This is a genomic window from Streptomyces sp. NPDC046335 (assembly GCF_055587985.1).
In genome coordinates this window covers 65,820-110,446 of the sequence record NZ_JBVJFF010000023.1, presented here as the reverse complement: position 1 = coordinate 110,446, position 44,627 = coordinate 65,820, and the positions used below count along the sequence as shown (strand labels likewise).

General features: G+C 70.7%; 50 protein-coding genes and 3 pseudogenes. 24 read left to right on the top strand and 29 right to left on the bottom strand.

The genetic code is table 11. The features are described 5' to 3' along the window. Window positions 1–221 (bottom strand): annotated as a pseudogene (locus tag ACZ6JY_RS38720) (hypothetical protein); the annotation flags it as partial. Between the two features lie 249 nt (window positions 222–470). Here ACZ6JY_RS38720 and ACZ6JY_RS38715 point away from each other — a divergent pair. From ACZ6JY_RS38715 to ACZ6JY_RS38705, 3 genes are all read left to right on the top strand, one after another. Continuing rightward, complete coding sequence (locus tag ACZ6JY_RS38715) at window positions 471–986, top strand: ATP-binding protein (protein WP_469203973.1); 516 nt, start codon at window positions 471–473, stop codon at window positions 984–986. 257 nt (window positions 987–1,243) lie between these two features. Further along, window positions 1,244–2,413, top strand: a complete 1,170-nt coding sequence (locus ACZ6JY_RS38710) for a baeRF2 domain-containing protein (protein WP_469203971.1) — start codon at window positions 1,244–1,246, stop codon at window positions 2,411–2,413. Window positions 2,414–2,929: 516 nt separating this feature from the next. Further along, window positions 2,930–4,288 carry a TolB family protein gene (locus ACZ6JY_RS38705; RefSeq protein ID WP_469203969.1) on the top strand — a complete coding sequence of 453 codons (1,359 nt, stop codon included), beginning with the start codon at window positions 2,930–2,932 and terminating at the stop codon, window positions 4,286–4,288. Between the two features lie 22 nt (window positions 4,289–4,310). Here the strand turns inward: ACZ6JY_RS38705 and ACZ6JY_RS38700 are convergent, their stop codons facing one another. Then, on the bottom strand, window positions 4,311–4,784 hold the full coding sequence (locus ACZ6JY_RS38700) for a carboxymuconolactone decarboxylase family protein (RefSeq protein ID WP_469203967.1): 474 nt from the start codon (window positions 4,782–4,784) through the stop codon (window positions 4,311–4,313). 180 nt (window positions 4,785–4,964) lie between these two features. Between ACZ6JY_RS38700 and ACZ6JY_RS38695 the strand changes: the two genes are divergently transcribed. Further along, a complete protein-coding gene (locus ACZ6JY_RS38695; RefSeq protein ID WP_469203964.1) occupies window positions 4,965–5,651 on the top strand; it encodes a ribonuclease H family protein in 687 nt (228 codons plus the stop codon). Window positions 5,652–5,692: 41 nt separating this feature from the next. Here the strand turns inward: ACZ6JY_RS38695 and ACZ6JY_RS38690 are convergent, their stop codons facing one another. Then, a complete protein-coding gene (locus ACZ6JY_RS38690; RefSeq protein ID WP_469203962.1) occupies window positions 5,693–6,205 on the bottom strand; it encodes a VOC family protein in 513 nt (170 codons plus the stop codon). 222 nt (window positions 6,206–6,427) lie between these two features. Between ACZ6JY_RS38690 and ACZ6JY_RS38685 the strand changes: the two genes are divergently transcribed. Next, the gene (locus tag ACZ6JY_RS38685; protein ID WP_469203960.1) at window positions 6,428–7,507 is read left to right on the top strand and encodes a class I mannose-6-phosphate isomerase; all 1,080 of its coding nucleotides are present in this window, start codon (window positions 6,428–6,430) and stop codon (window positions 7,505–7,507) included. A gap of 39 nt (window positions 7,508–7,546) precedes the next feature. Here the strand turns inward: ACZ6JY_RS38685 and ACZ6JY_RS38680 are convergent, their stop codons facing one another. Further along, a complete protein-coding gene (locus ACZ6JY_RS38680) occupies window positions 7,547–7,774 on the bottom strand; it encodes a hypothetical protein (protein WP_469203957.1) in 228 nt (75 codons plus the stop codon). Between the two features lie 64 nt (window positions 7,775–7,838). Beyond that, window positions 7,839–8,723, bottom strand: coding sequence for a helix-turn-helix transcriptional regulator (locus tag ACZ6JY_RS38675; RefSeq protein WP_469203955.1), 885 nt, complete (start codon window positions 8,721–8,723; stop codon window positions 7,839–7,841). Window positions 8,724–8,801: 78 nt separating this feature from the next. Between ACZ6JY_RS38675 and ACZ6JY_RS38670 the strand changes: the two genes are divergently transcribed. Beyond that, the gene (locus ACZ6JY_RS38670; RefSeq protein WP_469203953.1) at window positions 8,802–9,563 is read left to right on the top strand and encodes an SDR family oxidoreductase; all 762 of its coding nucleotides are present in this window, start codon (window positions 8,802–8,804) and stop codon (window positions 9,561–9,563) included. Between the two features lie 97 nt (window positions 9,564–9,660). After that, complete coding sequence (locus ACZ6JY_RS38665) at window positions 9,661–9,876, top strand: tautomerase family protein (RefSeq protein ID WP_469203951.1); 216 nt, start codon at window positions 9,661–9,663, stop codon at window positions 9,874–9,876. A 21-nt stretch (window positions 9,877–9,897) separates the two neighbouring features. Here ACZ6JY_RS38665 and ACZ6JY_RS38660 read toward each other — a convergent pair whose 3' ends face one another. Next, a complete protein-coding gene (locus ACZ6JY_RS38660; RefSeq protein WP_469203949.1) occupies window positions 9,898–11,061 on the bottom strand; it encodes an FAD-dependent oxidoreductase in 1,164 nt (387 codons plus the stop codon). A gap of 147 nt (window positions 11,062–11,208) precedes the next feature. On the opposite strand from ACZ6JY_RS38660, the gene ACZ6JY_RS38655 reads away from it, so the two are divergent. Next, window positions 11,209–11,919 (top strand): TetR/AcrR family transcriptional regulator, encoded by a 711-nt coding sequence (locus ACZ6JY_RS38655; RefSeq protein WP_469203947.1) that lies wholly within the window; start codon window positions 11,209–11,211, stop codon window positions 11,917–11,919. Here the strand turns inward: ACZ6JY_RS38655 and ACZ6JY_RS38650 are convergent. The 4 genes and pseudogenes from ACZ6JY_RS38650 to ACZ6JY_RS38635 all read right to left on the bottom strand — a co-directional run. Continuing rightward, on the bottom strand, window positions 11,891–12,346 hold the full coding sequence (locus ACZ6JY_RS38650) for an NlpC/P60 family protein (protein WP_469203945.1): 456 nt from the start codon (window positions 12,344–12,346) through the stop codon (window positions 11,891–11,893). The two genes, ACZ6JY_RS38655 and ACZ6JY_RS38650, sit on opposite strands and share 29 nt — an antisense overlap. Window positions 12,347–12,438: 92 nt before the next feature. Then, window positions 12,439–12,885, bottom strand: coding sequence for a PPOX class F420-dependent oxidoreductase (locus tag ACZ6JY_RS38645; RefSeq protein WP_469203944.1), 447 nt, complete (start codon window positions 12,883–12,885; stop codon window positions 12,439–12,441). 31 nt (window positions 12,886–12,916) lie between these two features. Next, complete coding sequence (locus tag ACZ6JY_RS38640) at window positions 12,917–13,339, bottom strand: DUF6299 family protein (RefSeq protein ID WP_469203942.1); 423 nt, start codon at window positions 13,337–13,339, stop codon at window positions 12,917–12,919. Window positions 13,340–13,546: 207 nt separating this feature from the next. Beyond that, window positions 13,547–13,660 (bottom strand): annotated as a pseudogene (locus ACZ6JY_RS38635) (SgcJ/EcaC family oxidoreductase); the annotation flags it as partial. 2 nt (window positions 13,661–13,662) lie between these two features. Here ACZ6JY_RS38635 and ACZ6JY_RS38630 point away from each other — a divergent pair. After that, window positions 13,663–13,851, top strand: a pseudogene (locus ACZ6JY_RS38630) (SgcJ/EcaC family oxidoreductase); the annotation flags it as partial. Window positions 13,852–13,917: 66 nt separating this feature from the next. On the opposite strand, the gene ACZ6JY_RS38625 reads toward ACZ6JY_RS38630, so the two are convergent. Both ACZ6JY_RS38625 and ACZ6JY_RS38620 read right to left on the bottom strand, forming a co-directional pair. Continuing rightward, window positions 13,918–14,826, bottom strand: a complete 909-nt coding sequence (locus ACZ6JY_RS38625) for an NAD-dependent protein deacetylase (RefSeq protein WP_469203940.1) — start codon at window positions 14,824–14,826, stop codon at window positions 13,918–13,920. A 61-nt stretch (window positions 14,827–14,887) separates the two neighbouring features. After that, a complete protein-coding gene (locus ACZ6JY_RS38620) occupies window positions 14,888–15,337 on the bottom strand; it encodes a MarR family winged helix-turn-helix transcriptional regulator (RefSeq protein WP_469203938.1) in 450 nt (149 codons plus the stop codon). A gap of 187 nt (window positions 15,338–15,524) precedes the next feature. Between ACZ6JY_RS38620 and ACZ6JY_RS38615 the strand changes: the two genes are divergently transcribed. Beyond that, on the top strand, window positions 15,525–15,896 hold the full coding sequence (locus tag ACZ6JY_RS38615) for a VOC family protein (RefSeq protein WP_469203936.1): 372 nt from the start codon (window positions 15,525–15,527) through the stop codon (window positions 15,894–15,896). A gap of 2 nt (window positions 15,897–15,898) precedes the next feature. After that, entirely contained in the window at window positions 15,899–16,051 is a 153-nt protein-coding gene (locus tag ACZ6JY_RS38610; RefSeq protein ID WP_469203934.1) for a hypothetical protein, read from the top strand. On the opposite strand, the gene ACZ6JY_RS38605 is transcribed toward ACZ6JY_RS38610, so the two are convergent. Continuing rightward, the gene (locus ACZ6JY_RS38605; protein WP_469203932.1) at window positions 16,027–17,007 is read right to left on the bottom strand and encodes a helix-turn-helix transcriptional regulator; all 981 of its coding nucleotides are present in this window, start codon (window positions 17,005–17,007) and stop codon (window positions 16,027–16,029) included. The genes ACZ6JY_RS38610 and ACZ6JY_RS38605 overlap by 25 nt on opposite strands. Window positions 17,008–17,160: 153 nt before the next feature. On the opposite strand from ACZ6JY_RS38605, the gene ACZ6JY_RS38600 reads away from it, so the two are divergent. Then, the gene (locus tag ACZ6JY_RS38600) at window positions 17,161–17,556 is read left to right on the top strand and encodes a RidA family protein (RefSeq protein ID WP_469203930.1); all 396 of its coding nucleotides are present in this window, start codon (window positions 17,161–17,163) and stop codon (window positions 17,554–17,556) included. A 94-nt stretch (window positions 17,557–17,650) separates the two neighbouring features. On the opposite strand, the gene ACZ6JY_RS38595 is transcribed toward ACZ6JY_RS38600, so the two are convergent. From ACZ6JY_RS38595 to ACZ6JY_RS38580, 4 genes are all read right to left on the bottom strand, one after another. Further along, window positions 17,651–18,196: a hypothetical protein gene (locus ACZ6JY_RS38595; RefSeq protein WP_469203928.1), complete on the bottom strand. Its 546-nt coding sequence runs from the start codon at window positions 18,194–18,196 to the stop codon at window positions 17,651–17,653. Between the two features lie 85 nt (window positions 18,197–18,281). Beyond that, the gene (locus tag ACZ6JY_RS38590; RefSeq protein WP_469203926.1) at window positions 18,282–18,824 is read right to left on the bottom strand and encodes a DUF1707 SHOCT-like domain-containing protein; all 543 of its coding nucleotides are present in this window, start codon (window positions 18,822–18,824) and stop codon (window positions 18,282–18,284) included. 50 nt (window positions 18,825–18,874) lie between these two features. Beyond that, window positions 18,875–19,417 carry an EF-hand domain-containing protein gene (locus tag ACZ6JY_RS38585; RefSeq protein WP_469203924.1) on the bottom strand — a complete coding sequence of 181 codons (543 nt, stop codon included), beginning with the start codon at window positions 19,415–19,417 and terminating at the stop codon, window positions 18,875–18,877. A gap of 276 nt (window positions 19,418–19,693) precedes the next feature. After that, entirely contained in the window at window positions 19,694–20,461 is a 768-nt protein-coding gene (locus tag ACZ6JY_RS38580) for a L,D-transpeptidase family protein (RefSeq protein ID WP_469203922.1), read from the bottom strand. Between the two features lie 388 nt (window positions 20,462–20,849). Here ACZ6JY_RS38580 and ACZ6JY_RS38575 point away from each other — a divergent pair, with 388 nt between their 5' ends. Next, entirely contained in the window at window positions 20,850–21,425 is a 576-nt protein-coding gene (locus ACZ6JY_RS38575) for a GNAT family N-acetyltransferase (protein WP_469203920.1), read from the top strand. Window positions 21,426–21,457: 32 nt separating this feature from the next. On the opposite strand, the gene ACZ6JY_RS38570 is transcribed toward ACZ6JY_RS38575, so the two are convergent. Together ACZ6JY_RS38570 and ACZ6JY_RS38565 are read right to left on the bottom strand one after the other, a co-directional pair. Further along, window positions 21,458–21,931 (bottom strand): NUDIX hydrolase, encoded by a 474-nt coding sequence (locus ACZ6JY_RS38570; RefSeq protein ID WP_469203918.1) that lies wholly within the window; start codon window positions 21,929–21,931, stop codon window positions 21,458–21,460. 31 nt (window positions 21,932–21,962) lie between these two features. Beyond that, window positions 21,963–22,337, bottom strand: coding sequence for a VOC family protein (locus ACZ6JY_RS38565; protein ID WP_469203916.1), 375 nt, complete (start codon window positions 22,335–22,337; stop codon window positions 21,963–21,965). A gap of 182 nt (window positions 22,338–22,519) precedes the next feature. On the opposite strand from ACZ6JY_RS38565, the gene ACZ6JY_RS38560 reads away from it, so the two are divergent. Beyond that, a complete protein-coding gene (locus tag ACZ6JY_RS38560) occupies window positions 22,520–23,296 on the top strand; it encodes an SDR family oxidoreductase (protein WP_469203913.1) in 777 nt (258 codons plus the stop codon). Here ACZ6JY_RS38560 and ACZ6JY_RS38555 read toward each other — a convergent pair. Then, window positions 23,223–24,224, bottom strand: coding sequence for a LysR family transcriptional regulator (locus ACZ6JY_RS38555; protein ID WP_469203911.1), 1,002 nt, complete (start codon window positions 24,222–24,224; stop codon window positions 23,223–23,225). The genes ACZ6JY_RS38560 and ACZ6JY_RS38555 overlap by 74 nt on opposite strands. Window positions 24,225–24,327: 103 nt before the next feature. Further along, complete coding sequence (locus tag ACZ6JY_RS38550; RefSeq protein ID WP_469203909.1) at window positions 24,328–25,440, bottom strand: ABC transporter substrate-binding protein; 1,113 nt, start codon at window positions 25,438–25,440, stop codon at window positions 24,328–24,330. Window positions 25,441–25,734: 294 nt separating this feature from the next. On the opposite strand from ACZ6JY_RS38550, the gene ACZ6JY_RS38545 reads away from it, so the two are divergent. Beyond that, a complete protein-coding gene (locus ACZ6JY_RS38545; RefSeq protein ID WP_469203907.1) occupies window positions 25,735–26,829 on the top strand; it encodes a winged helix DNA-binding domain-containing protein in 1,095 nt (364 codons plus the stop codon). Between the two features lie 206 nt (window positions 26,830–27,035). Here the strand turns inward: ACZ6JY_RS38545 and ACZ6JY_RS38540 are convergent, their stop codons facing one another. Continuing rightward, window positions 27,036–27,398 (bottom strand): ArsR/SmtB family transcription factor, encoded by a 363-nt coding sequence (locus ACZ6JY_RS38540; protein ID WP_469203905.1) that lies wholly within the window; start codon window positions 27,396–27,398, stop codon window positions 27,036–27,038. Between the two features lie 94 nt (window positions 27,399–27,492). Here ACZ6JY_RS38540 and ACZ6JY_RS38535 point away from each other — a divergent pair, with 94 nt between their 5' ends. From ACZ6JY_RS38535 to ACZ6JY_RS38510, 6 genes are all read left to right on the top strand, one after another. Beyond that, window positions 27,493–29,514 carry a heavy metal translocating P-type ATPase gene (locus ACZ6JY_RS38535; RefSeq protein WP_469203903.1) on the top strand — a complete coding sequence of 674 codons (2,022 nt, stop codon included), beginning with the start codon at window positions 27,493–27,495 and terminating at the stop codon, window positions 29,512–29,514. 335 nt (window positions 29,515–29,849) lie between these two features. Next, window positions 29,850–30,053, top strand: a complete 204-nt coding sequence (locus ACZ6JY_RS38530) for a cold-shock protein (RefSeq protein WP_004986771.1) — start codon at window positions 29,850–29,852, stop codon at window positions 30,051–30,053. A gap of 307 nt (window positions 30,054–30,360) precedes the next feature. Then, the gene (locus ACZ6JY_RS38525; protein ID WP_469203901.1) at window positions 30,361–31,854 is read left to right on the top strand and encodes a DEAD/DEAH box helicase; all 1,494 of its coding nucleotides are present in this window, start codon (window positions 30,361–30,363) and stop codon (window positions 31,852–31,854) included. A gap of 65 nt (window positions 31,855–31,919) precedes the next feature. Further along, a complete protein-coding gene (locus ACZ6JY_RS38520; RefSeq protein ID WP_469203899.1) occupies window positions 31,920–32,264 on the top strand; it encodes a CBS domain-containing protein in 345 nt (114 codons plus the stop codon). A gap of 59 nt (window positions 32,265–32,323) precedes the next feature. Then, window positions 32,324–32,641 (top strand): SCO5918 family protein, encoded by a 318-nt coding sequence (locus ACZ6JY_RS38515; protein WP_469203897.1) that lies wholly within the window; start codon window positions 32,324–32,326, stop codon window positions 32,639–32,641. A gap of 701 nt (window positions 32,642–33,342) precedes the next feature. After that, window positions 33,343–33,696: a helix-turn-helix domain-containing protein gene (locus tag ACZ6JY_RS38510; RefSeq protein ID WP_469203895.1), complete on the top strand. Its 354-nt coding sequence runs from the start codon at window positions 33,343–33,345 to the stop codon at window positions 33,694–33,696. Window positions 33,697–33,723: 27 nt separating this feature from the next. On the opposite strand, the gene ACZ6JY_RS38505 is transcribed toward ACZ6JY_RS38510, so the two are convergent. From ACZ6JY_RS38505 to ACZ6JY_RS38485, 5 genes are all read right to left on the bottom strand, one after another. Further along, a complete protein-coding gene (locus ACZ6JY_RS38505; RefSeq protein WP_469203893.1) occupies window positions 33,724–34,302 on the bottom strand; it encodes a TetR/AcrR family transcriptional regulator in 579 nt (192 codons plus the stop codon). 76 nt (window positions 34,303–34,378) lie between these two features. Continuing rightward, window positions 34,379–35,587, bottom strand: coding sequence for a Cmx/CmrA family chloramphenicol efflux MFS transporter (locus ACZ6JY_RS38500; protein ID WP_469203891.1), 1,209 nt, complete (start codon window positions 35,585–35,587; stop codon window positions 34,379–34,381). A gap of 179 nt (window positions 35,588–35,766) precedes the next feature. Beyond that, window positions 35,767–36,294 carry a DUF1062 domain-containing protein gene (locus ACZ6JY_RS38495; protein WP_469203889.1) on the bottom strand — a complete coding sequence of 176 codons (528 nt, stop codon included), beginning with the start codon at window positions 36,292–36,294 and terminating at the stop codon, window positions 35,767–35,769. Between the two features lie 246 nt (window positions 36,295–36,540). Beyond that, window positions 36,541–37,779: an erythromycin esterase family protein gene (locus tag ACZ6JY_RS38490; RefSeq protein ID WP_469203887.1), complete on the bottom strand. Its 1,239-nt coding sequence runs from the start codon at window positions 37,777–37,779 to the stop codon at window positions 36,541–36,543. A gap of 72 nt (window positions 37,780–37,851) precedes the next feature. Then, window positions 37,852–39,045, bottom strand: coding sequence for a serine hydrolase domain-containing protein (locus ACZ6JY_RS38485; protein ID WP_469203885.1), 1,194 nt, complete (start codon window positions 39,043–39,045; stop codon window positions 37,852–37,854). A gap of 690 nt (window positions 39,046–39,735) precedes the next feature. Here ACZ6JY_RS38485 and ACZ6JY_RS38480 point away from each other — a divergent pair. From ACZ6JY_RS38480 to ACZ6JY_RS38470, 3 genes are read left to right on the top strand one after another with little or no spacing between them, the layout of a single operon-like run. Then, complete coding sequence (locus ACZ6JY_RS38480; RefSeq protein WP_469203883.1) at window positions 39,736–39,987, top strand: hypothetical protein; 252 nt, start codon at window positions 39,736–39,738, stop codon at window positions 39,985–39,987. After that, window positions 39,984–40,877, top strand: a complete 894-nt coding sequence (locus ACZ6JY_RS38475; RefSeq protein ID WP_469203881.1) for an XRE family transcriptional regulator — start codon at window positions 39,984–39,986, stop codon at window positions 40,875–40,877. Before ACZ6JY_RS38480 ends, ACZ6JY_RS38475 begins: the two co-directional genes overlap by 4 nt. Window positions 40,878–40,887: 10 nt before the next feature. Further along, window positions 40,888–42,006 carry a hypothetical protein gene (locus ACZ6JY_RS38470; protein ID WP_469203879.1) on the top strand — a complete coding sequence of 373 codons (1,119 nt, stop codon included), beginning with the start codon at window positions 40,888–40,890 and terminating at the stop codon, window positions 42,004–42,006. A 26-nt stretch (window positions 42,007–42,032) separates the two neighbouring features. On the opposite strand, the gene ACZ6JY_RS38465 is transcribed toward ACZ6JY_RS38470, so the two are convergent. Together ACZ6JY_RS38465 and ACZ6JY_RS38460 are read right to left on the bottom strand one after the other, a co-directional pair. Continuing rightward, entirely contained in the window at window positions 42,033–43,277 is a 1,245-nt protein-coding gene (locus tag ACZ6JY_RS38465; protein WP_469203877.1) for a cytochrome P450 family protein, read from the bottom strand. A gap of 15 nt (window positions 43,278–43,292) precedes the next feature. After that, window positions 43,293–44,378: a protein kinase family protein gene (locus ACZ6JY_RS38460; RefSeq protein WP_469203875.1), complete on the bottom strand. Its 1,086-nt coding sequence runs from the start codon at window positions 44,376–44,378 to the stop codon at window positions 43,293–43,295. Window positions 44,379–44,627: the final 249 nt, after the last annotated feature.

The window sequence follows — 44,627 nt, the reverse complement described above, 5'->3', positions numbered from 1 at the left end:
TCTTCGAGGTGGGTGAGGCGGTCGAAGAGGTGTTTGGAGACGGTGCGGGCGTCGCGGGGTGCCACGGATGCGGGGTCGGCCAGGGCCTGCTCGGTGAGCGCCTGCTCGGTCAGCGCCTGCTCGGCGAGCGTTCGTTCGGCGAGCGTCCGTTCGGCGGGCGTCCGTTCGCTCCGCGCCGCCTGGGTCGTCTGCGTCCGGTCCGGCTCCGTCACGGTGATCATCTGACCCGCCCCTGGTCTCTTGTGCCCGATGCCCTTCTCCGTCCTCGTGCGACTGCCCCGAATGGGCGTACGCACACCTCCCGGAAGCCGGAAGGCCCGGCTCATCCTCTTGGGGGAAGGCGGGCCGCCCTCTCTGAGAGGGCGGGTTCGGATCGTTGGTTTGGGCCGCCGCCATCGGGGGACCCGGCCAGATCGCCCGACTGCGGATTCCGAAGTGAATCAGGGGGTAAGCGGCTCGGTGTGATGCTCATGTGCGGACAGGTCAAGGCCGAGCCGGGCGGTGTGGTGCGGGCGGCGCGGGACGGCGGCGTGGAGCCGCTGTACGGCGCCCGCCTCTCCGTATCCGCAGCCATCGAGAGCAGCGAGGAGATCGCCCGAGCACGACATCTGGCCCGCTCCTTCCTCGCCGACGCGCAAGCCCTGCACGGGCTCGCGGTGTCCGACCGGGCGCAGAGCATGGTGCCGCTCGTGGTGAGTGAACTGGTGACCAACGCCTGCAAGTACGCGCCAGGGCTGTGCCTGCTCTCACTCGAAGTGGAGGGCGGAGCCGTTCGGATCAGCGTCTGGGACAGCAGCGCGACGCTGCCGGCCGTCCTGGAACCTGATCCGAGCCGGATCGGACAGCATGGCCTGGAGATGGTCGCTGCCCTCTGCGAGAGCCTCACCGCCGCGCGGGAGCCCATGGGCAAGCGGGTCACGGCGCTCGTCGCCCTGGCGGAGGTACCGGTGGCGGGCACTGGAGTGAACCGTCGAAACCGGGCGTAGATCGAACTCCTCTGGGTAAGCGTGTCCGGTCGGCCGGGAAGCGGCGCCGTGCCTGGGGAGGTCGCGCCGCTTCCCAGCCGTTTGGCCCCACTGGGTCATGGCGTGGCGTGTGCGATGGCAGCCCGCGCCCGGGGGCCTTACGTTGAACGCGTGTGAGCGGTGCGGCACCTCGAACACAAAGGGAACTGGTTCGTGTCGCCCCCCGGCCCGTTGGGCACCCGGCTCGGACCACCCGAAGCATGCGATGAGGAGCCACCGTGCAGCTGTCTTTCCTGCAACCGCTTTTCGACCGCCCCGGCCCGTGGGCGACCGTCTATTTCGACGCCGCCCAGAACGACGAATCAGGGGCCAAGCGCCGCGAGCTGTCCGTACGGGAGGCCTGCCGGGAACTGGAGGAGCAGGGTGCCGACGCGGCCACGGTCGAAGCGGCGCGTGAGGCCCTGGCGGGCATCAGCCCGGCCGAGGATCCCGCCGGCCGGGTGGTCTTCGCCGCCGGCGGCGAGGTGGTGCTGAGCCATCGCCTCTCGCGCCCGCCGCAACGCCAGATCACCTGCTGGGACCCGCTGCCGCGGCTGACCCCGCTGCTCGAACTGACCGGGCAGGACCCGGACTGCCTGGTGGCCTACATCGACCGGACCGGCGCCGACTTCGAACTGCGCGGCGCCGCGGGCCCCAAGGACGCCGGGCAGGTCGAAGGCCGGCAGTGGCCGATCCACCGCACCGCCACCTCCGACTGGTCGGAGCGGCACTTCCAGCTCAAGGTCGAGAACACCTGGGAGCAGAACGCAGTCGAGATCGCCGAGGCGCTCGCTTCGGCGTACGAGGACTCCGGCGCCGACATGGTGCTTCTGGTCGGCGACCCGCGCGAACGCCCCGCCGTGCACGAAGCGCTCCCGGAGGCCGTCCGGCAGGTCACGGTCGAGACCGAACACGGCGGGCGCGCCGCGGGGTCCTCGTCCGCCGTACTGGAGAAGGCCATCGAGCAGGCGCGGGAGGAGTTCACCCGCCGCCGCACCGAGGCGGCGCTCGACCGCTTCCGCGCCGGACGCGTGGGCACCGACCGGCCGACGGACGCGGTGGAAGGCGTCCCGGCCCTGGTGGAAGCCGCGCGGGAGCACCGCATCGGCACGCTGCTGATCAGGCTGGACGGCGCGGACCTCGCCCGCGAGACCTGGGTGGGTGCGGAGCCCGACCAGGTGGCCGTCGGCCGCAGCGACGCACGGGCCCTGGGTGAGAGCGACCCGGTGTCGGTCCGCGCCGACGACGCGCTGCTGCGCGCGGCGGCCGCCACCGCCGCCGACGTCCTGGTCCTGCCGTCCCCGAACGGCGACGGCTCCGACGGCCCCGACGGCTCCATCGACGTGAGCGTGCCGTCGGGCGGCCTGGGCGCGCTGCTGCGCTGGACGTACGAGCCGAACAGCGCGTGACGGAAGCGCCTTCCGTACAACCTCAGTTGTAGGCGCGTACCGCAGGGGTTTACCACCCTGGGGTGGACGCCGGGACGCGTCATTCGCCGTAGCGTTCTACGACGTCGGGGGATGGACCATCTCCCGGTGGCCTGGCGTGCGGTGGGGGAGCCAGGTCACCGCGAGGTGGTCCTCGCGGCATCTCGGCCGATGGTTGTCCGGCCACCGTGAGGACGGCGCAAAAACTCCGCCGAAGCGCCCCGCACCCCGTGATGCAACCGACGCATCCGCACCGTGGACGGCACCCGACTCATTGACCCCCGAAGGCTCACGGTGTTCGCTCATCCAGGGCGACCCTGGACGACCCTGGGCGCTCACGGTGCCTCCGGGGCACACCCGCCCGCACCGCTCGCACCGGCCGGACAGCACGCACGGGGGACAACGACACCGCACGACATGCTCCACCACGCCCACGCTTCCTCCCCCCTCGGCCCGCCCGGACGGCACACGGAACCGCTGTCGAAGCAGGAGGAACCGATGACCGTTCAGCAGCGCATGACCGCAGCAGGTGCCGCGCTCGCCGCACTCTGCGCCGTGACCGTACTGGCGCCCGCGGGCGCGTCCGCCGCCGACACCGCCGCCGACCCCGCCGTGCCGCGCACCGAGCGGATCAGCGTCGGACCCGACGGCGCCCAGGGCAACGCCGCTTCCGCGAACCCCGCCATCAGCGCCGACGGCCGCTACGTCGCGTTCGTCTCGGCCTCGCGCAACCTGGTCCCCGGCGACACCAACGGCACGCCCGACGCCTTCGTCCGCGACACCACCACCGGGAGAACGGAACGCGTCAGCGTCAAGAGCAACGGAAAGGCGAGCCACGGTGTCGTACGGGAGGTCTCGCTCAGCCCCGACGGGCGGTACGTCGTCTTCACCTCCACCGCCGACGATCTCGTACGCGGCGATCCCAACGACCTCGACGACGTCTTCCTGCACGACCGGAACACCGGCAGAACCCAGCGCGTCAGCCCGACGGGGGCGTCCTACGAGGGGCTGCGCGGCTACCTGACGTACGACCCCGTGGTCAGCGGTGACGGCCGCTACGTCGCCTACGCGTCGGGCGCCGAGGATCTCGTCGAGGGGGACGCCAACACGCGGGACGACGTCTTCCTCCACGACCGCGAGAAGAAGACCACGGAACTGGTGCAGCTCACCAACGAGGGCAAGCAGGGCGAAGGCGACGCGTTCGCCCCGTCGTTCGCGGGCGACGCCGGCGGCCGGTACGTCGCCTTCACCTCCAACGCCTCCGACCTGGCCGGGGTGGAGGACCACTCCTCCGCGACGGACATCTTCGTGCGCGACCGTACGAAGGGCACCACGGAACTCATCAGCATCCCGCGCGCCTACAACCGCAAGACCCCGTCCTGGGACGCCGCCCTCAGCGGCGACGCCCGCCACGTGGCGTTCACCTCGTCCTCCAGCGTCCTGCGCCCGGAGGGACCGACTCCGCACACCGTGAACAACGTCTACCTCTACGACCGTGACTCCCGGCGCATGCGGCTGGTCAGCGCCACCGCCGACGGCACACCGGCCGACGGAGCCAGCGGCGACGTCTCCCTGAGCCGGGACGGGCGCTACGCGGCGTTCACCTCCGCCGCCGCCAACCTCGCCCCCGAGGACGACGGCGACAGCAGCGCGGACGTCTTCCTGAAGGACATGGAGACCGGCGAGGTACGTCTCATCAGCCGCGAGAGCGAGCCGGTCTCCGAGGACACCATGCCCGGCCGAAGGACCGGCGTCAGCGAGGACGGCGGCACGGTGGCGTTCGACTCCCCGGCCGGAAACCTCGTCCCCGCCGACACGAACGGCGCGGGCGACGTCTTCCTGCGCCATCTGCGCTGACCAGCAGGCATGCAGGGCTACGTCACCCGAACTGGCCGGGCTGGTAGTCACCGGCGGGCATCCGCAGCATCACGTTGCCGCGGTTGAAGGCGTTGATGACGGTGATGACACCGACCAGGGCGGCGAGCTGTTCCTCGTCGTAGTGCTTGGCGGCGTTCGACCAGACCTCGCCGGAGACACCACCGGCCGCGTCGGCGAGACGGGTGCCCTCCTCCGCCAGCTCCAGCGCCGCGCGCTCGGCGTCGGTGAAGACGGTCGCCTCGCGCCAGGCCGCGACGAGGTTGAGGCGTTCGGCGGACTCACCGGCGCGCACGGCGTCCTTGAAGTGCATGTCGGTGCAGAAGCCACAGCCGTTGATCTGGCTGGCACGGAGCCTGACCAGCTCCTGCGTCGAGAGCGGCAGAGTCGTGTTCGTCAGTTCCTTGTTCGCGGCGATGAGGTGCTTGAAGATCTTGCCGAGGACCGGGTTGGTGAATGCGTCCAGACGTGCTTGCATGATGCCCTCCATTTGGCGTTGTTCTGCGGTTGCACACCTATGACGGGCCGGCTCGGCGAGATGTGACACTGCCGTCTGTGACGTGGGTCTCCTCCGCGGGAGCCGGTCGCCGACGGTCCCGCGGCGCGCGCGGGGACCTCCGCCGTCCTGGCGGCATACGACGGATGAAATCATCGGGGCATGTCTGACTTGATCATTGCTGCCTGCGACGGAGCGGCGAAGAAGAATCCCGGGCCCGCGGCCTGGGCGTGGGTGGTCGCCGACGCGGAGGGCCTGCCGCAGCGCTGGGAGGCCGGCCCGCTCGGCCACTCCACGAACAACGTGGCCGAGCTGACCGCGCTCGCCGAACTGCTCGGCGCCACGGACCCGGCGGTGCCGCTCGAAGTGCGCATGGACAGTCAGTACGCGATGAACGCGGTCACGAAGTGGATCGCGTCCTGGAAGCGCAACGGGTGGCTGACCGCGGCGAAGAAGCCGGTCGTCAACAAAGAGCTCGTCGTACGCATCGACGCCCTGTTGCAGGGGCGTGCGGTGACCTTCCGGCATGTGGCCGCGCACCAGGTGGACGGCGACCATCTGAACGCGATCGCCGACGTCGCGGCCAGCGACGCCGCGACGGCCCAGCAGCCGGCGGGCACCGCCCACGGCGACCGGCGGATCCCCGAACCGCGCCCGGAGCGCATGACCGAGAGCCGCACGCCCGGGAAGACCACCGCCGGCGCGAAGAAGCGGACCTCCGGCGCCGTGATCAAGGCCAAGTTCCCCGGCCGCTGCCACTGCCAGAAGCCGTACGCCGCCGGTGAGGAGATCGCCAAGAACGCGCAGGGCTGGGGCCACGTGGAGTGCCGGGAGACCGCTGCCGGCTGAGGCAGACGGGCGGGGAGCCGAACGGCGGTGCGGCAGCATCATTACGGGTGCCAGCGCCGCCGGGAAGTCGTCTCTTCGTAGGGCTGTGCGTCGGGGTAGGTCAAGAGTTCCAGGGTGCTGCCCCAGGGCGTGCGGAGGTAGACGAACCGGTTGTGCTCGCCCCGCTCCGGGCCCGGCAGCGGCTGTGGCTCCGCGAGCCGGGTCGCGCCCGCCCGCTCGCAGCGCGCCAGAGCCGCGTCGAGATCGTCGACGTACAGCCCGATGTGCTGCCAACCGAAGTCGCAGGGCAGCGCGGGCGGCAGTTGACGCGCTCCGCCGAACTCAAACAGTTCGATGCCGGGGCCGTGGGGGAGAGCCAGCATGCGGATCGCGCGCTGCTCGGTGCCCTCGGGAACTCCGAGCCTCTGCCGGGTCCCAGGATCGCTCTTCGGCCCGTCCGCGCGCCGCAGGGTGTCGTACAACACCTCCGCCCCGAGCGCCCGGACCAGGAAGTCCGTCGCGCTCTCCAGGTCGGGGACGGTGACACCCACGTGGTCGATTCCTCGTACAGCCATATGTTCATGATGCTCCGGGCGCACGCAGGCCCGCGCGGGCGACGGGAAGGGGAGCGCCGCCCGTCCCTCGGATGGCGGGACCCTGCGCGGCGGGCGAGCATGTGGGTGGGGTGCACGCGGAGCTCCGGGGCCGCCGCCGTGGGCAGGCCGGTTCGGCAGCGCCGTGCGCATCCCGCCCGACCGAAACCTCGGGAGCCACCATGCCCCACCCCCGCCGGCAGCATGAGTGACAGCGGCCCCGGCCTGTCCCCGCTGCGGCTGACCGTGACGGCCAAGCCGCTGGTTTTCGGGGGCCACGCCATCGCCCGCCGTCTGGGCAGGACCGGCCTTCCGGACTGGAACATCGCGGAGACGTGGGAGTGCAGCGACGTCGACGGTGCGGGCGCCGTGGTGACCGCCGGGCCGTTGGCGGGGCAGTCGTTGCGTCAGGTGACCCTCGACCATCCGCGGGACCTGATGGGCCCGCGCTGGTCGGGCGCGTACTTCCCGATGCTCACCAAGTTCATCGACGCCACAGGCACCCTGCCGGTGCACCTGCACGCGGACGACGAGACCGCCCAACGCCTGGAGAACCAACGCAACGGCAAGACCGAGGCATGGCACATCCTCGACGCCGCTCCCGGAGCGACCGCCCTGTGCGGCGTCAGACGCGGGGTGAGCCCCGAGCGACTGCGTGCCGCACTACGGGCCCAGGACTTCGACGCGGTGCTGCGCCGCCTGCCGGTACGACCGGGGCAGACCCTCTACGTGCCGGGCGGCACTCTGCACAGCTTCGGCCCCGACACCCTGGTCTACGAGATCGAGCAGACGTCCGACATCCAGCAGCACGCGATGCGCTGGAACATGGAGGACGGCTCCGCCGTGGGAGACGAGGAGTTCGACCGCAACCTCGACATGCTGATGCGGCAGGTGAAACCGGAGAACAGGCCGGACTTCACGCCCGGCCTGCGCATCGGCGTCGGCGACGGAGTGGAGCGCGTCTTCCTGTGCGCCGGCCCCTACTTCGCACTCGAACGCTGGCGCGCCGGGACGGCCGAGCCGCTGCGCCACTCCTTCGCCACCGCGCAGATCCTCTCCAACGTCGGAGCGCCCGTACGGGTGCGGTCGGGTGAGTGGGAGGAGGAACTCGGCCGGGCCGAGACACTGCTGCTCCCCGCCGTCTGCGGCGACGTCGAGATCGCCGGGCCGGCCGACGTCCTGTTCGGATACCTGCCCGACCTGGACCGGGATGTGCGCGTGCCGCTCCTCGCGGCCGGGCACTCGTCTCGCCTCATCGACACCCTCGGCGCGGCACGAGCGTGAGGGGGTCCGGCCCGAGGGGCGGCTCCGCCGTCAGTCCCGTCAGTCCCAGGCATACCCGTCGCCGAAGAGCAGGGTGTGCTCCAGGACGTCCTCCATCGGGTCGTCGATCTGCCCGGTGTTGATCAGCGCGACGACAGGGGCGGTGTGCGAGCCGCTGTGGTGCGTCTCGTCCGCGTGCGCCGCGTCGGCGGGCAGGACGAGTGGCACGGCACACGCCGCCGCCATGAGCGCCGCACGGGTGGCCCGCCGCTTCCAACTGCTGTTCATCGACCGCTCCTTGATGCTTGCCCAGCCAGATGTTGCCGTTCTTCGTACTCAACAGCCGAGCGGATCAAAAGGTCACCGCCATCTCCTGCGTACCGGCCATCTCCTGCGTACCGACCGTCTTGAGCAGTTCGAGCCGGTCGGCGCTGTCGGTGCCGACCGCGGGAGTGAACCAGAGCAGTCGCTGGCGGCCGTCCTCACTGAACAGGTTGAGGCAGTTGACCTCGATCAGGCCGAGCATGGGATGGATGAGCCGTTTGCGGTCGTCGCGTCGGAACGCCACGTCGTGGTCGGCCCAGAGCCCGGCGAATTCGGGCGATGCGCCGAGGAGAAAGCTGATCAGGCTGCTTGCCTCGGTGTCCTTGGCGTCGCGCCGGGCGGCGGCCGCGCGCAGGTCGGCGACGAAGGCGCGGGACAGGCGCTCGTGGTCGGCCTCGGGGTGGAGGCGCCGGGTGCCGGGCTCGACGAACCACCGGTGGACGAAGCTGGCCCGGGCACCGCGAAGGCCGGACTGGTCCCCGAGCAGGGCCACCGCGAGCGGATTCTGTACGAGGGTGACGTGCAGGTCGGTGATGACCTGCGCCGGGGTCGACGGCAGACGGTCGAGGAGATCGAGCATGCCGGGATGTACGTGTGAGGCGGCTCCGCCCTGGATGGGCACGGGGCGGTCCGCCAGGTGGTACAGGTAGTCGCGTTCGTCGGCCGTGAGGCGCAAGGCCCTGGTCAGCGCCGCGAGCATCTGCTCGGAGGGCTGGGATCCGGCTCCGCGTTCGAGTTCGTTGTAGTAGTCCACCGACGCCCCGGCCAACTGGGCGACCTCGTCACGGCGCAACCCGGGAACGCGGCGCCGGGGCCCCGTCGGGAGCCCGACGTCACCCGGGCGGATGCGGTCACGCCGCGAACGCAGAAAGGCACCCAGTTCGGTGTACTTCGCAGAAGCCATGCCCTCCATTGTGCGTCGGGCCGGGTCGCGGACCCAGGGGATGTCATCCCCTGGTTGCGCAGGCCGGGACGGCGCATCGTTGAGGACATGACTACGAACCACCAAGCTCACGGACCGGCAGCCGGGCGCGTTGCCGTCGTCACCGGCGGATCGCGCGGCATCGGCCGGGCGGTCGCCGAGAAGCTCGCCCTGGACGGCCTGGCCGTCGTGGTCAACTACGCCCGCGACGCGGCTTCCGCCGACGAGACGGTGGCAGCGATCGCCGCCGCCGGGGGCCGGGGGCTGTCCGTACAGGCGGATGTGGCGGACGAGGACGCGGTCGCCGCGCTGTTCGACCGGACGGAGCGGGAGTTCGGCGGCGTGGACGTCGTCGTGAACGCCGCGGGACGGATGGTCCTGTCACCCATCGCCGATCTCGACCTCGCCGACCTCGACGCCGTGCTGCACACCAATCTGCGCGGCACCTTCGTCGTGGCCCAGCAGGCCGCACGGCGGCTCCGTACGGGTGGCTCCATCGTGACGTTCTCGACCTCCGTGGTCGGCACCCAGTTCCCCGAGTACGGCGCGTACGCGGCGAGCAAGGGCGGTGTCGAGGCGATCACGCTGATCCTCGCCCGCGAGCTGCGGGGCCGGGACATCACCGTGAACACCGTCGCTCCCGGGCCCACCGCCACGGAGCTGTTCCTGGACGGCAAGACGCCCGAGCGGATCGAGCAGCTCGCCAAGACCCCGCCTCTGGAGCGGCTCGGCACCCCGCAGGACATCGCCCACGTCGTGGCCTTCCTCGCCGGTCCGGAAGGGCACTGGGTGAACGGCCAGATCCTGCGGGCCAACGGCGGCATGGTCTGAGCGCGCGGCCGAGCCCCGCGTTCCGTCGTCCCAGAACTGCCACTGATCACTGACCACTGACCACTGACACTGACACTGACCACTGAAGGAGTCAGCCATGCCTTTCGCCCACTTCAAGGTTCCCGCGGGAACCATCACCGCCGAGGACAAGAAGAAGATCGTCGAGCGTACGACCGACCTGTATGCGGAGATCTACGGGGAGCGGGCCCGTCCCACCACCGTGGTGCTCGTCGACGAGGTCGTCGACGGGGGATGGGGCGTCGGCGGCAACGTCCTGACCGCCGCGATGCTCGACGGGGCGCCCGACGCCTGACTCCCGACGCCGAGAGCGCGGTCACGCCGATGCGGTGTACATGTCGATCAGGCCGTGGGGCGCGTCGGCGCCGTACATGGCCTCGTGCAGCTCGGCGGCGTCGGCGGCCTCCGCGGCGCTGCGGGGGAACAGGCCCCGCTCGTACGCGGTGAGTGCGGCCTCGGTGTCGCCGGGGTGGGCGGCGAGAGCCTTGCCGAGTTCGGCGGCGTCGTACATGGCCAGGTTGGCGCCCTCGCCGGAGGGGATCATGAGGTGGGCGGCGTCGCCGAGCAGGGTCACCCCGGGCACGCGCTCCCACCGGTGCTCGTCGGGCAGGGCGTGGAGGGGGCGCAGCACAGGTGCCGTCTCGCCGTCGGTGATGAGCGCGGTGAGCTCCGGCGCCCAGCCGTCGAACTCGCGCGCGATCCGCGCGGCGGCCGCGGCCGGGTCGGTGAAGTCGATGTCCGCGAACCACTCCTGCGGCTTGGACAGCGCCACGTAGGTGTGCAGAGTGCCGCCGCTCTCCCGGTGGGCCTGGATGCCCTTGCCCGGCGCGAGCGCGAACATGGACCCGCCGCCGACCGCTTTCGCGCACGCGGGGTGCCGGTTGTCGGCGTCGTACAGGTACGTCTCGACGAACGAGGTACCGGCATAGGCGGGTGTGGCGTCGGAGAGCAGCGGCCGTACGCGTGACCATGCGCCGTCCGCGCCGACCAGCAGGTTCGTGACGGTGGTGGTGCCGTCGGCGAAGGTCACCTCGTGGCGGCCATCGCCGAGGGCGCGGACACCGCTGACCTTGTGACCCCACCGGACGGTGCCGGCCGGGAGCGAGTCGAGCAGGAGGTCGCGCAGCTCGCCGCGCTGCACCTCGGGGCGGCCGCCGGTGCCGTCGTCGGGCTCTTCGAGCAGCACGGTTCCGTCCGGATCGAGGGCACGGGTCGCCTGGTGGCCCTCAAGGACGAGGCCGCGGAACCCCTCGGTCAGGCCGGCCGCCGCCAGGGCGGGCTGACCGTTGTGGTCGTGGATGTCGAGCATTCCGCCCTGGGCGCGCGCCGTCGGCGATGCCTCGCCTTCGTAGACCGTGGACGGGATGCCGTGGACGTGCAGGACCCGGGCGAGCGTCAGGCCGCCGAGTCCGGCGCCGATGATCGTGACGGGGGTTGCGCCCGGGGTTGTGCCCGGGGTTGTGGTGGTTGTGGTGTTCATGGGGGAGGGGCTCCTTGGGGGTGGCGAGCCTTCCTGGTACGTCGGCTCTGATGGGTCGGCTCTGGTACGTCGTTCCATTCTTGGAACGGCGTTCCAGTAATGTCAAGTGAAGTTGGAACGGCGCTCCAGTCGTGCCAGACTGGCCCTATGGCAACGCGGACGCGCCGCTCGCAGCGGCGCACGGGGGCGCTCTCGCGGGAGCGCATCGTCGAGGCGGCCGTCGAACTGCTCGACACGGCCGGTGAGGGCGGTCTGACGTTCCGGGCGCTGACCGAGCGCCTGTCGACCGGGCCCGGGGCGATCTACTGGCACGTGGCGAACAAGGAAGAGCTGCTCGGCGCCGCCACGGACGCCGTCGTGGCCGCCGCGGTGAGCCTCGAACCCGGCGGGTCGACAGCCACGCCCCGGGACGGGATCCGCACTGTCGCGCTTCGCCTGTTCGATGCCACCGAGGCGCATCCCTGGCTCACCGCACAGCTCGCGACGCAGCTCTCCCGCAGCCCCTGGGGGACGGTGGCGCCGCGCGTCTTCGAGAGCATCGGCCGGCATGTGCGTGCGCTGAACGTGCCGGAGGAGGGCTGGTTCGCGGCGGCCTCGGCGTTGATGCACTACATCCTCGGCGCCGCGGGGCAGAACGCCGCGAACACCGCGAGCGCCCGCACTCTCGAACCGGGCGTCGATCGCGACGAGTTCCTCGGGGCCGCGTCGATGGCCTGGCAGGAACTGGACCCGGAGGCCTACCCGTTCACGCGGGCTGTCGCGGGGCAGATGCGCGAGCACGACGATCGCGAGCAGTTCCTCGCGGGGGTCGATCTGGTCCTCGCGGGCATCACCGCGGGCCGGCCGCCGGGCTCGTAGAACCGGCCTGCCGCGTTACCCGCTTGGCGCCCAGCATGACCCCGTAGCGTGCCCGCGCCGCGAAGTCAGCCAGGCTCCACACGGCAGGGCGGCCGACCTCGGCGCAGAGGTGCAGGACGGCGTCGTTACCGGCCCACACGCCGACATGGGCACCGTAGGCGCGGTCGGAGGCGTTGAAGAGCAGCAGGTCCAGGGGCTCGGGGGACGAGACGCGCACGGTGGTCTCCGTGTCGTCCCACAGTTCGCTGGAGCGCAGCGCGGCCGGGGCGAGGCCGAAGTGTGCGAGCACCGCGTAGGCGAACAGCTGGCAGTTGGCACCCGCCGCGAGGCCCGGTTGTCCGGCCACGGCTTTCGCCCCGGGGAAGCGGGCCCCGACGTAGGGGACGGTCCAGAAGTCGGCCGGCAGCCGGGAGAGGAGCGATTCCATGCCGCCATGATGACCACGGATTTGCGGCACGTGATGACCACGGATTTGCGGCAGTGGGCGACGCGTGCCGCCCATCCGCCGTTCGGTCATCCTCAGGAAGCGGGAACGGGACCCCCGGGCCGGAACCGCTCCACACCGACGATGTGCCGCACCTTGGTCGGGCGCACGACCACCGCCACCCGACGCTCGCCCGGCATGAGCCACTCGAAGCGCTCGCTGCCCAGGTACTTCTGTGCCAGCCGGTCCATCCGCCGGTGCGCTTCCTCACCCTCGATGAAGCGAGCCACCACGCCGCTGATCTGCACGCGGTCGAAGGGGTCGGTGGCGTCCGCGTGTGAGAGGTAGACGCGGGGATCCCGGCGCAGGTTCTCCTCCTTCACCCGTCCGGCCGAGGTGTTGAAGGTCAGCTCCCCGTCTCCCTCCAGGTCCACCCACATGGGGCTGACCTGCGGTGCTCCGTCGGCGAACACGGTTCCGACGTACCAGATGTTGGGGGCTTGCAGTCGAGCGCGGACGGGTTCGTCAAAGGTCACAGTCATCCGGGGAGGCTATCAACCATGATCGTTGGCATCAGCTCCGTGTGAGCGTGACGTCCTGTCGCTGCACGGCGTGGACGCGCGGCAACGGGAGACCGCTCTGCAGGTTGAGCTCCATCACCGTGGCCCAGACGTGGCCCGCGCCCGGCTTGATCGTGGTGGACGGGCGGCCCGTGTTGGTCCAGCTGCGTGTCTTGCCGTCGCAGATCGCACGGGTGCCGCCGACGCCGTACCGGGTGCTCATGTTGCCCTGGGCCAGGGAGGAGGAGACGAAGACGGGGCCGTGGCCGCCGGTGCACCGATAGGTGCCGGACAGGGTGACTGTGCCGTCCGCGGCGACGTGGCCGGTGGGGTTGACCGTCACCGACTGGCTCGGGTCGGCGAGGGCGTCGGCTGCCGACGCGGTGCACAGGAGCAGTGAGGCGGCGATGGCCGTGGTGAGCTGACGCAATGACATGGGGCCTCTTGAAGCGGGAGAAGTGGAATGTGGAGTTCCATCTATAACCGTGCCGGGTGGGCCGGGCGAGCCCGACACGACAGGGGCCGCCCGACTGGACCCATCGCGCGCTCGATGCCGGGATCCACGCCATGCGTGTCCTGAGGACCTGTCCGCGCGCGCGATGTCCATGGCGGCCTTGACCTCAAGCCGACTTGAGGCAATAGGGTCCCAACTGGCGTTGGGCAGCACCGCACGGGTGAACTCGGCGATCGCGTCGGCGCCGACCAGGACCTTGCCATGGGCGGTCGTCCACAGAGCCTCGGGATGGAAGAGCGCGAGGCGGCGAGGTCACGTACGAGGTGATCCACACGCAGTTCCTGCGGCCGGACGTGGCGGCCGTCAAGGTCCGGCAGGTCTACCACTCGGCGGAGGGTGACACAGAGGGCGCCCCGCTCTATGTCATGACCAAGCAGGACGACGGTACGTGGTTGTTGCACGCCTGCCAGAACACCGAAGTCCGGTCGGAATAGCACGCGTCAGGACGATCAGTCGACGATCAGGCGCACTTCAGGACGATCGGGCGCGCTTCAGAAGGTCTACCTGACCTCGCCCGTCGCCTCGCTCTCGACGCGAACACCCAGCCGGTCGGCCACGGAGGTCAGCGCAGGGCCCAGCGGGAGCGCGACCCGTGTGACGGCGTACTGGTCGCCGCGGGTCGCGTCCCGGTTGACGATCACCACCGGCTTCTCGGCCTCGGCGGCCTGACGGACGAACCGCAGCCCGGACATCACCGTCAACGAGGACCCGAGGACCAGCAGCGATCTCGCCGCACGGACCAGCTCCCGGCAGTGCTCGACCCGCTGCGGCGGAACGGCCTCGCCGAAGAACACCACGTCCGGCTTGAGGATGCCGCCGCAGACCGTGCAGGGCAGCACGTGAAAGTCCCCGACCTGCTCATCGGTGAGGTCGGCGTCACCGTCCGGGTTGATTCCGGCGGCCACCGGCGCGAAACCCGGATTGGCCTCCTCCAGGCGCCGGGCGAGCTCACGGCGCGGGCTGGAGGTGCCGCACGCCAGGCAGACGACACGGTCGAGGCTTCCGTGGAGTTCCACGACGTCCTCGCTGCCGGCGGCCTGGTGGAGGCCGTCGACGTTCTGGGTGATCACGCCCGCCAGCAGTCCCTGCCGCGCGAACGCGGCCACGGCGAGGTGCCCGGCGTTGGGGCGGGCACGACCGAAGGTGCGCCATCCGAGGTGACTGCGCGCCCAGTAGCGACGGCGGGCCTCATGGCTGCCGGTGAAGTCCTGATAGGTCATCGGAGTGTGCCGACTCAGGCTGCCGCCCTCACCCCGGTAGTCGGGAATGCCCGACTCCGTCGAGATGCCCGCCCCGCTGAGCACCAGCACGCCACCGGTCTTCAGCGCATCGGCGACGGGCCCCGGATCTGTCGTACCCGGCGGCAGATCCTCGGCAGGAGTCCAGCTCAAAGTAGGGCGCATACGCATGCCGCCAGGGTACGGAACAGCAGCGGTGCGGCCCCCCGCAGGCGTCCCCCGTCATCGTCCTTCACTCCTCCAGGGCCGCCGCGATGCGGTCGAGGTCGGTGAGGAGCGCTGTCATGCGTTGCGGTGGGATCGCCTCGACCATGCGCTGTTCGATGGCGTATACGGCGGACTGGACCTCCGCCAGGCGTGCGCGGCCCTCCTCGGTGAGGTGGGCGGGCCGGGCGCGGCCGTGGTCGGCGGTGGCGGGGCGGGTGATGAGTCCCGCTTCCTGGAGCCCGCGCAGTACGACGTTGCCGGACTGTCGGGTGACGAAGGTGGCGCGGGCGAGGTCGGCGTTGGACATGCCGGGGTGCAGGGCCAGGAGTTCCAGCGCGGCGTATTGCGGCACGGTCAGCCCGTGCTCGCGCAGGACCCCGTCCATGGCGCCGCGCAGGGCGGACTGGGCGCGCTTGAGCAGGTATCCCACGTGCTGGGTGACGTCCTCGGCGGGGTGGGGCGGCGTGGTCGGCATGCCCTCCATTATGTCAGCACTTTGACATGGTCACCTGTGGGGGCCTAGCCTCACTGGTGTCAAAGTCCTGACATCGGCATGGCGCGCAGCCGTGTCATCAGTCCTGAGATCAGGCCTGACGTGAGTCCTGGCATGAGCCCTGAGGTCAGTCCTGAGACCGACCCCTGATGTGGAACGAGGAAGACCCATGACCGCCACCATTGACGGCCCCGACTTCGTGGCCCTGCAAGTCTGCGACGTGGACGCCGCGGCCGCCTTCTGCGAGCAGCACCTGGGCCTGCGCCGGGCCGCGGTCTCGCCGCCGCACGCGGTCGTGTTCGACACCGAGCCGACCCCGTTCGCCGTGCGCCGGCTCCTCCCGGGCGTCGACCTCGCCAAGACGGAACGGCCCGGCCTCGGAGTGGTGCTCTGGTTCCGGACCTCCGACGCCCACAAGCTCCACGACCAGCTCACTGCCGCGGGGGTCAAGATCCTCACCCCGGTGGCGGACAGCCCCTTCGGGCCGATGTTCTCCTTCGAGGGCCCGGAGGGCTACACGCTCACCGCACACGGAGGCTGACCGTGAACGCCGTCTCCTGTCCGGTTCCCGGAGGCTTCACCGCGGCCACCGCCCGGGCAGCCGCCATCAAGGCCGGCATCGCCCACCGGTACGGACCACCACATGCCCGCCTGCGCGCACTGCCCACCGACTACGCCCTGGCCGAGTCCCCGTAGCGCGTGGCGATCGCGGTGGCGCGGTCGTGCAGCGAGGCGCGCAACGACTGCGGGGCCAGGGCTTCCGCGTCCGTGCCGAGCTGCCACAACGCCCACTCGGCGTGCCGGGAATCCTGGTAGGTCACCTCCAGCCGCAGCCAGCCGTCCGCGTCGGGTTCTTCCGCGCGGACGGCCAGCGCGGAGTCCAGCAGATCCTCCCGCCGCGCCGGATTCACCCGTACCAGCACGGCGAGGTGATCACTGCCGGAGAGGAACCGCGCGGAGCGGTCACGCCAGATCCGGTCCAGATCGACCCGGTTCGGTCGCTGTGCCGGCTCGGGGAGTTCCTCGGCGGCCAGCACCCGAGACAGCCGGTAGGTGCGGTCCTCGCCGGATCTGGTGGCCAGCAGATAGCCGCGGTCGCGTACGGTGACCAGGCCGATCGGGTCCACCGTGCGCCACTGTGGTGTCCCGCCCGTGGCCGCGTAGCGGATGCGCAGCTTGTGTCCGGCGAGCACCGCGCGCCTGACCTCGATCATCGTGGTGTCGGGCACCTCGTCGACGACCAGCCGGCGTGAGAGCAAGTCGGTCTCCGGGTCGACGAGAAATCGCTGCGCCGCGTCGCTCGCGGAGGCCCGGTGGTTTTCGGGCAGCGCGTCGACCACCTTGCGCATGGCTGAAGCGAGCGCCGAGCCGAGGCCGAACACCTGCTCTCCGCGCCCCGATCCGGCGGTCAGCAAGGCGAGGGCCTCGTCGTGGTTCAGACCGGTGAGCTCGATCCGGTAACCCGGCAGCAGCGCGAAACCGCCGTGCCTGCCGCGCTCGGCGTAGACCGGGACGCCGGCCGCGGACAGCGCCTCGATGTCGCGCAGCACGGTGCGGGTGGATACCTCCAGCTCGCGGGCCAGCGCGCTCGCCGTCAACTGACCGCGCTGCCGCAGCAGTAGCACCAGTGAGACCAACCGGTCAGCACGCATACGAAGACTCTAGCCAATACATGACCAAGGGTGTCGTGATTTGTTGGGAGGCTCGTTGACGCGGCGTCGGAACCGGCGGCTACCGAGCCGACGGACGCACGTACCTACGTACTCCCGATGAAGTGAATGAAGCGAATTGGAGCTGATGTGGCAGTGGAACGAACTGCGGTCAACCCGGTGACATGGTCGGTGGAGATGGGATTCAACCAAGGTGAGGTCGTCTCCGGGCAGACACGGACCCTGTACGTCTCCGGGCAGACCGCGATGAGCGGCGACGGCAAACCCCAGCATGACGGTGACATGGCGGCGCAGTTGAAGCTGAGCATCGACAACCTGGAGGCCGTGCTCGTCGAAGCGGGCATGTCCCTGGCGAACCTCGTCAGACTCAACGTCTACACGACCGACGTCGACGGGCTCTTCCCGCACTACGGAGTGCTGGCCGGGAGGTTGGGCGCCGCCGGGGTCGCGCCGGCGTCCACAATGCTGGAGGTGACGCGACTGGCGATCCCCGGCCAGATGGTCGAGCTCGAAGGAACCGCCGTCGCGTGATGTGACCTCGCCGCGCGCCTGCTGCTCGTGCTGGCTGAACCGGTACGAGCAGCAGACGGACGGGCCCTTGAGGAGCGCACCCGGTGCCGGTCCTTCAGTTGGACAGCTCGGCCCGCCAGGGCCGGGGCCAGGCCCCCGAGGGCGGTGGATCTCCCGCGATGCCGAGGTCGCGCCGTGCGCTCTCGTAGAAGGCGTCGCGTGCAGCGCTGGCCAGTTGATGGGCCTTGGTCCACATCTCGGCGTCGACCGGCCCTTCCCGTACGAGCAGCTCGATGGTCCAGATCGTCTCGTGCCAGCGCCGTGCCGCAGTGATCGTTTCCGCGTCCCCGACGAGCAGGACGGACTCCCATTCCGTCGCCCGGTGGGACTCCGCGTCGGCGAGGAGGCTCATCCCTTCGGCCGGCAGCAAGGGGTCGGTCACGTCCGTGAAGCCGAGGGCGGCGCCGATGCGCTGGGCGATGCGCAGCTGGGATTTGACGGCGTTGCCGTAACGGCCGTACGTCTCGAAGCGCCTTTCGTCCCACCGCTCGTCCCGCTGCCGCTTCCACCGCCGGCGTTCGGTCAGGCTCTGCACCGCGTACGAGCCGAGCGTGCCGACCACGACGCCTATCAGCGCGGGCAGTTGGTCCACCAGCGACATTCATTCCTCCCCGGCCAGTTCTCCGTCGCCGCACGGTACCCACTGGCATGGGCCGGGCTCGAGTGGGTCCCGGATCTGGCTTGTCTCAGCGCCACGCGTGGCGGATCTTCAGCCGTCCGTATCCCATGGCACCGGAGATCCGGATCGTCGGTCCGCCGGGGCGGGAGGGCCGCCGAGTCCGGTAACGCAGGTCCTTCCACCCGGTGTGCAGGCCCTCGACGTCGACGATCGCGTCGCGAGGCACCGTGATCCTGGCCTTGCCGGTGCCGAGCCGCAGTTCGATGTCGACCGCCGGATGCTCGAAGACGGCGCGGGACAGGTCGAGGTACACCCCGCCGTAGGCGGACTCGACCGTGAGGTTCCGCGGGACCCGCCATGGGCCGCGCCGCCGGATCCGTCCGCCGGCGGCGGCGATCGTGGCCGACGTGGCGGGCTGCTCGGCCGGGAGCGAGGCCAGCACCGGCCCGAGCTCGCCGTGCGTCTCGGCCGTGAGCACCTGCTCGAGGCCCCGGTCCATCTCCTCGTGCGAGATGCGCCCTTCGGCGTACGCCTCCTGCAAGCGCCGCACGGCCGCGTCACGGGCGTCCTGAGTGGTCGGCGACAGCGGGTTGTCCGGTGGAGAGGTCACCGGCTCACTGTAGTCCGCGCGGGTCACTCGATGCCCTGCATCGGCATGGTTCAGCTGAGGCCCAGGAAGACGCCGCCCGGCGTGATGAGGTCGTCGTTGTACAGATGGAAGGCGCTGAGCGACTTGGCGACCTCCCGCTGCGAGATGAAGGCGTCGCCGTCCAGGTCCAGGCGCCGGAAGATGACCGCGGCGTCAGAGCGGGAAACCCCGCAGAAGTCCAGGTACTTGGCGAACTCGTCCCTGCTGATCCGCTTGTCGCGGTCGACGTCCAGAACGTTGAAGACCGCCTGCGCGAGGTCGTCGAGGAGCTGCGACGCCCGTGTTCCGTAGCCCATGGCGCGGTGCGCCGCGACGAACTCGTCCTGGGACAGCCGGTCCTGGCCGGGGGACGCCTGTGCCAACAGCCCCAGCCACTGTGTCCAGTACGCCCGTTCCAGAGCCTTGATCCTCGGGTCGCTCTTCGGCAAGTCGTAGCCGGACACGTACCTGTCCACGATCCGCTGATGGTCGCCCCACGTCACAAAGCCCTTGCCCTCGCTGTCGAGGACGCTGAAGAGCCGCTGCAGTCTACGGGTGAGCGGATCGGACCTCATCATGCGTTCCGTGCCTCTCGCTGGATCTCGTCGAGCCTATGACGGTGTGCTGTTTCTCCGTTCGTGGCCCGGAGTGTGGGCGGGCACCTCGACGTAGCAGACGTACGAGGGGCCTGAATGGTTCACCCCGGCTCCTGTTCGACGCGCGAGGACAGTCGTCCCACGGCCAGTCCCATGGCCGGTCCCATGGCCGGTCGTCGACGGTGAGTTCCCTGTGTCTGTTCCCGTACGACGACGACACTGAACCCGAGAAACGGGCCGACCCGTGACGCGCGGTCAGCGCAGCAGTTCCTTTTGTGGCCCCATGACGACGACCGGTTGGTGCCGGGGCTTCAGGAGCCGCAACAACTGGCGCATCTGCGCCCGTGGCAGTGCGACGCAGCCCTTGGTGGGACCCTCGTGATCGACGTGGATCCACAGCCCTCCGCCCTTCTCCTGCCCCAGCGGCCGGGACTTGTCGAGGGGCGAGGTTCCTGGACGCCGGTTGTAATCGATCGCGAGGACGTAGTCGAAGGTGCCCTCCAGCGACTCGCCGTAGAAGCCGGTCCCAGGCTCGCGGAACTCCTCGCTCCGGTCGTACGGGAGCTGCGTACCGGGGTTGGGCAGCAGGCCGCCGGCGTCACCGATCCTGAACACTCCGCTCGGGGTGCGAAGATCCCCCGCCCGGTGGTCACGCGTCCACCCGCGCGCGGCGTTGCGGGCCTGCCACGGTCCAGCCACGCGGTGCCAGCCCGTCCTTCCCTTACGGGTGTAGAGCGAGGCGGAGGAGTGGCTGGGGCTGTTCGCGGGGCCGCCGGTGACCACCAGGACCTGTCGCGTGCCGGCAGCGATCGCTGCCTGCGTCGCGGGGCCGAGGCCAGGAATCCGGGCTTCCGACCGGCTTCCGTACCCGGTTTCGGAGTGGCGTGCGATGGAGTCGGGGGAGGGAACGGCGGTGCGTGTGGGGGCGTGGGGAGCCGGGGTGCTTCCGCAGCTGACGATGGCAAGGCAGCAGGCGGCGACAAGCACGGGCAGGCAGGTGCTGCGGGCTGTGGCACGACGCATGGCGGGAATCCTTCGTACGCCGCTGCGGAGAGCCCCGTGCGGCTGGTCGTTCGCCGCTGCGGAAGCTCCGTGCGGCTGGTGGTTCGACGCGGATGCTTGCGTGTCGAGTATTGCCCGCGAGTTGCCCGTACGGGTGGAGCCGAGCCGTGGACACGGCGTGGCCTGCGCCCGGCCGCTCGCCCGGCCGCTCGCCCCGGGTGCTCGACCGGCCGCTCGACGCGGCCTCGACCGAGCCTTGACCCAGCTTCGGCCGAGCCTCGCGAATCGCCGACGAACGGCCGAATGCGACGCCCTCGGCGGCCTGCCGCTGAACCACCGGCACACGGTCGAGCCGGCGGGCCCGGCCGACTCGGGGCACGTTTGCACGCCGGTCTGGCAGACTGCGCCGATGATCGATGACCTTCCTGTCGGACTGACGGCACGGCACCTCGTCGAGGACGACCATCTGCGGGTGCTCGCGGTGCTTGACGCGTGGTGGGGCGGGCTGAAGGGCGAGGCGGGGGCATTGGAGCGCACATTGCTCCTGCCCAGGTTGTACTTCCAGCACTTCGCCACCACCAGCTATCTCATCGAACGAGACCGGGCTGGCGAGGCCGACCGCGCAGGTGAAGGCGACCGCGCAGGCGAGGGTGAACGCGAGGGGAGCGAGGTCGCCGCCTTCCTGGTCGGATTCCTGTCGCAGTCCCAACCCGACGCCGCCTACGTGCACTTCGTCGGCGTCGACCCGCGACTGCACGGGCAGGGCATCGGCCGAGCCCTGTACCGGGCCTTCTTCGCTCTGGCCCGGTCGCACGGCCGCCGGTACGTGCACTGCATCACGAGCCCGCAGAACACCGCGTCACAGAGCTTCCACGCCCGGCTCGGCTTCACCACGTCGACGGTGAAGCCCGACTATGACGGCCCCGGATTCGACAGGGTGGCCTTCAGCATCGACCTCGCCGCGCAGCCCGGCCCGCCCGAGTGACGTGATGCCTCGGCGGGCCCGGCCCGCCCCGGTCAGTGCTGGACAGGACCGCCGACCGGTACGGGAGGGACGTGGCCGGTCGCCGGAGCGTTCTGTGCCAGGGCGAGGCCGATGTCGAGCAGCGAAGAGCGGCCGAGTCGGGCGACATCGGTGATCGGGGTCCAGACCGACTCGGCGGTGTCACCATTCGGCTCGGGGCGGAGCCGGCCGCCGGTGATGCGGACCTGGTAGTAGATGCCGACGTTGTGGAGTTCCGGGCGGCCCGGTTGCCGGCGCTCCGCCGCAGGGACCACCCGTGAGTCGACGCCCAGCAGGCGTTCCACCACGGCCTCCAGACCGGTCTCCTCCGCGACCTCCCGGATCACCGCGTCGAACGGATCCTCCGTGTGCTCGACCCTGCCTCCCGGCAAGGTCCAGGTCTTCTCACCGTCCGCCTTCACGGCATGAGCGAGCAGCACCCGCCCGTCCTCGATGCACACGGCGTACGCCGCCAGTCGCAGATCCATCCCAGCAGGTTAGCCATGCGGGCAACAGCGCTCAGGCTCCCGGCAGGAAGAGGCAGAACAGGTGGCCGTGCGGGTCACGCAGGACTCGTACGTCCTTCTGCGGCTGGTGCTCCTCCAGCGTCGCGCCCAGGGCGCAGGCTCGTTCGGTCTCCGCCTCCAGGTCGTCGACTTGCAGGTCCAAGTGGGCCTGCATCTGCTGCGTGCCCGGCCGCTGGGGCCAGACCGGGGGAGTGTGGTCGGTCTCCAGCTGGAAGCTGAGGCCGGGGCGTTCCTGTTCCAGGGCCCGCAGGCGTACCCACTCCGGTTGGCGGTCCACTTCCTGCCAGCCCAGCAGGGCCCGGTAGAAGTCGGCCAGGGCGGGCGGGTCGGGAGTACCGAGAACAAAGGCTCCGAGTGTCGTCGTCATGCCCCCACTCTGCCCCCGGAACCCGCTCCCACGCACCCGCGTACGTCGCCATAGGAGTTCCCTATAGCACCTGCTGATATTACGTCTTTGCCTCTCCCTCTTTCCCGTACGTACGGTGAAACAGCTCGATGAGGTGCGCATCACGAATTCACTGCCAACACATTTCTGAGAGGATCAGTGGAATGAGTACGAGCATCATGGAGAAGGGGTCGGAAAAGCCGGAACTCGCGGGAAAGCGAGCCCTGGTCACGGGTGGTTCTCGCGGAATAGGAGCGGCCGTCGTCCGCCGGCTCCTGGACGCGGGCGCCGATGTGCTCACGACCGCCAGGTCGACGACGAGCACGGTGCCGAAGGGCGCCGAATTCGTGGAGGCCGACGTGCGGACGCGGGCCGGAGCGGAGACGCTGGCCGCGGCCGCGCGGGAGGTGCTCGGCGGGGTGGACGTCCTGGTCCACAACGCGGGTGGGGCGCAGCCGCACAAGGGCGCCTTGGCCATCTCCGACGAGGAGTGGCGGGACGCGCTGGATCTGAATTTCCTTGCGGCGGTACGACTGGACTCGCTGCTGGCACCGGCGATGCGGGAACGGCGTGCGGGGGCGATCTTGCACATCTCCTCGGCCGCGGTCCCCACCGTGGCACCGCCGTTCCTGCACTACACGGCGGCGAAGGCGGCGCTGGAGAACTACAGCCGGGGTCTGGCCTCGGAGCTGGCCCCGTTCGGAATCCGGGTCAATACCGTCTCTCCCGGCAGAACCGCCACGCCCGGCGGCGAAGCGACGCGGGAACAGTGGGCGCGCCTGGATTCGGGTCCGGGCCAGGACACCACCACGCCTCCGCTGGGACGCGACGGCCAACCCGACGACATCGCCGACGCGGTGCTTTTCCTTATTTCCGACCGGGCGAGCTGGCTGACCGGGAGTAATCTCGTCGTGGACGGGGGTGAATTCCCGAGGGGCTGATTTCCCCTTCCTGCTTTTCTGCCGGGGAAACGGACTCGGACCCGGATGCGGACCCGGGTTCGGACCAGGTCTCTTTACGCAGGAGTTCGAGCAGAGCCGTCTCCGCCGGGCCCGCGCCGTGCCTGACCACGGCGATGACGGGCTGGGACACGACCGGGAACACCGGCCGGACGAGGTGCCCGTGGTCGTGGGGCACCGCGGAGGCCGGGACGAGTGTGACCCCCAGCCCATGGGCGGCCCAGCGCACGGCTGTCGCGGTCTGGGAGACGCGGGCGGCCGTCGCCGGGGTCAGGTCGTTGTCGCGCAGCACGCTCAGCAGCACACCGTCGAGCGCGCTGTCACGGTCGAACCTCACCCACGGCTCGCCCGCGAGTTCACGCAGCTCGACCCGGTCCGCGGCGAGCTGCCGATGCCCGTCGCCCAGCACCACGACGAACTCCTCGTCGCCGAGGTGGTGGGCGTCGGCGGGGCTCTGCTCGCACGCCGCCATCAGAGCGAGGTCCACGAGGCCTTGGCGCCCCAGCCGTTCCAGCTCGGCGGAGCTCGGCTCCTCGAAGACGGTGACCTCCAGCCGCGGGAAACGGCGGCGCAGCGCGCTCAGCGCGCCCGGCAACTGCCGCGTGCCGAAGCCCATCTGCACCACGACCACCAGTTCACCCACCAGCTCATCGGCACCGGCACGCGCCGTCGCCCGCGCCCGCCGCGAAGCGCTCACCGCGACCTCCGCCTCCCGAAGGAACGCGCGGCCGACCACGGTGGGTACGAGTCCGGTCGGCGTACGGGCGAACAACTGCACGCCGAGTTCCCGCTCCAGGGCGCGGATCTGCTGGGACACCGACGGTTGGGCGACGTGCAGCAGCTCCGACGCCGCCGTCACGGAGCCGGCCTCGGCGACGGCCAGGGCGTACTCGTACTGACGCAGGCTCATCGGCTCTCGTCCCTTCCCTCTGGCCGAACGCGGTCCGCCCCGTCGCCATGGTTACTCGTTGCAGTAGTGGTCAAGGCGCCGCGGCCGCCCCTTATTTCACGTCTCAGCCCGTGTGGAGAATCCGGAAACGGCCGGGCTCCGCCGGGTCCCTGTCGACGACTTGGACCGGCGGCCAGGCCCACTGCCATACGTCGATGCCTGGCGTACGGGAGAACCGGATCCGACCTCGGGTGCCTTCGACTGCGACGCGCGGCCAGGCTTCGGCGATGCGCGCACGGTCCGTGCCCTGGGAGCGCAGCACATCGGCGAGGACGGTGATCGTGTCGTAGCCCTCGAAGGCGACGAAGGAGGGCGCCTCGGACAGCCGCTCACGCAGAGCGGTCTCGACCCGTGCGCCGAGTGAGGTCAGGCGCTCGGGCAGGTAGCGCAGGAACGGGATCGCGGCGCCGTCCCTGCCCAGCAGCCTCGCCCACTCGGCGAACTCCGGCTGCCCGGCCGGCGCACCGATCATGACCTCGGCCAGGCGCTGGTCGCGGCGGACAGCCTTCACGAGCGACACGGCCGGCTCCGGCTGGCCGGTCAGGACGAGGAGAGCCGTGGCGCGGGCGTCGACGAGTCGGTCACACACGGCCGTGGGGGAGAGGGCGCTCACGTCCAGTGCGGTGACGGTGCCGCCGCGCGGAGCGAGACAGTCCCGCAGGATGCGGGTCCCCGCTGCCCAGTAGACGCTCGGCTGGGCAGCCACGGCGATGTGACTGTGGCCCGCGCCGAGCAGGAAGTCCGCGTAGATCCGCCAGCCGTGGGACTGTGCCGGGCAGAGACGCGCCACCCATGGGCTCGGTTGCTCGGTGAGCGCGTCGAGCACCGCCGACGAGCACAGGAACGGCAGTCCGTGGGCGTCGGCCCCGGCGGCGGCGGCGCGAGCGACGACGCTGTGATACTCCCCGGTCAGGGCGGCCACGCCCAGGTGAGCCAGCTCCTCCACGGCCGTCGCGGCCCGCTCCGGATCAGCCGCGGTGTCCCGGACCACCAGTTCGAGCGGTCGTCCGGCGATTCCACCGGTGTCATTGACGTCGCGAACGGCCGTTTCCAGTCCGGCGAGCAGGTGTTGACCTGCCTCGACCCAGCCGGGCCGGGTCAGAGGAACGAGGGCGCCGATCCGGACGGACGATCCGTCGGCCCGCTCGGGCACAGGCGTCGATGGCGGAGTACTCATGCGCTGGCGTCTTTCATGCCGCACATTGCATACACCACCATCTCGATCAAGCAACCGAATTCCCCGCGGTCCCTGCCGGGGGCCTCAGCAAGTCTCGCGGACACAAGCTGACCGCATCTCCTGAAACCGTGGTGCTCGACCGGGGGCGTCACAGAGCAGGCCCCTGGGGCGACGCATCGCCGCGTCGAGCCGCGCAACGACTTCAGGAGCAGCCCGCATGCCCGTGACCGCCTCGCCCCACCCGCCCCGGCGGCTCGCCTTCCGGACGACCGAGGAGTACCCGGCGGTGACGCGGTGACCGTCCTCGACGCCCGGGCCCTGGGCCGCGCCACGCTCGCCAGGCAACTGCTTCTCGGCCGCGCCGACATGCCCACCCTGGACGCGGTCGCGCACCTCTGCGGGCTACAGGCGCAGGAACCGCAGGAGCCGTTCGTCGGGCTCTGGTCGAGACTGCGCGGCTTCGAGCCGGGGAGCCTCAATGACCTGCTCGTCGAGCGACACGTCGTACGTACGCACCTCATGCGCCGCACCGTCCACCTCGTCACCGCCGATGACACCCTGGCCTGGCGGGCCCGGCATGACGCGATGCTGCGCCAGCGGGTGCTCGGGGTCTACCGCCGTGATCTCGAAGGCGTGGACCTCGACGAACTCGCTGCGGCGGGCAGGGAGGTGCTGTCCGACGGCGAGCCGCGCTCCATGGCCGAGCTGACGCGGGCGGTCGCCGACCGCTGGCCGACGACGGCGCCACGCGCCCTGGGGGAGATGCTCATCGCCGGGCTCGTGCCCATGGCGCAGATGCCGCCGCGCGGCCTGTGGCGCACCAAGGCGGGCGTGCGCAATCTCCCGCTCGCCACCTGGCTGGGGCGGGAGACCGACCCGCCGGCCCCGGACGGCTCCGACCCGGTCGGCCAGGCTCTGGTGCGCCGCTACCTCGCCGCGTTCGGCCCCGCCGCCACGGCGGACCTCCGCGCCTGGAGCGGCCTGGCCGGACTGCCGGCCGCGGTCGCCGCCACCCGCGCGGAACTGATCACCTTCCGCGACGAGCGAGGTCGCGAGCTGCTCGACCTGCCCGACGCGCCCCGCCCGGACCCGGACACGCCCGCGCCGGTGCGTTTCCTGCCAGCGTTCGACAACGCGATCCTCGGCTACGACGACCGCACCCGCATCATCGACGACGCCCACCGCGGCCTCTCGGTCGCCGGGGAACGCGCCGTCCTGGTCGACGGCCGGGCGGCGGCGACATGGACCGTCGAGGAGGGCTGCGTGGTGGTGACCCCGCTGCGGCGCCTTGCGCGGGCGGAGCGGGAGGAGGTCGCGGAGGAGGGGCGGTCGGTGGCGGCGTTCCTCTCGGACAAGGCGAGCGAGCGCGTACGGGTCGACGCAGGCTGAGGGCGCTCTACTTGCGGAGCTTGCGCGCGTTGCGGAGCTTCTTCGCGTCCATCTCCCGTCCGAGCGCCGCCGCAGTCCGGCGTAGCACAGCACCGCCGCGGTGAGGGCGAACGGGCCGCCGGTGGTCGACCCGCTCGCCGAACCGCTTGAGGTAGGCCTCACGCAGGTTGGTCGCGCCGAAGAGCCCGAGAGCCCGACGGGGAACCTTACGGCGCCGCGGGGTCAGGCAGGCCGAGGCGGAGGTGCTCCACGTGGTAGAGCGCCTGTTCCAGGAGTTCGGCGACGTGGTTGTCGTGCAGTGAGTAGACGATGGAGCGGCCGTGCCGTTCGCCCGTGACCAGGCCGAGGTTGCGCAGCAGGCGGAGCTGGTGCGAGCAGGCGGAGGCTTCCATGTCGACGGCTTCGGCGAGGTCACCGACGGTGCAGGGGCCTTCCTGGAGCCGGGCCAGGATGTACAGCCGGGAGGGGGTCGCCAGCGCTTGCAGGGTCGCGGCGACGTCGGAGACTCCCGCCGCGTCGAGCCGCTCGCGCGCGGTGGCGTCTGTCCTGCTGTCGGTTCCGTGGCCCATGGCAGCCATCTTACCGACGACATATGAAGACCTGTTCAATTGTTCTTGTATGGTGGAGGCGTCACCCCGTACGCCCTCGAAGGGTTGCTCTGCCATGCCTTCTGCCCTGGACCAGCGGTCCGCCCCGACCGCGGCGGCACCTCGCCCGGCGGCCGTGCCGCGGCGCCGCACCCGCATCCTCGCGCTGCCGGAGGCCCGGTGGGCGCTGGCCGCGCTGACACTGTTCCTGCTCGCCCTCCCGCCGTACCTCCTGGGCGCTCCGGCATGGCTCTGGGGACCGCTGTTCGCGGCCACCTACGTCACCGGAGGCTGGGAGCCGGGCCTGGAAGGGCTGAGGGCGCTCAAGGACAAGACCCTGGACGTGGACCTTCTGATGGTCGTCGCGGCGCTCGGAGCCGCCGCGATCGGCCAAGTCCTCGACGGCGCGCTGCTGATCGTCATCTTCGCCACCTCCGGCGCCCTGGAGGCCGTCGCCACGGCCCGCACCGCCGACTCCGTACGCGGCCTGCTCGACCTGGCGCCCACCACCGCCACCCGCCTGGGACCCGACGGCACCGAAGAGACCGTCGACGCCGCACGGCTCGCGATCGGCGACGTCATCCTGGTCCGCCCCGGCGAACGCGTCGGCGCCGACGGGCAAGTCGTCGAAGGGGCCAGTGAGATCGACCAGGCCACCATCACCGGCGAACCGTTGCCGGTGGCCAAACAGGCCGGGGACGCGGTGTTCGCCGGCACTCTCAACGGCACCGGCGCCCTGCGCGTACGCGTCGAGCGCGACCCGGCGGACTCGGTGATCGCCCGGATCGTGCAGATGGTCGAGGAAGCCTCCGCCACCAAGGCGCCCACCCAGCTGTTCATCGAGAAGATCGAGCAGCGCTACTCGATCGGCATGGTCCTCGCGACCCTCGCCGTTTTCGCCGTCCCGCTCGCCTTCGGCGACGCGCTCCAGCCCGCGTTGCTGCGCGCGATGACGTTCATGATCGTCGCCTCGCCGTGCGCGGTCGTGCTCTCCACCATGCCGCCCCTGCTCTCCGCGATCGCCAACGCGGGCCGCCACGGTGTCCTTGCCAAGTCCGCCGTCGTCATGGAACGCCTGGGCCAGACCGACATCGTGGCCCTCGACAAGACCGGCACCCTCACCGAAGGCACCCCCTACGTCACGGACATCCGCCCCCTGCTCCCGGACGCGGACCTGGACGAGCACACCCTCCTGGGCCTGGCCGCCGCGGCCGAACACGCCAGCGAGCACCCACTGGCCCGCGCCGTCGTCGAAGCCGCCCGTGAACGCGGCCTGACCCTGGCCGCGGCCGAGGATTTCACCTCCACACCCGGCCGGGGCGTCACCGCCACGATCGACGGCCGCAAGATCCAGGTCGGCTCACCCGCGCTGCTCGCGACCCTCGCCGACGCGGGCCCCGGCCCCGAGCAAGAGGCGGGCCCCGGCGCTGAGCAAGAGGTGCGGAAGCTGGAAGACGCCGGACGCACCGCTGTCGTCGTACTGCGTGACGGTGTGCCGGTAGGGCTCCTGGGGATCGCTGACCGGCTGCGTACGGACGCCGCCGCCACCGTCGCCGCCCTCACCCGCCTGACCGGCCGTACCCCCGTCCTCCTGACCGGCGACAACGAGCGTGCCGCCGAGCGCCTGGCCGCCGAGGTCGGCATCACCGACGTCCGCGCCCGGCTGCTGCCCCAGGACAAGGTCGCCGCCGTCAAGGAATGGGAGGCCCAGGGGCACCGTGTGCTCGTGGTGGGGGACGGCGTCAACGACGCCCCCGCACTGGCCGCCGCGCACTGCGGCATCGCCATGGGCAAGGCGGGCTCCGACCTCGCGCTGGAGACCGCCGACGCGGTCGTGGTCCGCGACGAACTGGCCACGATCCCTGCCGTGGTGCGGCTGTCGCGCACGGCCCGGCGCCTGGTCGTGCAGAACCTGGCCATCGCGGCGGCGTTCATCACCGTCCTCGTCATCTGGGACCTGGCCGGGACCCTGCCACTGCCCATGGGAGTGGCGGGCCACGAAGGCTCCACCGTCATCGTCGGACTCAACGGACTGCGCCTGCTGCGCGAGGGTGCCTGGCCGCGCGGCACCGGGCGAGCCGCCGGCACCACTCCTTGACCGCTCCCTCACCCGCGCCCAGGCGCCGATTTTCGTATTTCGCTGCCCTGAGCGGATAAATATGTGAGACCGCGGGATGAGGATTTCACGAACCCTGCGGTGAGGGTTTTTGCCGCACCGGGGAGGGTGAGATTAGTCGCCGCACACCGCCCCCCGCGGCGTGCTATTGTCGATCTCAGTTGCAGTTGTGGTTCCCGAAACTCAAGTGCCCTCGCCGGTTTCCCCGGTGAGAGCACTCTTGTATTTCCGGTCTTTTTCCGGGCGGGGTGATCATCGCGGCGACACGGAGTCCGCACAGTGTGGATCCCGATGTACTGCCCCAAAGGAGATATGACATGGCTACTGGCACCGTGAAGTGGTTCAACGCGGAAAAGGGTTTCGGCTTCATCGAGCAGGACGGCGGCGGCGCTGACGTGTTCGCCCACTACTCGAACATTGCTGCCCAGGGCTTCCGCGAGCTGCTCGAAGGCCAGAAGGTGAGCTTCGACATCGCGCAGGGCCAGAAGGGCCCGACGGCCGAGAACATCGTTCCCGCCTGACGCTCACGCACACTTGCAGCTGGGGCCCGCATCCTTCGGGGTGCGGGCCCCAGCTGCATGCATTTCCCCGCAGTGATTCCGCCTGCGGCACGGCACGGCCCAGGGCATCGGACCACGATGTCACTGCCGCGCCCCCTTCTTTTCTCATAGGGCGCCCCACGTCGCGCCATTCCTGAAGCGTCTGTGCCGCGGAAATTCACCGGCCGGTCTGCTTTCGCGTTTTAGTCGGTCCATGTCTTGTTGCTCCTCCTTGTCGCTCATTGCCGGAGGAATTCCTTGATATGTGCCGTATCAAGGAAGGTTCCACATGAACCGCACACGTACGAACGACCGTTTCGCACGCACCGGGTCCGGCGCCAGGGGTGAGAGGGGCGGCAGCCGCTCCGGAGCGCCGGCCCCGCGCCGCTCCGACCGGCCGGCCAGGCCCGGCGGTCACAGCCGTCGGCCCGCCCCGCTCCAGGGCGAGTTCGCCCTCCCCGTGACGACCACCCCGGCTCTTCCCGCCGTGGAGCGCTTCGCCGATCTCGACATGCCCGCGCCGCTGCTGGCCGAACTCGGCAGGCAGGGCGTCGCCGTGCCGTTCCCGATCCAGGGGGCGACGCTGCCGAACTCCCTCGCGGGCCGTGACGTCCTCGGCCGCGGGCGTACCGGCTCCGGCAAGACCCTCGCCTTCGGCCTCGCGCTGCTCTCCCGGCTCACCGGGCAGCGCGCCGAGGCCCACCAGCCGCTGGGGCTGATCCTCGTACCCACCCGTGAGCTCGCGCAGCAGGTGACCGACGCGCTCACCCCGTACGCCCGCTCCGTCAAGCTCCGCCTGACCACGGTCGTGGGCGGGGTGTCGATGGGCAGGCAGGTCTCCGCTCTGCGCGGCGGCGCCGAGGTCGTCGTCGCGACCCCGGGCCGGCTCAAGGACCTCATCGACCGTGGCGAGTGCCGGCTGAACCAGGTGGGCATCACCGTGCTCGACGAAGCCGACCAGATGGCTGACATGGGCTTCATGCCGCAGGTCACCGAGCTTCTCGACCACGTGCGGCCCGAAGGGCAGCGCATGCTCTTCTCGGCCACGCTGGACCGCAATGTCGACCTGCTGGTGCGCCGCTACCTGACCGACCCCGTCGTCCACTCGGTCGACCCCTCGGCCGGTGCGGTGTCGACGATGGAGCACCACGTCCTGCATGTGCAGGGCACCGACAAGCACGCCACCACCGCTGAGATCGCCGCCCGTGAGGGCCGCGTGATCATGTTCCTGGACACCAAGCACGCGGTCGACCGGCTGACCCAGGAGCTGCTCGACAGCGGGGTGCGGGCCGCCGCGCTGCACGGCGGCAAGTCCCAGCCCCAGCGCACCCGCACGTTGACGTGGTTCAAGACCGGGCACGTCTCCGTGCTCGTCGCCACGAATGTCGCCGCCCGCGGCATCCACGTCGACGACCTCGGTCTCGTCGTCAACGTCGACCCGCCGACCGACCCCAAGGACTACCTCCACCGCGGCGGCCGAACCGCGCGGGCCGGCGAGTCGGGAAGCGTCGTCACGCTGGTCACCCCCAACCAGCGCCGGGGCATGGTCCGCCTCATGTCGGACGCCGGAATCCGCCCGCGGGTCACGCAGGTCCGCTCCGGCGAGGAGGAACTGCACCGCATCACCGGCGCCCAGGCTCCCTCGGGCGTTCCGGTCGTCATCACCGCGCCGGTGTCCGAACGCCCCAAGCGGGGCGCCGCGTCGTCACGCGGCCGTCGCCGCCCCGCTTCGGCTGCGCGCCGCGCCGCCGCGCAGCAGGCCGGCCCGGGCGCAGCCGCATAGAACGTTCGCCACGTGCGCCATCACGGAGACGACCCGTCTCTCCATCCCTGCACCAGGAGACAGTGTTGACGTTGGTTCAGACGTATCCCCGCTCGGCGGGCCCCGGCATCGTGCACGAGCCGAGGGCCGATGCCGGGGACGAGGCCGGGCCGCGGGCCTGGAAGGACATGACGGTCGAGGTGGCCCTCTCCGTCATGATCAGCGCCCGTGTCGGGCACCTGCTCGTCTGTGACGACGACGGCCGGAGCACCGGTCTGGTCACCAGGGCCCGGCTCACCGCCGTTCGTGACGGCGCCGGATACACGGACCGAACCCGTCTGCGGGACGTCCCCGACGCCCACGGGCCCGATGCCGTACTCCTGGCGGCGTCGGGCGGCAGCACCCGGACCGCTCCGGCCCTGGGCCACTGAACCAGCTCATCCGGGTCGGCTCCCGCCGTCCCTTCCTTCTGTTCCTTCTGTGAGGTCTCATGCGTTGTGTCATCGCTCGCTTCCCGTTCGACCTGACCAAGAGCGGCGTGCTGGAAACGATGAAGGGCGTCAAGCCCGAGCCGGTCACCGGGCAGTCCGTGATCATCGGACGACGCCACTACCCCGTGAAGCAGGTCGGTGAGGTCATCACGCGCCAGGACCGCCGCGACTTCAGCGCGGGCGAGGTACTCCGGGCCATGGCGCAGCTCGGCTTCACCTGCCGCGCCACCCCCGTCGTCCCCGCCGCCGTGTCACCGGCCCCTGCCGGCGCGCTCCAGCGGGCCTCCGCGATGCTGGGTGCCCCCATGCCGGTCTGACCGGCCGGGGGCGGACCGCGAGCCGACACGAGGGAGCAGCGCAGACGGCACCAGCCGACACGAGAACAACAGCGAGGGCCCGACCGGAATCACCAGTCGGGCCCTCGCTCGTGTGCGGAGATCGGCAGGTACGACTATCTGGCAGCGACACGCTCGGAAACCTATCCTCGCTGAAGTAGACATTGGGACCTCACGTGGGTATGGTTTTTCTTGTAGGCGAGATCGAGAAGGGCCCGGCAGATACGAACTGCCGGGAAGAAGTACCCGCATGACGGTCCGGCGGTGGAGTTCCGAAGCCAGGGTTTTCGCAAGACGGTGACGGGGCTGACCGCCGGACCGGGTGGCCCGCAGTGAACAGGGGTCACCGCGAGCAACACGGCAGTATCAGCAACACCGCAGTTCAGTTCGACAAGTACGAGGCCATCAAGTGGCCCAGAGGGAAGAACGGAGGAAGCGAGCGCCATCAGGATCGCCCGGGGAAGGCGCACAGATGCCCGCCCGGGTACCGCAGGACATCGATAGGCAGGTGGTCTCCGGTCACGCATCCGCGATCCCCGCACCCGCTCCAGGCCTCTGGCAGCCGGTCGTGCGGAAACAGAAGGCCGACGCAGCACTAGGTCGGCAGATGGTGTAGCAATCCTTCGGGGCTCTGGTGTCGTACGGCACCAGAGCCCCTCTACGTGTTCCACAGAAGGGGCTAAATGACAGCGGACGACTCGCTCAACCGCCTTGATGACGACGACTACCCCGCCTACACCATGGGCAGGGCCGCCGAAATGATCGGAGTCACTCCCGGTTTCCTGCGGTCCCTCGGTGAAGCGCGACTGATCGCTCCCCTGCGTTCCGAGGGAGGGCACCGCCGCTACTCGCGCTATCAGCTGCGCGTCGCGGCCCGCGCTCGGGAACTCGTCGACCAGGGGACGCCGATCGACGCCGCTTGCCGGATCGTCATCCTTGAGGACCAGCTCGAAGAGGCACAGCGCATAAACGCCGACTACCGCCGTGCGGCCCAGGCCACCACATCCTCGGAGTCGCCAAGCCCTGGTCCGGCCTGAGGGGGCAGTGCGCCGAGTGGGCCGGTGTCAGAGATCCGCCAGCATGCCGTTCACCGTGGCGAGCAGGGTCTCGCGGTCGTCCTGGACGCGGCTGAGGACGCGCAGGCCGTAGTACGTGCTCTGGACCCGGCGCGCCACGATCCGCGCGTCACCGGTCGAGCGGATCTCGCCGGCGCGCCGCCCCTGCTCCACGACCGCGCACACCTCGTCCTCGACGCGGTCGAAGCTGCGCCGCACCGCTTCCCGGACCTCGGGGTCGGAGCCGGCGATCTCGACGGCCGCGTTGATGGCGAAGCAGCCGTGCGTGCCCGTCGCGTCGAGGTCGGCGTCGATGGCGTGCACCATCAGCGCGCGCAGCCGCTCCTTGGCGGGGCCGTCACCCCGCAGGGTCTCGACCTGCTCGGCGGTGGCGGTGTCGTAGTAGCACCCCAGAGCGCGGAGGTAGAGCTGCCGCTTGCCGCCGAAGGTGTTGTAGAGGCTGGAGGGGCCGAGGCCGGTGCTGTCGCACAGGGCGCGCGTCGATGTGCCCTCGTACCCATGACGCCAGAACGTCTCCATGGCCGCGGTGACGACCCGGTCCTCACTGAACTCACGTGGTCTGGCCATGCGCCCACAGTAACGGTTTTGGAACGGCTTCACAAAACCCGGCGGCGCCTCCGTTCCCAGCCCCGTGTGCCCGCGTTCACGCCTCCACCCTCGCGGTGTCACGAGCGGCCACGACGGCGGACCGTCCGGGCAGCGATGGCCGCTCCCGTCGCAGATACGCCGCCCACAGCACGCCCGCCGTTCCCATGGCGGCCAGCGCGGCACCGACCCAGGCGACCGAGGCGTAGCCGTACCCGGCATCGATGGCGAGGCCGCCCATGAGCGGGGCGACGGTGTTGCCGACGTTGAACGAGGCGGTGTTGCCCGCGCCGACCAGCGTCGGAGCACCCGGAGCCAGGGCGAACACCCGTGACTGCAACGCGGGATTGGTGATGTAGCCGACGAGGCCGAGCAGGAAGACCAGGACGATGACCACGGCCGTCACGTGCGCCGTCAGGGCGAGCAGGGCGGAGAAGAGGGCCAGGGCGCCGAGCCCCAGGCCGAGCGTGCCGAGGGGATGCGACTGGCCGGTGCGCCCGCCGATCACGATGCCCGCGAGCCCGCCGACGCCGAACAGGGCGAGGACCGCGGGCACCCACCCCTCGGAGAGCCCGCTCACCTCGGTGAGCAGCGCCGCCAGATAGCTGAACGTGACGATGACGGCCCCGAAGGCGAACGCGGTGATGGCGTACGAGAGCCACAGCTGAGGCCGCGCCAGGCCGCGCAACTCGGCGCGCAGCGAAGGGCGTTCGCCCGCGCCGCGGCCGCCGGGGACGGCGAACAGCGTGCAGAGGAGGCTCACCACGGTCGCCGCCGCCACCGCCCAGAACGCGGCACGCCAGCCGGAGTACTGGCCGAGCAACGTGCCCGCCGGTACGCCGACGATCGTGGCGAGGGTCAGCCCGCCGGCCACCACGGCGACCGCTCGCGCCTTGGCGTCCGGCGGGACGATCGCCACCACCGTGGCCACGGCGACGCCCCAGTACCCCGCGTACGCGAGGGCGCTGACCACGCGCGTCACGAACAGGGCGGCGTAGCCCGGCGCGAGGGCGCCCACGACGTGGGCGACGATGAAAACGGCCTGCAACGCGACGAGCGCTGTGCGCCGCGGCCAGGTGAGGGTGGCGACGGCGAGCAGCGGCGCGCCGATGACCATGCCGATCGCGAAGGCCGAGATGAGCAGCCCGGCGTCGGGGATGGACACTCCGAGATCGTCGGCCATGCCCGGTAGCAGCCCGGACAGCATGAACTCCGAGGTTCCCTGGGTGAAGATGCCGAGCCCGACCATGTACACAGCAAGCGGCATTGGTGGTCCTCCCTCTCGCGACGCGGTAGCCTCTCCACCATTTGGAGCGACCGCTTCAAAACCGACGAAGGGAGACGCTAACATATTGTGGATCGATCGCTTCAGAACCGTTCGAGATCGGCTGTGGCCAGGGCCTGTCCGGCGGGTCCTGCCGGACAGGCCCTGGTGCCGAGGAGGACTCAGCGCTTGAGCATGAAGGTGAAGTCGCCGGAGATCTTGCCGGTCGGCCGGACCGCCGAAACGAGTTTCCCTTCCGTGATCAGTCGCTCCACCTCGGCTCGCGAAAGACCGCACCCCTCAGCGATCAGCCGCGTGGGCCGGACAGGAATCCGCGCCGCGAAGCGGACTGAGACGTCGATCACCTCGCGGTCCGGGCGAACCGGTCCGCCGGTGTCGAGGCGCCAGGCGTCGTCCCAGTCGAGAGCGACGCGATTGCGGCGCCGCAGGGCTGGGTCCTGGAGCAACTCGGCGGTCAGGCCGGGGTCGTTGCCATGCAGCCGGTCCAGCAGTGCGGGTCGTACGGAGCGCACGTTCATCCGCTCGAAGACCGTGAGCTTGGCGGTCTCCCCGCAAGAGGTGCAGAGCACGAGGAGCCAGGCGTCGATGAGCTTGTGATGCGCGTTGACGCGGAATTTGTTGCTTGCCCGGAAGCGCTCGGACGCGCACGTGTGGCAGCGACGGAGGACGAGCGGCAGGCAGGTGGGCATGACAACCCAGTTGTCGAGCACAGAAGTACACCGGTTTCAGTGAGAAGTCCGCAGCAGAAAGGAGCGCGTCGCATATGCGCGACGCGCGACAGAATCAGCGCTCGGGGGGTCTCACACGGTGTACAACGGCACGTCCTTGCCCAGACGACTCGGTTCGACAGCACGGTAGCGGCGCAACGCGGCGCCGCTCCACCGGTTTTCGAGCGCGCTCACCGCCCACTGCGGCGTCACTGGGCACCGGACACCTCAGCGGCTTTGAGGGACGTCCTTGACGAATACGATGCCGTCGCTGTGCGCCAGGTGCTCCGGGTCGAGCGGGGCGTAGCCGAACCAGGGCGATGTGCGGGGCGCGGGGTGGTTGGCGCCGAGGGCCGTGGCCAGCCGCGGGGCGTCGATGAGGCAGCGGCCCCCCGGGAGTGCGTGGTCGCCCAGGAGTGCGTAGAGGAGTCCTTCGACGGTGTCCGGCGACGGCACCTCCACGCCCTGGTGCCGGAGGGTGCCGAGGGCCGTGGCCAGGAAGGCGTACCCCGCGCCGAGCCGGGCACTGACCAGGGCGCCGGCGCTCCACCACTCCAGCGGCATCCCGCCCATCCGCATCGAGCTCTTGGCCCGTTGCAGATGGGCGTTCTGGGCGTGGACGAGTGCCGGGCCCCGCTCGGCGAGGGCGAGGAGGTTGTCGGCCATCATCTGGTCGCGGACGCTCACCAGCCGGGTCATGCGGGCGGGGGAGGTGTCGGCCATCCAGTGGTGGTAGCGCAGCAGGCCGACCGCGGTACGCCCGTACAGGCGCGCCCGGTCCCAGTCGTCCCGCGGGCCCGTTGCCGACAGGTGCGGCGTCTGCTGGTCGAGCAACGCCACCAAATCATCGGCGAGCAGCCGCAGTTGGGTGGCCTCGTGTGATCGTCCCGTGGACCGGGAGGGGTCCCACATCGCGGCGGGGTCGGTCCACCTGTCGTCGCTGCCGAGCAGGTCGTCGAGCGTGTCCGCGGCGCAGGGCAGCAGGCCGGCGTCCACCCGGGCCGCGAGGTAGGCGTGCAGGGCGGTGAGGGACTGCCGGGGGCTAGCGGCGTGGGTGATCTCCAACGGGCCGTCGAAACCGGCGAAGCGGAGCCGCTCGGACGCGGGCCGGCCGTCGGCGTCGGCGCGGACGTTGTAGGCGCGCATCCAGCGCACGAGCTCGCGATTGGCGGCTGAGGCGCCCCAGCCGTGGCTGATGCCGTGTTCCATGACGTCGTCGAGTGCGCCTGTGCCCGAGGTGACGTACTCGTCGACGACCAGGCCCCTCACGCAGTCGCTCTCGATCGCGATCGTCCGGTAGCCCTCCTGCTCGACGAGCTGCCGGAAGAGCTCGTTGCGGAGGTGGAGCAGAGCGTCCTCGCCGTGGGTGGGCTCACCCAGGGCGAGGAGCCGGGGCCGGGCGGGGAAGAGCCTCATGACGGCGGCGGCGTCTACCGCATGGGCGGTGTCTTTGATGTCCGTGACCATGCCTTCAACGCTATCGTTGAACCGACGGTTGAAACTTTGCTCGGCGATCCTCGGGATCGTAGGCAAGAACCTTCAAAGCGACTGGCGGCTCACGTTGGTGCGGCACAGTGCGTGGTCGATGAGGTCGCGCAGTGCGTCCTCCTGACGGGCCGCGGTCCGCGGGTCCGCGGGGCGGCTGTGCGCGGAGACGGTGACCGTGCGGCTGCCGTCCGTGGTCGTCGCCGCCCGGATGACGTATCCGAAGCCGCTTCCGCCGTGGCCGAGGTATCCACCGCCGCAGGACAGGGGGGTGAGGAACAGGCCCAGACTGTCCCGGGTGCCGTCCGGGTGGCCGCTGTCCCGCGGCACCGGGACCGTGGTCCGCATGGCGGCGAGCTCGGCGGGTTTCAGCAGTTGGCCGCCGGCCAGGGCGGTGAAGAAGCGGTTGAGGTCGCGGGCCGTGCCGGTCATCGAGCCGTCGGCCCCGCTGTCGAAGGGACGGTAGGGGATCGTGGTGTCGACCAGCGGGCCGTCGACGGCGAACTGCTGGTAGTTGGCCGTGTGCGGGCGCGGGAGGAAGGGGCTGGTGCCCGGGGTGTCGGTGTGCCGCAGGCGGAGGGGACGCAGGATGCGGTCGTGGACCTGCTGTTCCCAGGTGCGGCCGGTGATCTTCTCGATGATCATTCCGGCGAGTACGTAGTTGGTGTTGGAGTACGCCCAGTCGGTGCCTGCCGGGAAGGCGGGCTCATGGCGCATGGCCAGGGCGACCAGCTCTTCGGGCTTGTAGGCACGCCACCGGTTGGCGAAGTAGGTCCGGGCGCTGGGGTCGGGGAAGACGTCGCTGATGTATTCGGGCAGGCCGCTGGTGTGCTGGAGCAGGTCGCGGACCGTGATGGTCCGGCCGTCGTTCCCCGCTCCCGCGACGACTCCGGGCAGGAGTCGCTCCACCGTCTGGTCGAGGGTGATCCGCTTTTCGCCCACCAGTTGCAGCAGGACGGTGGCGACGAACGTCTTGGTGGTACTGCCCAGACGCAGGTGGCCGTCTTTCGGAACCGGGCGGCGAGTGACCAGGTCCGCCACCCCGGAGCGGGCCGTGGTCGTCCCGCGGGGAGTCTCCAGGCGGACCGATACTCCGGTGACCCCGGCATCCCGCAGCGCGTCGGCGTCACGCTGCACGGACCAACCCGTGCCGGAGGGGCGTGGCGCGGCAGAAGCCGCGACGGGCGGCAGAGAGGAAGCGGCCAGCGCCAGCAGGGCAGCGGATAACCACACGCGACGAAAGATCATGGCCTGAGGCTAGGAACGACAAGGGCCGCCGGCCCATCCGGCATACGCCCCTCGTGTACGGGGGCCAGCCGGATGGACACACGTAAAAGCCCCGACTGGTCGGGGGAAACCAGCCGGGGCGGCACAGCGTGGCCTCCGCCGGCCACATCTACATGAACGATGCCCGGTACATGGATGTTCCGGACCAGCACGGCATCCGGGGGTGAAACAGGACACATCGGGAGGTGGAGCGAGGAGCCCCGGAGGTGAGGAGCCCCGGAGGCGAGGGGCCCAGAGGTGAGGGGCCCAGAGGTGAGGGGACCGCTTCCGTCCAGCGCGTGGACGGCTGGACGGAAGCGGGGCGGCCCCCTTCGGTTGTTCTTGAGCACAAGGGGGCCGCCAGGCCTTCCAGACCGGAAGGTGCGACGCCGGGAGAGGCGTCACCTCCCATGGTGCGTCATCGTCCCGGCATCGCGACGCCAAGTACGTCCTAGTCGCCAAAAGGGTTCATCTCGCCGGGATTTGCCGGTGGCGGGCACCGTCAAGCGGTAGAACCCGGGCGGGCGGCGCGAGGCCATTGTTCCGTAACTTCATGATCACGTTGAGTGGCGCGGCCCTCGCCCACCATGCTGTCCTCCAACTCCTCCGGGGCGCCTGAGCACCGCCCTGGAGAAGCCCTTTCCAGACCCTTGATGCCTTGGGGAAGGTGCGATGACAAGCAAGCAAGTGATGACCGTGGCCGTGCTGGCGGCGGTCCTCGTGTGGAGCACGGTGATGACCGTGCTGGGGCAGCTCGCGGCCGTGGCGGCACTGCTGCCCTCGCTGGGACTCCTCATCCAGCAGCTCTTCTCCGCACTCGGCGGCCAGGACACACGGCAGAGTGGCCAGGACACACGGCAGAGTACGGAGCCGACCGGTGCGCCGACCGCCGGGCCGACCGGAAGTGAGGAGCTGTCACGGTGAAACCGACTCACGCACCCCGCCGCCCAGAGGGAGACGCTCCCGGTCGCCGCGGACGCCCGCCGGAGCCGATCTGCGAGACGGCGGGGCCCGCCCACCGCACCTGGCTGGAGCCGGTCCGACAGAGGCTCACCGGAAGCGGCCTCACCCTGGGCGCGCTGGTCAGCCGCTCCGGCTACTCCAAGACCCGGCTCTCCGAGCTGTTACGGGGCAAGGGGTACTACCCCGGCTGGGAGATCACGTACAGCGTCATACGCGCCCTGGACCTCCCCGTCACCCCGCTGCGCCGGCTGTGGATGGCCGCCGCCCTGGAGGCCGAGAAGGACACCGACTGGATCGCGAGCCGCATCCGTGACGTCCAGCCGCTCGGCCGTGAGGACCAGCCCGTCGCCCATCTCGGTCTCACTCAGGCCATGTGGCAGCCCTACACCGCCTACGCACGGGCCTTCCTCCAGTCCGACCGGCGCGCCCGCCACGTGGTCGGGGAGACCTTCGACATCCTCTGGCTCACCTGGGACGCGGCCACCGCCAGCGCCGACACGACCCGCCACGCCTGGCTGCTGCTGCGCGGCAGAGTCCTCGCCCACGCCCCCGAGCGCCCCGACGGCCGCCCCGATCTGCGGGCCGCCGCGTTCTCCACGGCCGTGCAGGCCGACATCCCCGACCTCACCGAGCGTCTGCACCGCATCGACGTCCTCGCGCGGTTCTTCGACACGGTCACCCGCCTGCCGCCGGACCAGATGGACGTCACGGTCCTGCGCCATCTGTGCGGCATACCCGAGACCGCCGTACCAGGCGTCGTCGGCCTGGCACCGGCCATCACCCACACCCTGGACCACCACGCCCGTGGGGCACTGAACGAACTGTGCCCCGACTCCGACACCCAGGAGTGATCCCCCCTCCATGAACACCGTCGACGACCTCCTCGCCCAGTCGCTTCTGTTGCATCAGCCGCGCGTCCCCTCCGACGTCGTCGGCCACGAGGACCTCGATTACGCCGGGCTCACCGAGGCCTTACTGCTGCGGGACGGCGAGGTGCCCGACCGGGGTGACGATCGCGCCGCACAGAGCCTCGCCGCCCTGTGCGAGGCGGTCGTCGCCCGCTGCACCCCCGGGCAGCTCGCCGATTTCCTCACCGACCAAGTGCCCCAGCCGCGGGCCGCCTGGATCCTCGGCTGCGCACTGCAACTCGCCGGCGCCCACGACGGCGCACGCTTCTGGTGGCAGTACGCCGCCGGTGCCGACGACGCTCCCGCCTCCTACTGCCTCTACCTCCAGCACCTCGCCGGCGGCGACACCCACGCCGCCGCCCTGTGGCAGGCCCAGGCCGGCGTCCGTGCCCCCGAAGAAGGCCATGCCGCGGGGGAGGACCGTGACGCGGACGAAGAAGACCATGACGCGGACTTCGACGGGGGCGCACCGGCTCACCGGGCGATCACCGCCGACGCCAGCCTCGCCACCGTCCTGCAAGTACTGAGCCGGCTCAGCCGTGTTACCCCGCGCAGACACACACCGGCGGCGCAGGCCGTCATCGACTTCGTCGCCACCGCTGTCGCCATCGGATACGACCGCCATCCCGACCTCGAAATCCCGCTGCCGGGGGAGGACTTCGCCGAGCGGCTGGTCGTCATCGCCGCGGCGTTCAGCATGGGAGACCCGCGCACCGCGGAACCGGAACCGGAACCGGAAGCCGCCGGGGCGCTGCCGAACCGGCCCGCGCAGGACCGGGCCGCCGAGCACGTACCGGCACGGCGCCGGGCGCAGGGACCCGCACGGCTGCTGGTCAAAGTGACCGCCGACGGGCACCAAGGCGCCTCCGCGCACGTCTTCTTCAAGGAGGCGGTCGCCGTCTGCTGGGAGAAGGCGACCGCGGCGAGCGGCGCGGACGCGCGGGGCACGCGCATGTCCTACTACCTCAACCGCGTACGCACACGGGCCACCCTGGCGCTGTCTCCCGCCGCGGCCGGTTACGGGACCGGCGCGCCCTTCACGGCGGGGCCGGTCTTCTTCCGCGCACGGTAGCCGGGGCCTGCCCCGCTCAGCGGCGGTCAGATCGTCTCCCTCCGCCTTCGGTAGCGCACCGGAAGCGACAGCACTCCGCGGATGATCCCGGAACCGATCCAGTCGAGCGCGTCGGGTTCGGTGGCCAGTTCCAGTTCGGGGACGCGGGAGAGCAGGGTGCGCAGCGCGATGGTGGCCTCCAGGCGGGCGAGCGGGGCGCCCAGGCAGTAGTGGATGCCGTGGCCGAAGGCCAGGTGACGGGCGCCCGGCCGGGTCACGTCGAGGACGGCCGGGGCGTCACCGTCGGCCTGCGGGGCATCGTGTCCTGCGGAGCCGAGAGCGACGACGACCATGCTTCCCCGGGGGATCGGCACCCCGGCGAGTTCGAGGTCCCGCGCGGCGTAGCGGCTCGTGGAGCGCTCGACGGATGTGTCGTGGCGCAGGAACTCCTCCACCGCGCCGGGCATCAGATCGGGCCGCCCGCGCAACAACGTCATTTGGTCCGGGTGGCGCAGCAGGGCCAGCACGGAGTTGCCCAGCAGATGCACCGTGCTCTCGTGGCCGGCCACCACCAGCATCATCGCGGTGCCGACCAGTTCCTCCTCGGAGAGCCGGCCGTCCTCCTGGTCGCGCACGGCCACCAGGGCGGACAGCAGATCGTCCTGAGGGCGGCGGCGCTTGTCCGCGACCAGCTCGGCCAGCAGCCCGTGCAGAGCCGCCAGTGCCGTTCGATGCTCGGGAGAGGCGACTTGGAGCGCCTGGCCCGCCCAGCGGCCGAAGTCGAGGTGATGTTCGTGCGGGATGCCGAGGAGCTCGGCGATGACCGTGGCGGGCAGCGGGGCGTTGAACGCCTCGACGAGGTCGATCTCGCCCGAGGGTGGCATCGCGTCGATGAGGTCGTGGGCGATCCGCTCGATGCGCGGTGCCATGTCGGCCGTACGGCGTGGGGTGAAGGCGGCAGCGGCCAGACGGCGCAGGCGGGTGTGCTCGGGCGGGTCGGCCTCCATCATCTGGGCGCCGAGACCGACGGAGGGCTTGTTGAGGACGTACCCGGCGGCGGCCAGCGCCTCGGCGGCGGGCGTGGAGTCCTTCAGCAGGTGGGGATGGGTCAGCGCTTCACGGGCCAGGTCGTAGCCGACGATCACCCAGCCCTTCAGGCCGAGGTGGAACTCGGCAGGGTGGATGGGGCCGAGCTCCCGCAGCCGGGCGTAACGCGCGGGCGCGTCCGCCTTGAAGGCGGGATCGATGACCACCCTGCCCGTTCGATGCGGGCACTGTTCGTGCGTGCTCATGGTGCGTCTCCCGTCTCAGCCGTGCGCTCGCGTCCCACTGTGCCGGAACGTCGGCGCATGGCAATGGAGTTGTCGTGGGGGGAACGACCCGGGGGACCGGCTGTCCCGCTGGAAATCGCGGTAGAAGTCGCTCATCGTCGCAGCGACCGGGGCGTAACGGACGAGAAGCGCCCCGATCGACGCTGGAACCGCCTCGGGGATCACCCCCTGGGCGCAGGTGCGCACGAACGCTCCGCGTTCCTCCGGTCCGTATCCGTACAGAGCGACGGTCAGCCAGTTCACCAGGTGCGTGATCGTGTAGCACTGGTCGTAGGTACGGTGCCGGCCGAAGAAGTCGGCCTCATCCGGTGTGAGTTCGAAGCCGGAGGAGATCGCGAGGCCGTAGTCGGTGAAGAAGAGCTGCCGGCCGTCGGTCAGGATGTTCTCGAAGTGGGCGTCGAAGTGCAGCAGCCCGCGGGCGTTCATGAACGAGACGCCGGCTCCCAGCTCCTTGTCCACCATGGCGCAGGCCCGCTCGGCGGCCTCGTCACCGGCCCCGATCCGGACGCCCAGCCAGTCGTGCAGGTTCTGCGGGATGTACTCCAGGAACAGCACGAGACTCGCCGTGGAATCCCGGAGAGCCTCGATCCGGCGGCGTACCGGTGATCCGCCTCCCCAGTAGGCGACAGCCCGGTCCACATCGGCCAGTTCCTCGGGAAGCGGCCGGCCGGAGTCCGGTATCACCCGCCAGTGATACATCAGGGGGAAGCCCCCGTAGTCTCCCGCGAGCACCCAGTTCGTCGTCTTGGTGTGCACGGCCAATTCCCGCCAGGCTCCGAACCCCGGGCTGCCGATGGCGCCGATGCCGTAGTGGCAGGAGGCCGGGAGCCCGAACAGGTTCGCGGTGGAGTGAACGTGCTCCGGCCGTCGCTCCAGATCGGTCAGCCGCACCTGCTTGACGAAGACCGGGGTTCCCTCGACCTCCAGCAGGACCGTCTTCCCGCCGATGCCCGACCCGAGAGTCGTGCCCGCATCCACGAACTCGCGCAGTGCGCGATCGCCGCGCAGCGCCAGCGATGGGGAAACGGCGTCGTGGGCGGCCAGGCGTGCGCCGCAGGACATGTCAGGGCTCTCCACCTGTGCCTCCAGCCGTGCCCCGCCTCTTGCGCGATGGCTCGCAGCGAACACGCCGGACGCTTCTGCTCGCTTGTCCACCAGTGCGGTCCGCCGCTGTCCACGACTCTACGGCGTCCGCCGGTGGCGCCCCACGGGTTCTTGGGGGGAACGGAGGGGGGGGGATCCTGGGGACGAAGTTTTTGCCCAAGGGCCAAAAAAGGAATCGAAGAACCCTTCGACCAAACTTCCTGCCCA

Excerpts from the sequence above, each read along its gene's own strand:
- ACZ6JY_RS38465 (WP_469203877.1), bottom strand. The coding sequence starts at position 43,277 with ATGAGCACGCACGAACAGTGCCCGCATCGAACGGGCAGGGTGGTCATC.
- ACZ6JY_RS38645 (WP_469203944.1), bottom strand. The coding sequence starts at position 12,885 with ATGACTGTGACCTTTGACGAACCCGTCCGCGCTCGACTGCAAGCCCCC.
- ACZ6JY_RS38715 (WP_469203973.1), top strand. The coding sequence starts at position 471 with ATGTGCGGACAGGTCAAGGCCGAGCCGGGCGGTGTGGTGCGGGCGGCG.
- ACZ6JY_RS38485 (WP_469203885.1), bottom strand. The coding sequence starts at position 39,045 with ATGATCTTTCGTCGCGTGTGGTTATCCGCTGCCCTGCTGGCGCTGGCC.
- ACZ6JY_RS38490 (WP_469203887.1), bottom strand. The coding sequence starts at position 37,779 with ATGGTCACGGACATCAAAGACACCGCCCATGCGGTAGACGCCGCCGCC.
- ACZ6JY_RS38665 (WP_469203951.1), top strand. The coding sequence starts at position 9,661 with ATGCCTTTCGCCCACTTCAAGGTTCCCGCGGGAACCATCACCGCCGAG.
- ACZ6JY_RS38615 (WP_469203936.1), top strand. The coding sequence starts at position 15,525 with ATGACCGCCACCATTGACGGCCCCGACTTCGTGGCCCTGCAAGTCTGC.
- ACZ6JY_RS38680 (WP_469203957.1), bottom strand. The coding sequence starts at position 7,774 with ATGAACAGCAGTTGGAAGCGGCGGGCCACCCGTGCGGCGCTCATGGCG.
- ACZ6JY_RS38535 (WP_469203903.1), top strand. The coding sequence starts at position 27,493 with ATGCCTTCTGCCCTGGACCAGCGGTCCGCCCCGACCGCGGCGGCACCT.
- ACZ6JY_RS38555 (WP_469203911.1), bottom strand. The coding sequence starts at position 24,224 with ATGAGCCTGCGTCAGTACGAGTACGCCCTGGCCGTCGCCGAGGCCGGC.
- ACZ6JY_RS38470 (WP_469203879.1), top strand. The coding sequence starts at position 40,888 with ATGAACACCGTCGACGACCTCCTCGCCCAGTCGCTTCTGTTGCATCAG.
- ACZ6JY_RS38670 (WP_469203953.1), top strand. The coding sequence starts at position 8,802 with ATGACTACGAACCACCAAGCTCACGGACCGGCAGCCGGGCGCGTTGCC.
- ACZ6JY_RS38515 (WP_469203897.1), top strand. The coding sequence starts at position 32,324 with ATGCGTTGTGTCATCGCTCGCTTCCCGTTCGACCTGACCAAGAGCGGC.
- ACZ6JY_RS38650 (WP_469203945.1), bottom strand. The coding sequence starts at position 12,346 with ATGGAATCGCTCCTCTCCCGGCTGCCGGCCGACTTCTGGACCGTCCCC.
- ACZ6JY_RS38620 (WP_469203938.1), bottom strand. The coding sequence starts at position 15,337 with ATGCCGACCACGCCGCCCCACCCCGCCGAGGACGTCACCCAGCACGTG.
- ACZ6JY_RS38550 (WP_469203909.1), bottom strand. The coding sequence starts at position 25,440 with ATGAGTACTCCGCCATCGACGCCTGTGCCCGAGCGGGCCGACGGATCG.
- ACZ6JY_RS38525 (WP_469203901.1), top strand. The coding sequence starts at position 30,361 with ATGAACCGCACACGTACGAACGACCGTTTCGCACGCACCGGGTCCGGC.
- ACZ6JY_RS38580 (WP_469203922.1), bottom strand. The coding sequence starts at position 20,461 with ATGCGTCGTGCCACAGCCCGCAGCACCTGCCTGCCCGTGCTTGTCGCC.
- ACZ6JY_RS38575 (WP_469203920.1), top strand. The coding sequence starts at position 20,850 with ATGATCGATGACCTTCCTGTCGGACTGACGGCACGGCACCTCGTCGAG.
- ACZ6JY_RS38660 (WP_469203949.1), bottom strand. The coding sequence starts at position 11,061 with ATGAACACCACAACCACCACAACCCCGGGCACAACCCCGGGCGCAACC.
- ACZ6JY_RS38625 (WP_469203940.1), bottom strand. The coding sequence starts at position 14,826 with ATGCGTATGCGCCCTACTTTGAGCTGGACTCCTGCCGAGGATCTGCCG.
- ACZ6JY_RS38510 (WP_469203895.1), top strand. The coding sequence starts at position 33,343 with ATGACAGCGGACGACTCGCTCAACCGCCTTGATGACGACGACTACCCC.
- ACZ6JY_RS38500 (WP_469203891.1), bottom strand. The coding sequence starts at position 35,587 with ATGCCGCTTGCTGTGTACATGGTCGGGCTCGGCATCTTCACCCAGGGA.
- ACZ6JY_RS38560 (WP_469203913.1), top strand. The coding sequence starts at position 22,520 with ATGAGTACGAGCATCATGGAGAAGGGGTCGGAAAAGCCGGAACTCGCG.
- ACZ6JY_RS38530 (WP_004986771.1), top strand. The coding sequence starts at position 29,850 with ATGGCTACTGGCACCGTGAAGTGGTTCAACGCGGAAAAGGGTTTCGGC.
- ACZ6JY_RS38690 (WP_469203962.1), bottom strand. The coding sequence starts at position 6,205 with ATGGCTGTACGAGGAATCGACCACGTGGGTGTCACCGTCCCCGACCTG.
- ACZ6JY_RS38495 (WP_469203889.1), bottom strand. The coding sequence starts at position 36,294 with ATGCCCACCTGCCTGCCGCTCGTCCTCCGTCGCTGCCACACGTGCGCG.
- ACZ6JY_RS38460 (WP_469203875.1), bottom strand. The coding sequence starts at position 44,378 with ATGTCCTGCGGCGCACGCCTGGCCGCCCACGACGCCGTTTCCCCATCG.
- ACZ6JY_RS38540 (WP_469203905.1), bottom strand. The coding sequence starts at position 27,398 with ATGGGCCACGGAACCGACAGCAGGACAGACGCCACCGCGCGCGAGCGG.
- ACZ6JY_RS38480 (WP_469203883.1), top strand. The coding sequence starts at position 39,736 with ATGACAAGCAAGCAAGTGATGACCGTGGCCGTGCTGGCGGCGGTCCTC.
- ACZ6JY_RS38570 (WP_469203918.1), bottom strand. The coding sequence starts at position 21,931 with ATGGATCTGCGACTGGCGGCGTACGCCGTGTGCATCGAGGACGGGCGG.
- ACZ6JY_RS38595 (WP_469203928.1), bottom strand. The coding sequence starts at position 18,196 with ATGTCGCTGGTGGACCAACTGCCCGCGCTGATAGGCGTCGTGGTCGGC.
- ACZ6JY_RS38505 (WP_469203893.1), bottom strand. The coding sequence starts at position 34,302 with ATGGCCAGACCACGTGAGTTCAGTGAGGACCGGGTCGTCACCGCGGCC.
- ACZ6JY_RS38565 (WP_469203916.1), bottom strand. The coding sequence starts at position 22,337 with ATGACGACGACACTCGGAGCCTTTGTTCTCGGTACTCCCGACCCGCCC.
- ACZ6JY_RS38700 (WP_469203967.1), bottom strand. The coding sequence starts at position 4,784 with ATGCAAGCACGTCTGGACGCATTCACCAACCCGGTCCTCGGCAAGATC.
- ACZ6JY_RS38695 (WP_469203964.1), top strand. The coding sequence starts at position 4,965 with ATGTCTGACTTGATCATTGCTGCCTGCGACGGAGCGGCGAAGAAGAAT.
- ACZ6JY_RS38685 (WP_469203960.1), top strand. The coding sequence starts at position 6,428 with ATGAGTGACAGCGGCCCCGGCCTGTCCCCGCTGCGGCTGACCGTGACG.
- ACZ6JY_RS38655 (WP_469203947.1), top strand. The coding sequence starts at position 11,209 with ATGGCAACGCGGACGCGCCGCTCGCAGCGGCGCACGGGGGCGCTCTCG.
- ACZ6JY_RS38640 (WP_469203942.1), bottom strand. The coding sequence starts at position 13,339 with ATGTCATTGCGTCAGCTCACCACGGCCATCGCCGCCTCACTGCTCCTG.
- ACZ6JY_RS38585 (WP_469203924.1), bottom strand. The coding sequence starts at position 19,417 with ATGAGGTCCGATCCGCTCACCCGTAGACTGCAGCGGCTCTTCAGCGTC.
- ACZ6JY_RS38675 (WP_469203955.1), bottom strand. The coding sequence starts at position 8,723 with ATGGAGGGCATGGCTTCTGCGAAGTACACCGAACTGGGTGCCTTTCTG.
- ACZ6JY_RS38605 (WP_469203932.1), bottom strand. The coding sequence starts at position 17,007 with ATGCGTGCTGACCGGTTGGTCTCACTGGTGCTACTGCTGCGGCAGCGC.
- ACZ6JY_RS38705 (WP_469203969.1), top strand. The coding sequence starts at position 2,930 with ATGACCGTTCAGCAGCGCATGACCGCAGCAGGTGCCGCGCTCGCCGCA.